Here is a 54,831-nt window from a genome sequence, read left to right as displayed (position 1 = left end):
GCACCCGCAGCCACTCGCCCTGCTTCGCCCGCAACTCCACGCCGGGGCACTGGCCGCCATAGGCCAGCGCCGGACTGCTGAAGCCCGGGACGATCTCCAGGTCCAGCGGCGCGGCGATCAGTTCGTAGTCGTACTCCTGCGCCACCTGCGGACGCGCCAGCCAGAAGCGCGCGCCGCCGGCGCCGAGGCCGACCACCGCCAGCCCGGCGAGGCCGCCGAGCACTTGTCTACGGGTAAATGTCATGGAGCCTTCACCTTCGCGGTACTGCGGCTGGGAAATGATAGATTTTCTCATTTCCACGCCCACAAGGCGAGTTCTCGCTCGGAACAAATACACTCCCGCTGACCTGCAGCAAGCAAAAGAGCTCCCCAGCGCCAGCGGCGGATCGCTGGTCGCGGACTGCGCTCAGGCTACCTTCACGATGCGCTTGCCGAAGTTCTCGCCATTCAACAGGCCGACCAGAGCCGCCGGCAGGCTTTCCAGTCCGTAGAGCACATCCTCGTATACCTTGATCTGCCCGGAGTCGACCCATGCCTTGAGATCGGAGAGCGCCCGCTCTCTGCTCTCGAGAAAGTCGCCAAGAAGGAATCCGCGCAACGTCAGGCGCTTGATGATGAGCAGCCCGGGGATCCCGGCAGGACCGGCGGCGGGTCGGTCCAGGTTGTATTGCGAAATCGCGCCGCAACAGGCGACCCGTCCATGCTCCGCCATGTTCGGCAGACAGGCATCGAGGATTGCACCGCCGGTGTTGTCGAAATACGCGTCGATCCCGTCCGAACAGGTCCGCCGCAAGTCATCGGCCAGCGTCCCCGTCTTGTAGTCGAGTGCCGCGTCGAAACCCAGTTCACGAACCAGCCAGGCGCATTTGCTGGCGCCTCCCGCAATGCCGACAGTACGGCAGCCCCTGATCCTGGCGATCTGCCCAACGATAGAGCCGACGGCACCGGCGGCGGCTGACACCGCCAGCGTTTCGCCCTGCATCGGCCTCACGCATTCGAGAAGGCCGAAATAGGCCGTCAGGCCTGCTACGCCGTAGACGCTGAGCAGGTGCGTGAGGGGCTCGAGGCGCGGCAGCCTGATGAGCCCGGCCGCCGGCACGACCGCGAAAGTCTGCCAGCCGGTCTCGGCACAGACCAGGTCGCCGGGCTGGAACGACGCCGAGCACGATTCCACCACCTCGGCCAGCCCCAACCCCGCCATCACCTCCCCGGCCACGAGGCCGGGGCGATAGGTCGCGCCTTGCATCCAGGCCCGGCTGGCGGCGTCCAGCGATATGTACAGGACACGAAGCAACAGCTCACCGTCGGCCGGAACCGGACAACGCACCTCCCGCCCCTGAAAATGCCGGACAGCGAGCGCAGTCCGGGGAAGCTCGCTCAGAACGATCTGACGGTTGATCATCGCTTCTCTCCCGCCGCGAGAGCGACACTGTCGCTGGCCTCACCGCCGAAAGCGGGAGGCATGTGAAACTGTCTGTCGTGCATGCTGTTCTCCGAGTCGATGGCAACCTGATGCAATCTCATTGTGAGAAAACATCTCCGGACTTAGAATGCAAAAAACTCCTATCTTCTATCGCGATCGTCCAGCATCAATGGATCCTCTCTCCGAAGTCCTTTCCCTGGTCAACAGCCAGGACTCCTCCTTCGGCGCCCTGAAGACCGGCGGCGATTGGGCACTCCGCTTTCCGGCACCGGAAGGTGTGAAGTTCAACGTGGTAGTCCGTGGCGCTTGCCTGCTGGCCACCGACGGCATGGAAGAGCCGATCCGACTGGAAGCGGGCGACTGCTTTCTGGTGTCCTGCCGCAGTCCGCTGCTGGTCGGCAGCGATCTATCCCTTCCCGCCGCCGACGCCACGCTGCTCTACCGAGATGCCCCTGACGGCGTCGCGCACTATGGGGAAAGCGAGGATTGTTTCCTGATCGGCGGTCGCTTCGCCTTTGGCGAAGAAGCCAACCTGCTGTTCGACGGGCTGCCTCCGGTGACCGTCGTGAAAAGCGATTCGGACCAGGCATCCGTACTGAGCTGGGCGCTGCACCGACTGGCCCATGAGTTTTCCTGCCCGTCACCCGGTAGCGCGCTGATCGCTCACCACCTGGGCCACATCATGCTGGCGCAGGTGCTGCGCCTCTATCTCGCCGGCAAGGGCAGCGACACGCCCAGTTGGCTGCTGGCGTTGTCCGATCCGCGCATAGGCGCGGCGATCCGGGCGATCCACGCCGAGCCGGCCAAAGTCTGGACGGTCGAGCGCCTGGCCGACGTAGCGGGTACCTCGCGCTCCACGCTGGCCCTGCGTTTCAAGCAAACCGCGGGACTGGCGCCGCTGGAATATGTATCGCACTGGCGTATGCAATTGGCGGCTCGCGCCCTGCGCGACAGCAAAGCGACGATTTCCTCGATCGCGCAAACCCTGGGCTACGGCTCGGACAGCGCCTTCAGCAACGCCTTCAAACGCATCATGAAATGCTCGCCCAGAGACTATCGCAGCCGGCAGGCCAGCAGGGTATAGCGCTCGGCGAACCGCCCATGCGGCAGGTTCCCCGAGCGGTCGAGCGCATGGTCAAACGACCGACGGAGCTTGCCACGGTATCTTTCCCGCCCGAAGGATGATCCCGATGGCCAGGACCACGCACGCGCCGAAGGCATAACGCAGGCCGAACGCTTCGGAGAGAAAGCCGATCAGCGGCGGGCCGATCAACGTGCCCAGGAATCCGATCGTCAGAACGGCTGCGATAGCCGAACTCGGCGCCATGCTCGAGGAGCGGGCGGCGGCCCCCGCCACCAGCGGAATGACGGTACAGATGCCGAGACCGACAAGGCAGAAGCCAATGATCGACGCCAGCAGGCTCGGATAGGCGATCGTCGTGACCATGCCGATCAAGGCGAGCCCCCCGCTCCACTGCAAGGTGCTGCGCGTACCGAAACGGTCGGCGACTCGGTTCAGCAGAAGCCGGCCGACAGTCATGGCGCCCATGAACACCATGAAGCCGACTCCGACCAGTTGCCGCTCGGCCGAGACCACGTCCTGGAAATAGACGACGCTCCAGTCATACATGATGCCTTCGCAGGCCATCGAGAAAAAAACGATCAGCCCGTAGTTGAAAAGCCTCCTGTCCGGCATCGTGAAGGCCCGCCCGACCCGCTCCGCGCCAGGCTGGTCGTGGAGAAAGCGCCAGCAGGCCAGGGCGGCCAGGAAGGCGATCACCGATATCACGCCGAAATGCGTGGACAAGGCAAAGTCCTGCCCGATCATCAACGCCCCGAACCCGGCGCCGACGAATCCCGCCAACCCCCATATACCGTGGAAAAACGGTAACTCGGTCTTTCCGATGAGCGCCTCCGACAGGCTTGCCTGGGTATTCGCTATAGGAGAACCCCGATACGAACAACAGAGCAGCAAGCTGGTAGACGCTAGAAGCCAAGGGAACCAACAACAGCAGAACGGCGTTCGCGAGAATCGCCGTTACTCCAACGTTTCTGCTGCCGAGCTTCGCGATCATCCAGCCGGATACCGGCAACGAGAGCACCACCCCGGCCGACATGGCGAAAAGCGCACTGCCGAACACCCCGTCGGAAAGCTGGAGTCCGTCTTTTATCGTGGCCATCCGGGAGCTGAGGCTCCCCAAAACACAATCCGAGCATGAAGAACATGCCGGAGATGGCAATACCTTTCCCTACGCTGCTGGAGGTCATTCGATCGATCCCGGTGCTTGTTTGATGGACAGAAAGCGCGGTATCCGCGACGTCTTCCGTGTGCTCGACTAGGACGCGAATGCGTCGATCCCGGTGAGCGTCGCCGAAAGCCTCCAGAGGCGGCGGGCCTGCTCCGGATCGATCGCATGCTCGCGTACGCCGGCCAGGGTGCGCGAGTCGTCCGGCGCGATGCCTGCGATGTCGCAATCCTCGCAGTAGAGCCCGCCCATCCCCGCCAGCAGCGGAGAGGTCGCAGCCCACAGCTGGGTGGCAGCCCCCTGCTGCGGGGTCTTGAGCGTGTCGGGGCTGGCCGGATTGCCGGCTTCGTCCATCCAGCCCAGGGCGATCATCTCCGCCCGTGGAACATGGCGTTGCAACGGTGTGGCGATGCTGCCCGGATGCAATGCGAAGGCATGCACACCCCTCTCGCGACCCAGCGCATCCAACTGGATGGCGAACAGGGCGTTGGCAGTCTTCGACTGCGCATAAGCCAGCCACTTGTCGTAGCCCCGTTCGAACTGCACGTCGTCCCAGCGGATCGCCGAGTAGTGGTGCCCGGCGGAGGACACGGCGACCACTCGCGCGTCATCCGCGAGCGACGGCCACAAGAGGTTCACCAGGGCGTAGTGGCCAAGGTGATTGGTCGCGAACTGCGCTTCCCAGCCCGGGCCTACGCGGGTCTCGGGACAGGCCATCACACCGGCGTTGTTGATGACGATATCGGCACGACGGCGCGAGGCGGAGAAGGCCTCGGCGAACCGACGCACGCTGGCCAACTCGGCCAGGTCGAGCGCCTGCACCTCGACTTCGTCGAGCCCGAGCAGCGCCTCCCTTGCCACATCCGGTCTGCGCGCCGTAACAATGACCCGCGCGCCCGCGTCGGCCAGCGCCTTCGTGGTTTCCAGGCCAAGACCGGAGTAGCCGCCGGTCACGATGGCGGTCTTTCCGGAGAGGTCTCGCCCCGCCATCACCTCGCTGGCCTGCGTTTTCGCTCCGAATCCCGAATTGATGGGGGTTTGCCTGATAGCCATGAGAACTCTCCTCGCATGCGGAAGCGGCCAGGCGGATAGCGCTGGCTCTTGGGACGAGGGTCATTATCGAAGTGGAAAACTGGATTCCGAATGCAGCGGAATCCAGTTTCCTATCGAGATCGTCCGATCCCGTAAGCAGCTGTTTCATCACCGCTGCAAGAAAAGCACGGGACGGCGCAGAATTTGCTGTACGTTGGCGAACTCGCCAACAGCAGCTGAAGCAGGAAAAATTGATATCAACCCCAGGGCCTACTAACTAGGCAGCTGTACTAAAACTGGGGGCAGGTCACTCCACCGAACACTTCCGGGAAGGCATGGAACACAATGACGGAAAGCACCGCCACTGCGCGCAAGCCATCAATATCAGAGCGATACTTTGGTGGATAACCGTTCGACATGAGCCTGACTTGTACTTGCTTGTTGAAGCCGCTCCCTCGCTTGCTCGGGAATAGGTAAAACCACAGAAGCTTCCGCCGCCGAGCGAAGAAAATCGATGGCTAACATCACAAATTCGCCGGCCTGCCAAGACGCATACATAGAAGACGGCGACCTGTCGGCCACCCTGCCCCATGTGCGTCTCTACGACCAGTAGTCGCTCCGCCCAGTTCGTGGGTAACTTGCTGGCGACGCGGAAATGGCTCAGCCCTTGCTGAGCAGCCTGGCCACCAAACGGCGATACCCCGCCAGAAGCGAAAATCTGTCCTGGTAGAAATCGAGGATCATGGTTTGCCCATGAATGTCGATGGTATGCGGACCGCGTGCGTCCTGGAACGCCAGGTTTGCTACACGCTTCTCCGAATAATGCTCTGGATCGAGCACCTCGATTTCGTTTACGGCCAGACTGCTTCCATAACCATAGGAGTTGTTCTGACCGAACCGGTAAAGCTTTCCTCCCTCCTTGAAGATACGCCCGCCCATTCGTGCGGAGCCGGGATTCATCACCACAGGGTTACAGGGATGGGAAGTGTAGGGTCCTTCCAGGCTCTCGCCGACATAAAGATAAAGGTTGTCCGAACCTGATACCGCCTGGCCGCAGAACAGGTAGTACCTGCCCCCGTGTTCGAAAAGCGTGCCATCCAGAATCCGCTCACCCTCCATTCCCTGGAATAGCTTCTTGCTCTCCAGAGCGAAAGGAGGAGGCAGAAGACAGGGAGCGGAATGAGAGGCGACTTCCGGTATCAGATATTCGACACCAGACGCCTCGAACGAATAGGGATAGGAAAAATGATTCCCCTTCAAGATCACACGTGAAAAGTCAAGACTCTGGGCCTTCAATTCAATGATTTCACCCAGACCGTTGCTAGCATTCAAGGCTTCGAGACGTATCAGCTTACCGTCCGCACTAAAGAAAGGATCGGCGTAGAAAGTATACCCCTTCTCCACCTTCGGAATCTTTCCTGCTGAGACGGACAATTCTTGCAACGAAGGAATATCGTTGTAAGGAAGCGCAACGACATTCCATTTTTTTTCGAAAAACGCCCCGTACGATAGCCGGGCAAGCCCCCGGAAGATAGTCTTGCAGAAAAACTTGAAGACGGTGAAATTGCTGGGCAGACGGTAGTTTTTGCCCAGCTTTTCTAATACCACCTGCTCTCCCCGAGAGTAATTGACAAGCGCCTTGCGAAGCAGCACGACCGAATTCAGATAAAAGTTTCTTGAGGTTTTCTTGTAGGAGTGGTGATGAACCTTGGAGTACCCGCGCACCAAGACCTCGCCGGCGTCCAGTTTGTTGGAGAGCTTCTGGACTATGATCCCGACGCTGTCTGCATTTTCATAGATCTCATAAAAGCCCGCGGGCCGCCCCCTGTAGTACTCTGGATCGCCATGGTGGTAGGAAAGAATGTCCAGCCTCTGCAATCCTCCATCGATGCGGAGCAGAGACATGCCAAACTTGATGACCAGCTTTATTCCCTTATCCAGAATTCGGGCGCAGACATCTTCCGGGATGCGCTGCCAGGCCCCTTCGTAATCAGAATCGAAATGAATGACTTCTGAGCCACGAGAGTCTAACTGCACTCGACGAGTCATATCATTCTTCAGGGAAAGAATATTGAGAAAATAATACCCGCAATGCTTGATGACACTTTTCTTGGTCGCGCTATTACGACAACTGAGAACCAATTGAATATCAAGATACTCAGAAGAGTCTTCAATCGCCCGCTTTTGCCACTCACTCAATGAAAGATCATCAACAATCAACGCGGCCTTTATTTTCATCCCGAAACTCGCCTCTGAAACAATGAAACCCCAAAAATGCTGCGAAATTTCGACAGCCCCGAGAAACCGACACTTTTCACTGAAAAGCTGCCATGACAATTAGCAAAGCATCATTAAAGCGAAGCAGTATATCTCATGATCGACGGGCCGATTCAACCGTAAAACGGCCGTTAAACAGTTGCCGGACCACCAGCCAACGCTATACAGACATCATTTGGCGGAGCCACAAGGCTTTCGGCGGAGCCATAAAAGACAACGGCCTTACGGCCGTTGTCTTTCGGATGAATCACCAGGGAAGAAGTGGCTTCACTCCCACTCGATAGTCGCCGGTGGCTTGCTCGACACGTCGTAGGTGACCCGGGAGATACCGGCGATCTCGTTGATGATGCGGTTCGAGACCTTCTCCAGCAGTTCGTAGGGCAGGTGCGCCCAGCGCGCGGTCATGAAGTCGATGGTCTCCACCGCGCGCAGGGCGACGACCCAGGCGTAGCGACGGCCGTCGCCGACCACGCCGACCGATTTCACTGGCTGGAACACCACGAACGCCTGGCTGGTCTTGTGGTACCAGTCGAAGGCGCGCAGTTCCTCGATGAAGATGTGGTCGGCCTGGCGCAGCAGGTCGGCGTACTCCTTCTTCACCTCGCCGAGGATGCGCACGCCCAGGCCCGGGCCGGGGAACGGGTGGCGGTAGACCATGTCGTAGGGCAGGCCCAGCTCCAGGCCGATCTTGCGCACTTCGTCCTTGAACAGTTCGCGCAGCGGCTCGACCAGTTCGAACTGCATGTCCTCCGGCAGGCCGCCGACGTTGTGGTGCGACTTGATCACGTGGGCCTTGCCGGTCTTGGCGCCGGCCGACTCGATCACGTCGGGGTAGATGGTGCCCTGGGCGAGGAACTTCACGTCCTGCAGCTTGGTGGCTTCTTCGTCGAAAACTTCGATGAAGGTGCGGCCGATGATCTTGCGCTTCTCTTCCGGGTCGGCGACGCCGGCCAGGCGGCCGAGGAACTTGTCCTCGGCGTTGGCGCGGATCACCTTCACGCCCATGTTCTCGGCGAACATGGCCATCACCTGGTCGCCTTCGTGCAGGCGCAGCAGGCCGTTGTCGACGAACACGCAGGTCAGTTGGTCGCCGATGGCCTTGTGCAGCAGCGCGGCGACCACCGAGGAGTCCACGCCGCCGGAGAGGCCGAGCAGGACCTTGGAGGAACCGACCTGGGCGCGCACGGTGGCGATGGCGTCGTCGACGATGTTCGAGGGGGTCCACAGCGCGGCGCAACCGCAGATGTCGAGGACGAAGCGCGAGAGAATGCGCAGGCCCTGCTTGGTGTGGGTGACTTCCGGGTGGAATTGCACGCCGTAGTAGGCGCGGGCATCGTCGGCCATGGCGGCGATCGGGCAGCTCGGGGTGCTGGCCAGGATGTGGAAGCCGGCCGGCATCTCGGTGACCTTGTCGCCGTGGCTCATCCACACGTCGAGGCCGAGCACGCCGTCGTCGTCCACGTGGTCCTCGATGCCGTCCAGCAGGCGCGCCTTGCCGACCACGTCGACGCGGGCGTAGCCGAACTCGCGCAGGTCGGAGCCCTGCACCTTGCCGCCCATCTGCTCGGCCATGGTCTGCATGCCGTAGCAGATGCCGAACAGCGGCACCTTCAGGTCGAACACCGCCTGCGGCGCGCGCGGGCTGTCGGCTTCGTGTACCGACTCGGGGCCACCGGCGAGGATGATGCCGCGCGGCGCGAAGGCGATGATCGCCTCGTTGCTCATGTCGAAGGGATGGATTTCGCAATACACGCCGATCTCGCGCACGCGGCGAGCGATCAGTTGGGTGTACTGGGAGCCGAAATCGAGGATCAGGATACGGTGGGCGTGAATGTCTTGGGACATGGCCATCTCTCGCTACGGAATTCGAAAACGACACGGGGCTGAATCGAACAGCCCCGTGCAGCACTCATTTCAATCAGCCTCAACCAACCCGGTAGTTGGGGGCTTCCTTGGTGATCTGGACGTCGTGGACATGGGACTCGGCCATGCCCGCGCCGGTGATCCGGACGAACTGCGGCTGCGTGCGCATCTGCTGGATGTCGGCGCTGCCGGTGTAGCCCATGGCGGCGCGCAGGCCGCCCATCAGCTGGTGGACGATGGCGGACAGGGCACCCTTGTACGGCACGCGACCCTCGATGCCTTCCGGCACCAGCTTCTCGGCGCCGGCGGAGGCGTCCTGGAAGTAGCGGTCGGACGAGCCCTGGGAGCCGGACATGGCGCCCAGCGAACCCATGCCGCGGTAGGACTTGTAGGAACGGCCCTGGAACAGCTCGATCTCGCCCGGCGCTTCCTCGGTACCGGCGAACATCGAGCCCATCATCACACAGTAGGCGCCGGCGACCATGGCCTTGGCCAGGTCGCCGGAGAAGCGGATGCCGCCGTCGGCGATCAGCGGTACGCCGGTGCCTTCGAGGGCGGCGGCAACGTTGGCGATGGCGGAGATCTGCGGCACGCCGACACCGGCGACGATGCGGGTGGTGCAGATCGAGCCCGGGCCGATGCCGACCTTGACCGCGTCGGCGCCAGCCTCGGCGAGGGCCTTGGCGGCCTCGGCGGTGGCGATGTTGCCGCCGATCACCTGGACGTCCGGGAAGGTCTGCTTGACCCAGCGCACACGCTCGATCACGCCCTTGGAGTGGCCGTGGGCGGTGTCCACCACCACCACGTCGACCCCGGCGGCGACCAGCGCGGCAACGCGCTCGCCGGTATCGGCGCCGGTGCCGACGGCGGCGCCGACGCGCAGGCGGCCCTGCTCGTCCTTGGACGCCAGCGGGTAGGTCTTGGCCTTCTCGATGTCACGGAAGGTCACCAGGCCACGCAGGTAGAAGTTCTCGTCGACCACCAGCATCTTCTCGATGCGGTTCTCGTAGAGCTTGGCCTTCATCTCTTCCAGCGGGGTGCCTTCGCGGGCGGTGACCAGCTTGTCCTTCGGGGTCATGATCGCGGCGACGGTATCGCCGGCGTTCGGCTTCACCCGCAGGTCGCGACCGGTGACGATACCGACCAGCTCGCCCTGCTCCACCACCGGGAAACCGGAGAAGCCGTACTCGCGGGCCATCTGCAGCAGTTCGATGATCTTGGTCGAGGGGGTCACGGTGACCGGGTCGCGGACGATGGCCGTTTCGTGCTTCTTGACCTTGCGGACTTCCGCGGCCTGCTGCTCGATGCCCATGTTCTTGTGGATGATGCCGATGCCGCCTTCCTGGGCCATGGCGATGGCCAGGCGGGCTTCGGTCACGGTATCCATCGCGGCGGATACCAGCGGAATGTTCAGTTCGATGCCGCGGGTCAGGCGAGTTTTCAAACTCACGTCCTTGGGCAGGACTTCGGAATAACCGGGGATCAGAAGGACGTCGTCGAAAGTCAGGGCTTCTTGACTGATTCGCAGCATGGCGGGCGCTCCCAGACGGGAAAAATGGAAGCGCGACATTATACCCAGCCACGCGCTTCCGCTCAACGCAGTTGATCGCCGAAAACGGCGAATGGGCAAATATCTTGCAAGGCGCCCGCCAGGCCCCGTTCCGCCTGTCCTATCCCGCATTTGCAGGATGGCAGCGCGGCGGCGGATGGCCGGATACTGCGTACGTCACCCAGCGACCGCCCAGGCGGCGGGACGCCGATTCCAAGAACTATAAAAGTGGGACGGGGGAGAGAATGAAAGGGAGCACTGACCCGCATTCGTCATCCGCAGCCTTGCTCGCGGCGTTCGGCGCCGCCGTGCTGGATATCAACCGGCTGGCGCGCGACAAGACCCTGGAGCGTTTCCATCGCACCGCGCTGGAACGTCTGCAGCAACTGGTGCCGTTCCAGCGTGCCTGGTGGGGCCGCGCGGCGCTGATCGACGGCGTGCCGGTGGAGCACAGCGCACACCTGTTCAACCTCGAAGAGCACTATGTCGAGGACTGGAAATCGATCAGCCACGACGACATCACCGTCGGCCTGGTACACGCCCGCCCGGGCACCGCCGTGGCCGTCGACATGCAGGCCACCGCCGGGCTGCGCTGGCTTGGCGCGCGTCACGACATCGGTGAGCTGCTCTGCGTGATCCACGTCGATCCGATCACCCGCCTCAGCGACCATGTCGCCCTCTATCGCACGCCTGGCGGCCCGCCCTTCGCGGACCAGGAGAAGCTGCTCCTGGGGCAACTCTCGGCGCACCTGGCCGCGGCCGTCTCGGCCAACCAGATCCGTACCCTGGTGGCCCTGCGCGAATCCCTCGAACGCCAGGCTCTGGCCATGGCGGTATGCGATCGCTACGGCGTGCTGCATTGCGCCGAACGCGGCTTCGTCGACCTGCTGCTCGGCGCCTGGCCGGGCTGGACCGGCCCGCAGCTGCCGGAGGAAACCAGCCCGCAGGGCTATCGCGATACGCGCCTGGTGATCGACTCGCGGCAGGTCGGCGACCTCTACCTGCTCACCGCGCGGCAACCGAGCGCGATCGAACAGTTGAGCAATCGCGAAGGCGACGTCGCCCTGCTGTTCAGCGAAGGCAAGACCTACAAGCAGATCGCCCGCGACCTCGGCCTGGCGCCGAACACCGTGCGCCATCACATACGCACCATCTATTCCAAGCTCGGCGTCAACGACAAGGCGAGCATCGCCCACCTGCTGCACCAGTTCCCGCCTGGCTGACAGCCCTCCACCCCTGCCATCACCGCTTCGACCGCCCCGCCAAGGGCGGCATGGGCGCCCTTTCGCCTGCGAAAAGGCGCAACCACCACCGGCGCGACGAACGCCGGGCACACAACGACCGGGGAGACCGACACATGACCCACCGCACCGCCTCGATGGCCGCACCGACCGCCAGCGCCCTCGCGCTGCTCGGCATCCAGCTCCTGCTGGGCGCCGAAGCCGGCGCCGCCGACCTCAACGCCCGCGACTTCTTCGGCGCCCCAGCAGGCACCACGCTCGGCGTGCTCTACCTGCCGGCGACCCGCGCCCATGAGTTCCACGGACCGGCCGATCGCAACGGCAAGGCCGAACTGAAGACCAACGCGATGGCCTACCGCCAGGTGTTCTTCAGCGACATCTGCGGCACTCTCTGCACGCCGCAGTTCATCATTCCCTTCGTCGACATCGATGCGCGCCTGCCCGGCAGCGCCGGGCATACCGGCGAGACCGGTTTCGGCGATCCCCAGGTCGGCGGCACCCTGTTCTTCATCAACGACCCGGAACGGCGCCGCTACAGCGGCCTGCTGACCCTGATCACCCTGCCGCTGGGCGAGTACCACGCGAAGAACCCCGATGTCTCGCCCGGCGCCAACCGCTGGGGCGCCACCTTCGTCTACAACTACACCCAGGGCATCGGCCGCGACTGGGTGCTGGAAGCCAACCTGGAAGCGCAGTTCTACGCGAAGAACGACGACTACTTCGGCAGCGACCTGGAACAGAAACCGCTCTATCGCCTGCAAGCCTTCGCCTCCTACGACTTCAGCCAGAGCACCTACGGCGCCCTCAAGCTGGTGCACGCCGATGGCGGCGAACTGAAGCTGCAGGGCCATACCCTCGACGACACCCACCAGCGCTACACCCAACTCGGCTTCGAGCTAGGCCACTGGCTGGACCGGCGCAACAGCCTGATGTTCGGTCTCTCGCGCAACGTCGCCACCGACAATGCTTTCCATGGCAGCCAGGCCCTGTTGCGCCTGGTCCATGTGTTCTGAGGAGGCGCAGCCATGAGCGCTTCCGACAAGACTCTCGCCAGCGCCTCTCCGGCGTCCGGCAACCTCGCGCTGCTCGCGGCCATCGTGGTGTTCGCCGCGATCACCCCGACCATCCTGATGACCGCCCCCGCCGTCGCCGCGCAACTGGCGACCCAGTGGCAACTGAGCCCGGCGCGGGTCGGCGACCTGTTTTCGGTGGAGCTGGGCGCCATGAGCCTGGCGACGCTGCCGGCCTTCCATTGGCTGAAACGTGTCGATTGGCGCCACGCGGCGCTGCTCGCCGGCCTGCTGTTCATCGCCGCCAACCTGGCCTCGGCACTGGCCGGCAGCTACCCGCTGCTGCTCGCCCTGCGTTTCTGCAGCGCCCTCGCCGGCGGCTCGCTGATGATCCTCTGCCTGTCCAGCGCCGCCAGCACCGCCACCCCGAGCCGGGTCTACGGGCTCTGGGTGATGGGCCAACTGGTGGTCGGCGCCGTCGGCCTGGCACTGCTGCCGGCGCTGTTCGAACGCTTCGGCCTGGCCGCCTGCTACCTGTTGCTGGCCGGCCTGATGGGCCTCGCCCTGCCGTTGTCGCGGGCCTTCCCCAGTGGCAGCCCGCCAGCGGAAGCCCGCGCCAGTACCGGCGCGGTTCACTCGCGACTGCGGGTCGGGCTGGGTATCCTCGCCGTGCTCACCTTCTATATCAGCCTCAGCGGCGTCTGGACCTTCATCGGCGCCATCGCCGAAGGCGCGGGGATCGGTGCCGGCGCCAGCGGCGAGGTACTCGCCGTCGCCACCCTGATGGGCATCGCCGGGGCGGCCTGCGCCTCCTTCATCGGCAACCGCCTGCCGCGCGACCTGATGCTGCTCGGCGGCTACCTGGCGATGGCCGCGGCGATCCTCCTGCTGATCGGCCAGCCACCGCTGGCGCGCTTCGCCCTGGCCGCGCTGCTGTTCAAGTTCACCTGGACCTTCGCCCTGCCGTTCATCCTCGCCTGCCTCGCCGACCTGGACCGCTCCGGCCGCCTGATGAATGCCTCCAACCTGGTCATCGGCGGCGGGCTGGCCATCGGCCCGGCGCTGGCAGGACGACTCATCGAAGGCAGCGGCGGTTTCCTCCCGCTGCTGCCGATCGCCGCCGGCCTAGCCGCCCTCTCGCTGCTGCTGGCCCTGGCCTGCCGGCCACGCTGAAACCCTTTCCCGAACCACGGATACCCGCCATGACCCGACGTACCGCTTTCTTCTTCGACGAACTCTGCCTCTGGCACGCCGCCGGCCCGCACGCGCTGACCCTGCCGGTCGGCGGCTGGGTGCAACCGCCTGCCGCCGCCGGACACGCCGAATCACCGGAAACCAAGCGCCGGCTGAAAAGCCTGCTCGACGTGTCCGGCCTGACCGCCCGCCTGCAACTGCGCAGCGCACCGCCGGCGAGCGACGAGGACCTGCTGCGCGTGCATCCGGCGCACTATCTGGAACGCTTCAAGGCGTTGAGCGACGCCGGCGGCGGCAGCCTCGGCCAGGACGCGCCGATCGGCCCGGGCAGCTACGAGATCGCCCGGCTCTCCGCCGGCCTGGCCATCGCCGCGCTGGACGCGGTGCTCGCCGGCGAGGCGGACAACGCCTACTCGCTGTCGCGGCCGCCAGGTCATCACTGCCTGCCGGACCAGGCAATGGGCTTCTGTTTCTTCGCCAACATCGCCGTGGCCATCGAGGCGGCCAAGGCGCGCCACGGCGTCGAGCGGGTCGCGGTGCTGGACTGGGACGTCCACCACGGCAATGGCACCCAGGCGATCTACTACCGGCGCGACGACGTGTTGAGCATTTCCCTGCACCAGGACGGCTGCTTCCCGCCTGGCTACAGCGGCGCCGAAGACATCGGCGAGGATCGCGGTCGTGGCTTCAACCTCAACGTGCCGCTGCTTCCCGGCGGCGGTCACGACGCCTACATGCAGGCCATGCAACGCATCGTGTTGCCGGCGCTGGAGCGCTTCCGCCCGCAATTGATCGTGGTCGCCAGTGGCTTCGACGCCAACGCGGTGGACCCGCTGGCACGCATGCAACTGCACAGCGACAGCTTCCGGGCGATGACCGCGATGGTCCGCGACGCGGCCGAGCGGCATGCCGGCGGACGCCTGGTGGTGGTCCACGAAGGCGGCTACTCGGAAGCCTACGTGCCGTTCTGCGGCTTGGCTGTGATCGAAGAACTCAGCGGCGTGCGCAGCGCGGTGCGCGACCCGCTGCGCGACTTCATCGAGTTGCAGCAGCCCAACGCGGCGTTCCGCGACTTCCAGCGCCAGCGCCTCAAAGAGCTGGCCGCACAGTTCGGCCTGTGCCCGGCGCAGCCGCTTCAAGCGGCCAGGTAGCGCCCGACCAGCGCCAGGCCGCTGCACAGCACCAGCCAGGTGACCAGGCGGACGAAGGCTTCACGCGACAGACGCAGGGTCACCCGACGGCCGATCCACAGGCCCAGCGCCATGCCCGGCAGCAGGCAGGCGGCGAGCAGCCAGGGCTCGCGCGCGGCATACAGCCCGGCGAGCAGGAACAGCCCCAGGCGGACGAAGGTGCTACAACCGATCAGCGCGCTCTGGGTGGCGCGCATCTGCTCCTTGCTCGCCAGGCGTCCGTTCAGGTACAGCGAATAAAGGAAGCCGCCGCTGCCGAACAACGCGCCGAACAGCCCGCCGAAGACACCGAAGGGCAACGCCCAGGTCGCCCGCCAGCGCGGCTGGCCGCGTGGCTGGAGGAACAGGGCGTAGAGCGCATAGAGACTGACGAACACGCCGAGGGCCAGCATCAGCAGCTCCGCGCGTAGCGCCAGAAGTCCGTACGCCCCCAGCGCACAGCCCAGCAACATGCAGGGCAGCAGACGCTTGAGCTCAGTGACGGCGATCTGCCGCCGCGCCGGCAGCCAGTTGCCGAACGACGCGCTGAAATCCAGCAGGACCAGCAGCGGAATGATCTGCGACAGCGGCAGCACCCCGGCCAGCAACGGGCCGGCGACCAGCGCGGTGCCGAAGCCGGCGATGCCGAACACCACATAGGCGAGGACGATGGCCAGTTCGACCAGCAGCCATTGCCATAGGCTGAACGGCAGGGCGGCGAACAGGACTGACGGATCGAGCGAGGACATGGCGACTCCCGGAACGACGACCTGCGCACTCTAGCGAGCGCAACGGCGCGCCAGCCAATACAATCCGAGCCCTGTAGCCATCTCGAAAAGGCATGGGTAATCTTCCGATGATCTCTTTGCGGCAACTCCATTACTTCGTCGAAATCGTCGAGTCCGGCGGCTTCAGCCGTGCCGCCGAACGCCTGTTCGTCGCCCAGTCGGCGCTCAGCCGGCAGGTGCGCGAACTGGAGGACAGCATCGGCACCCCACTGCTCCGCCGCGGTCCGCGCCAGGTCGAGCTGACGCCGGCCGGTCGCGCCTTCCTGCCACGCGCGCAGCGCCTGCTCGGCGACCTGGAGGCCGCCCGGCGCCTGGCTCGCGAGGTCGGCGAAGGCGGCCATGGCCTGCTGCGCCTGGGGCACTCCAGCTCGGTGCCGCTGGTGGATGGCCTGCAAGCGGCGCTGCGCGGCTACCTCGCGGCGCAGAGCGGCGTCCGCCTGGAACTGACCCAGCAATCCTCCGAGCAGCAACTCGCCGATCTCGCCGAAGGACGCCTGGACCTTGGCCTGCTGCGCCTGCCGGTGCTGCGCCAGCATCCCCGGCTGCACCTGCGCGCCCTGTACCGCGAGCCGTTGCTCCTGGCTCTCGCCGCCGACCATCCGCTGGCCCGCCGTGAAGCCCCCGTGGCCCTGGCCGCCCTGGCCGGAGAAACCTTCGTCTCCATTCCCCACCTGCAACGCGGCGGCCTCAGCTATCGCGCCGCCGAACTCTGCCTCGGCGCCGGTTTCTACCCACGCCCGGCGCGCGCGCTGTCACGCAAGACCAGCCAGTTGCAACTGATCGAGGCCGGCTTCGGCGTCGCCCTGGTGCCCGCCTCGATGCGCGCCATCGCACCGCCCGCCGTGCGCTTCATGTCTCTGGCCGAGGCCGAGGCATACAGCGAGGTGGCGCTGGCCTGGCGACGCGACGATAGCCCCCTGGTGGAAGGCTTCGTCGAATATTTCCTGGAGAATCTGCCGAACGAAGCCAAGGATTGATCGCACATCCCGGTGCGCCGCCTTATCATGCCGCCCATGCGTAACGATCCCTTCCAACGGCTCGGCCTCGATCGCGAGGTGCTGACCGTCAGCCAACTGAACCAGCGCGCCCGCCTGCTGCTGGAAGACGTGTTCCCGCAGGTCTGGGTCGAGGGCGAGCTGTCCAACCTCGCCCGGCCGGCCTCCGGCCATGTCTACTTCACCCTCAAGGACAGCAACGCGCAGATCCGCTGCGCGCTGTTCCGGCAGAACGCCCTGCGCGTACGCCAGGCCTTGCGCGACGGGCTGGCGGTAAAGGTGCGCGGGAAGATCTCGCTGTTCGAGGGACGCGGCGACTACCAGTTGATCGCCGATACCGTCGAGCCGGCCGGCGACGGCGCCCTGCGCCTGGCCTTCGAGGCATTGAAGGAAAAACTCGCCGGCGAAGGCCTGTTCGCCAGCGAACGCAAGCGTCCGCTGCCCGCCCATCCGCGCCGCATCGGTATCGTCAGTTCGCCCAGCGGGGCGGTGATCCGCGACATCATCAGCGTGTTTCGCCGCCGCGCACCGCAGGTCGAGCTGACCCTGGTGCCCACCGCAGTCCAGGGCCGCGAGGCCGTCGCACAGATCGTCCGCGCGCTGCAACTGGCCGACCGGCAGGGCTTCGACGCGCTGATCCTGGCCCGTGGCGGCGGTTCCCTGGAAGACCTCTGGTGCTTCAACGAAGAAGCGGTGGCGCGCGCCGTGGCGGCCTGCGCCACGCCGATCGTCAGCGCGGTCGGCCACGAGACCGACGTATCGATCAGCGACTTCGTCGCCGACGTGCGCGCGCCGACGCCTTCGGCCGCCGCCGAACTGCTGGCGCCCAACGCCGGCGACCTGCAGCAGCGTCTCGACGGCCTGCGCCGGCGCCTGGTGCTGCGCATGCGCGACCAGTTGCTGCGCGAACGCCTGCGCCTGGAAGGCGTCGCCCGCCGCCTGCGCCATCCCGGCGAACGCCTGCGCCAGCAGGCACAGCGCCTGGACGACCTGGACATGCGCCTGCGCCGTGCCTTCGAGCGCCAGCTGGCGGTCCGCCACGAACGCCTGGTCCGCCTGGAGACGAGTCTCGCCGCACAGCATCCGGGCCGCACCCTGGCGCTGCTCCGGCAGAAGCTCGACAGCCTCGCCGCGCGCCTGCCGCGCGCCGCCCGTGAGGTACTGAAGGATCGTCGTCAGCGCCTCGAAGGACTGGCGCAGACGCTCAACGTGGTCAGCCCGCTGGCGACCCTGGGCCGCGGCTACAGCATCCTCCTCGACGAGCGTGGCCGGGCGATCCGCGATGCCGGCCAGACCCTGCCGGGACAGCGCCTGAAGGCGCGCCTCGCGGAAGGCGAACTGGAGGTGCGGGTCGAGGACAACCACCGGACGCCGGTGACCCTGTCGCTGCTGGACTGAGCCGCGATGATCCGCCTCAGCCAACGGGCCCTGGCCTACCTCAACGAGGTGATCCACCACGGTTCTCTTCGCCGCGCCGCCCAGCACCTGAACATCGACCCCTCGGCCATCAGCCGGCAGCTCGCCAGCCTGGAGGAACATCTCGGCGTGCGCCTCCTGCAACGCACCCCGCAGGGCGTGGCGCCTACCGAGGCCGGCGAGCTGCTGGTGGCGCACTACCGCCAGCAACGGGCCAACGAAGAGGGCGTGCTGTCGCGTCTGTCGGCCCTGCAGGGGCTGCGCCAGGGCAAGGTGCGCCTGGCGGTCGGCGAGGGCTTCATCGCCGACCTGATCTCCCAGCCATTGCAGAGCTTCATCCTGCGCTACCCCGGCATCGAGCTGGAGGTCCGCATGGCCGGGGCCAACGAAGGCGTGGCGCTGGTCAAGGAAGACGCCGTCGACCTGGCCCTGGTCTACGCCCCGGTCGAGGACGGCGAACTGGACGTGCACGTCGACACCCGCCAGCCCCTCGACCTGATCATCCCCGCCAACCATGCCCTCGCCGGACACCGCGGTGTGGTGCCGATGCGCGCGCTGCGCAACGAGTCGCTGGCGTTGATCCACAACAGCACCGGCATGGGCCAACTGGCGGTGATCGCCGCCCAACTGGAGCGCATCGAGCTAAGGCCGAAGCTGCGCACCAACTCGGTGGCGGTGCTGACCAATTTCGTCAAGTCCGGCATCGGCGTGGCCTTCATGCCGGAGTTGACGGTCAGCCACGAGATCGAGGCCGGGCATATCCGTTGCCTGCCGCTGGCCCACCCGGCGCTGCGCGACGCCCGCGCGCGGATCGTCAGCCACAAGGGCCGCGAGCTGACCGTGGCGGCGATCGCCTGCCTGGAACACCTGCGCCGCGGCATGCGCTTCTTCAGTGGCGACGCGCCCGGGCTCTCGCAGCGCTGAGGCGTTGTCTTTTTCGCATCACGTCCGGACTTGAATAGTCAACGAGACAACGGCTAGCGTTGCTTCGCTTTCGTGCGAGCACCCGGCCCCGCGCCCCGACAAGAAGTGCCGCCGATCCCCCGACCGTTCGGACTGCCATAAGGAAAACAACATGCACACGAATCCGCGCCACGGCCTCGCCCGCCGCTTCGCCGCCGGACTGCTGGCCGCCGCCCTGGGCCTGGGCGGCAGCCTCGCCCAGGCCGCCACCACCCTCAACCTGAGCTATAACGGCGCCGCCGACAGCGAGAAGAACCTGGTGCACCTGTTCGCCAGCAACCTCAAGCGCCTGGCCGAGGAAAAGAGCGGCGGCGAACTGCAGTTCAAGCTCTACCCCAACAGCATGCTCGGCGAAGAGGAGCAGCGCATGGAACAGGTGATGACCGGCCCCGGCCTGAACATCGCCTCCTTCGCCGGGATCGCCCCGCTGTTCCCGGAGATCTACGTCAGCGCCACGCCCTTCATGTTCAAGGATGCCGCCGCGGCCCACGCCTTCTTCGACAGCGGCAGCTACTGGCAGGCCGCCCGCGAGGCCTTCCGCGAGCGCACCGGCACCGAGCTGCTGGCGGTGGTCGAGGAAGGCGGCTTCCTCAACTTCACCAACGGCAAGAAGCCGATCCACGGCCCGGCGGACTTCCAGGGCCTGCGCTTCCGCGCCATGGATCCCAGCCAGGTGGCGCTCTACGAAGCCTTCGGCGCCTCCGGCACGCCGATCCCCTGGACCGAGTTGTACATGGGCCTGCGCACCGGCGTCGCCGACGGCCAGATGAACCCGACCTCCTACATCATCCTCGGCAGCCTCTACCAGGTGCAGAAGTACCTGACCCTGGCCAACATCCAGTACTCCGACCAGTTCCTGGTGGCCAACGGCGATCTGCTCGCCAGCCTCCCGGCAAAGGAGCGCCAGGCCCTGCTCGACGCCGCCGCCGAAGCCACCCGGCTGAACCGCGAGGCGGTCGCTGCCCAGCAGGAGCGCGACCTGGCGTTCCTCAAGGAAAAGGGCATGCAGATCATCCAGCCGTCCGCCGATGACCTCGCCGCCTTCCGCGAGAAAGGCCAGCCGTCCTACCTGGCCTGGCTGAAGACCCAGGACATCGAGCCGCGCTGGACCGAGATGGCCTTCCGCGACGCCGGTCTCGCCACCGCCCCCTGACCTTCACGCGTTGCCCCCCCGACGGCCGCTGCCGTCGGCCGGGCGCGCCTGTCCGACTTTCCGGAGTACCTCCCATGCCGTCATTGCTCAAGGGCATGCGCGCCGCGTTGCTGAACCTCGCCACGCTGCTGTTGCTGCTCGACCTGGTCCTGCTCATCTACGGCGTGTTCGCCCGCTACCTGCTCGGCAGCTCGCCGATCTGGATGGACGAACTGGCCCGCTACCTCATCATCGGCGCAGTAATGCTGGCGCTCGGCGCGGTATGGATGGAAGGCGGGCACATGCGCGTCAACCTGCTGGAACAACGCCTGCCGCCGCGCCTGGCGCAGGCCCTCAGGCTCTACCAGTGGCTGCTGGCGCTGGCCTTCTTCGCCTTCGCCGCCTGGGTCAGCACCCGCTACGCGCTGAACGCCGGGCGCTTCCGCAGCCTCGGCCTGGGCGTCAGCCGCACCTGGCCGTTGCTCAGCCTGCCGCTCGGCTTCGGCCTGCTGACCCTCATGCTGTTGCTCCAGGGGCCCTGGCCGCGGCAGCCGGCCAGCACCACCGTCGAGGGAGGGTCGCAGGCATGATGGCCATCGCCATGATCGCAGCCTTCGTGGTCAACCTCCTGCTCGGCCTGCCGCTGTTCCTCTGCCTGCTGCTCACCGCGCTGGTGGGGTTCCTCTTCGTCGACCCGGCGCTGTTCGCCAACACCCTGCCGCAGCGCTTCTTCGGCGGCATGGACATCTTCTCGCTGATGGCGATCCCGCTGTTCGTGCTGGCCGGCAACCTGATGAACCATTCCGGCATGACCCCGCGCCTGATGCGCCTGGCCAACGCCCTGGTCGGCCACTTCCGCGGCGGCCTCGGCCACGTCAACGTGGTCGCCGGGGTGTTCTTCGCCGGGGTCAACGGGTCCGCCGCGGCCGACGCTTCGGCACTCAGCACCCTGCTGGTGCCGGCCATGGAAAAGGAAGGCTACTCGCGGCGCTTCGCCGCCGGGCTGACCGCGGGCAGCTCGCTGATCGGTCCGATCATCCCGCCGAGCATCTTCATGATCCTCTATTCCTCGCTGACCAACACCTCGGTGGGCGAGCTGTTCCTCGCCGGGGTGATTCCCGGCCTGCTGCTGGCCGCCGCCTTCATGCTGCTGAACGCGGTGTACGCCTACCGCAACGGGCTGCAGGCGCGCCATGCGGCGCCGGCCTGGGGCGAGATCCTGGCGGCGCTGTCCGGCGCCCTGACCGCGCTGATCGCGCCGGTGATCATCGTCGCCGGAATCGTCCTGGGACTGGTCACGCCCACCGAGTCGGGCGCCCTGATCGCTCTCTACGTGGCGCTGGTCGGTCTGCTCCAGCGCCAACTGAGCCTGGTCGGGCTGTGGAACTCGCTGCGCGAGACGGTACGCCTGACCGCCAGCATCTACGTGATCATCGCCGCCGCTTCGGTGGTCAACTGGTTGCTCAACTACGCCCAGGTCGCCAGCGAGTTCGCCCAGTTGCTGGAGCCGTTCGGCCACTCGCCGACCCTGATGCTGTTCATCATCAGCGCAGTGATCTTCGTCTGCGGCATGCTCATGGAAGAAGTCTCGGTACTGATGCTGCTGACGCCGATAGTCGCTCCGGTGGCGCTGGCCGCCGGCGTGGATCCGGTGCACCTGGGGCTGATCTTCACCCTGAACATCACCATCGCCCTGATCACCCCGCCAATGGGCGCCTGCCTGTTCATCGTGGCGACCATCAGCCGCCTCGATATCCTGGAAATGTTCAAGGGTATCTGGCCGTTCATCCTCGTGGCCCTGGGGGTGCTGTCGCTGCTGATCCTGTTCCCGTCCCTGACCCTGTGGCTGCCACGCCTGCTCAATTGACACCATGACCGACTTCACCCAAGCCATCCCCGTTCTCCCGGAGCCCGACTGGCACGCCGTGGCCGGCATCCCCATCGTCGATGCCGGCACGCCGCTGGAGGCGCTCGGGCTGAGCCGCGAGTTCAGCGTCTGGCCGGCCTACCACAAGCTCGGCATTCCTCACGCGATCCCGGAGTGCCACGCTCGCGGCGAGGTCTTCGAGCGTCTCCTGCGGGTCGCCGCCGCCCTCCCCGGCGGCGTGCGCCTGGTGGTGCTGGACGCCTGGCGGCCGTTCGCCGTGCAGCAGTATCTCTACGACAGCCTGTCCAGCGCCCTGGCCGCGCACTACCCACGGGCCGGCGAGGCCGAGCTGGAACGGCTCACCCGCCAGTTCGTCTCGCCGCCGAGCAGCAGCCGCGAGGCGCCCAGCCCGCATCTCACCGGCGGCGCGGTGGACGTCACCCTGTGCGACGCCCAGGGCCGCTGGCTGGACATGGGCAGCGCCTTCGACGAAGCCGTGCCGGCCTCCTACACCGCCTACTTCGAACGCCTGGCGGAGCCCGACACGCGCCAGCGACGCGTCCGCGATCACCGTCGCCTGCTCTATCACGCGATGCTCGACGCCGGTTTCAGCAACCTGCCCAGCGAATGGTGGCACTACGATTTCGGCGACCAGCTCTGGGCCTGGCACACCGGCGCGACGCAGGCGCTGTTCGGCCCGGTGCAGTTGCAGGCGATGGACGCGCTCTGGCGCCAGCAGTTGCAGAAGCGCCCTCCGGCGGACTAGGAGGCGAAGGCGCGCCGGTAGCCCAGCGGCGGCAGGCCGAACGCGGCGGAGAACTGCTGGCGCAACGACACCGCCGAACCGAAGCCGGCCAGCCCGGCGATCGCCTGCACCGAATGCTCGGTGGTTTCCAGCAGGCGCTGGGCCAGGGCCAGGCGTTCGGCCTGCAGCCACTGGCTGACGGTGGTGCCGGTGAGCTGGCGGAAATGCCGGGTGAAGGTCCGCCGGCTCATCAGCACCCGCTGTGCCAGGCTGTCCAGGCTGTGCGCCTGGTCGAGGTTCTGCCGCAGCCACACCAGCAGCTCGCCGAGACGGCCGTCCTGGGCACTGTCCGGCAGCGGCTGCTCGATGAACTGGGCCTGGCCGCCCTGTCGATGCGGCGCCACCACCAGGCGCCGGGCCAGGTGATTGGTAGTCTGCGCACCGAGCCGCTGGCGGACCAGGTGCAGACAGCAGTCGATGCCGGCGACGGTGCCTGCCGAGGTCAGCAGGCCGTCGTCCTCGATGTACAGCACGTCGGGCTCCACCCGCACCGCAGGGAAGCGCCCGGCGAAATCCTCCGCCCACATCCAGTGGGTGGTGGCGCGGCGACCGTCGAGCAACCCGGCCTCGGCCAGCACGAAGGCCCCCAGGCACAAGCCCACCAGTTGCGCTCCGCGTGCACGGGCCGCGATCAACGCATCCAGCAGCGCTTGTGGCGGACGCTCGTGTGGATCGCGCCAGCTCGGCACGATCACGGTCTGCGCCTCGGCCAGCGCTTCCAGCCCGGCCTCGGCCTCGATGGTGAACCCCACCGTGGTTCGCAGCCGGCCCGGCTCGGCGGCGCAGACACGCAGGTCGAAGGCCTGCGCGCAGGGGTCGTAGCACTCCTGGCCGAACACCAGGCAGGGCACCGACAGGTGGAACGGACTGATGCGGTCGAAGGCCACCACGGCCACGGACTGGCGGGACATGCGCACCTCGGTGGGTATGAGCGGGTTGGCCCGATTCTAGCGAAAGTTGTCTCTCAGGCCACTCACTCGCTACGCCGCGCCGGGACCAGAATCTGCCTCACCCACTCAGGAGGAAACGCCATGTCCGCACGTCAACCCAAACGCGCCTTGCTGGTCATCGACGTACAGAACGAATACGTCAGCGGCAACCTGCGTATCGAATTTCCCGCCATCCAATCGTCGCTGGAACGCATCGGCGCCGCCATGGATGCCGCCCACGCGGCGGGCATCCCGATCGTCGTGGTGCAGCACCTGGCACCGGCGGACTCGCCGTTGTTCGCGCGCGGCAGCCGGCAGGCCGAGCTGCACGAGGTGGTCGCCTCGCGGCCCTACCAGCACAAGGTGGAAAAGCAACTGGCCAGTTCCTTCGTCGGCACCGGGCTGGCCGACTGGCTGCGCGAGCGCGACATCGACACCCTCGCCGTGGTCGGCTACATGACCCAGCACTGCGACGACTCGACCATCCGCCAGGCGATCCACGAAGGCTGGCAGGTGGAATACCTGCACGACGCCAGCGGCTCGGTGCCCTACCGCAACCGCGCCGGCCAGGCCAGCGCGGAAGAGATCCACCGGATCTTCGGCATCGTCCTGCAGTCCTCCTTCGCCGCCGTGCTCAGCACCGAGGAGTGGCTGGAAAGCCTCGCCGGCCGGCACGTTCCGGAACGCGACAACATCTACGACTCCAACCAGCGAGCCCTGGCCAACCGCTGAAACGGCGCCGCCCCCCCACGCGGGGCGGCGAGCGCTCAGCCGACCAGCGAGCCGCGCGCCGGCAACGGCTTCCAGCCCGGGAACTCGCGCAGCCGCGGGTCGGGCACCGCGCAATAGGCGAATGTCCAGTTCGGCGCCGGCAGGTCCAGGCGCTCCAGCGGCACACGCGTGCCGGCGCCGGCCTGCGGCGCCTTCCAGTCCTGGGTGATGTGCACACCGCCCTGGCTGGCCAGGAGGATGCCGCGGTTGGCGCTGGTGTCGTCCACCGTCCAGCGCGCGGCGGAGGCGTCCATCAGCACCTCCAGATGCTCGTCGGTCACCTTGGCGCCGAACGGCGACTGCAACAGCCAGCAGTACAGGCGCAGGTGCATCGCCCAGTTCCAGGCGGCCTTCTGCTCGGCCGCCCATTGCAGGAAACCACGGAGGATGGTCAGGCCATCCGGCGGATCGATCTTCAGCAGTTCCGGGCAAAGGTCGTAGAGATGGTGCCAGGCGCTGCTCAGGCGCTTGTTGAGCTGGTCCGGACGCAGGGTGGAGTTCTTCGGCGGCAGGCCGGGAGCCACCACCAGGCCGGTCTGCGCCGGCAAGGGATATCTGTTGCTGTTCATGCTCTGAACCTCGCACGCAAAGGCGGGGCGCCGGGCGCCCCTGCTCGACACGGCGCTCAGTGGCCGTGCTGCTCGTGCCCGCCCTGTTCGGCCGGCGCCTTGGACTCGACGACGATTTCCACCGGCACGTCGCCGGCCTTGCGGAAATGCAGCGTCAGCGGGAAGCGCTCGCCGGCCACCAGTGGCTGCTTCAGGCCCATCAGCATCAGGTGGTAGCCGCCGGGAGCGAAGCGCAGGTCCTTGCCTGGTGCGACGTCGACGCTGTCGACTTTCTGCATGCTCATCATGCCGTTCTTGTGCACATGCTCGTGCACCTCGGCGGAAGCCGCGCGCGGCGTGTCGGCGCCAAGCAGGGTGTCGTTTTCCTTGCCGTGGTTCTGCACCACGAAGTAGGCCGCGCCGTTCGGCGAGGTCGGCGGCAGGGCCAGCGCCCAGGGATGCTCGATGTGCAGCTGGCCGGCGTTGTACTCGTGGGCCTGGGCGAAAGCGGAAACGGCCAGCAGGGCCGCGGCAGCAAAGAAGGATGTGCGCATGGTGACTCTCCAGTAGCGTATGACCGGTCTTTTTCCGTCGGACCGGCGATTCCAGGGGGGAAGCTAGGGTATTGCGCCGCGACCTGCCCCGACCCGAAGGTCCAGGTTGTCGAAGGCGCGGGGGAGGAGTCAGGCGACAGGAGAAGCGCGCGGATTGGCGAGGCGCCAATAGCGCAGGGGAGGCAGGTCGGTGGCGGAGAAGGCGTTACGGGCCGGGCTGGCCAGCGGCGCCAGCGGCAATGCCGGCCAGGAGGCGACCAGTCCGGGCGTGCCGGCGGCGCCGGCGCAGCAGCAGAGGTGCGGGGCCAGGCTCTCGTGGTCGTCGGGAAGATCGATGTCCTTGAGCGCGGCACCCAGCTTCAGGCGCAGCAGCGAATCGGACGAGGTGCTGCAGAAGCCGCCGAGCAGCAACGAGGCGCGCTCCTGCGTCGTCAGCGCCTGCGAAAGCGGCACCACGAACAGGTTCATCAGCACGGCCAGGCTGGCCAGCCAGGCCACGGGGCGCCGTGACAGGGGCATCGTCGGTTCTCCGGAGAATGGGCCCTTTATGCCTGAGCGCGGGGCAAAAGTAAAAACGCCGGGCGCGACAGAGTGCCGCAGGTGAAAACGTTTGCAACCCTTGCGGGCTTTCCCCCGCCGCGCTCTTCCGCCAGCATAGACGGCTTTGACGCCCGACGAGTCGAGAAGCCGATGCCCCGCACCCTAGCCTTCGTTTCCACGCTGTTGCTCGCCGCTTTCTGCGCCCTGCCCACCCAGGCCGACAGCTTCATCATGCGCCTGCTGAACAAGCCGGTGCCCGGCGGGGTGGCGGTGGTCGACCTCGGCGAGGAAGGCCCGCCGCCGCGGGCCTTCTACCAGGGCAAGCCGGTGCTGGTGGTGCGCGAGGAAGGCCGCCGCTGGATCGCCGTGGTCGGCATCCCGCTGAGCACCAAGCCCGGCCCGCAGAAGCTGGAAGTGCGAGCGGCGACCGGCAACCACGAGGAACGCTTCAGCGTCGGCAGCAAGCACTACCGCGAGCAGCGCATCACCCTGAAGAACAAGCGCCAGGTCAATCCGCTGCCGGAAGACCTCAAGCGCATCGAACGCGAACTCGCCGAGCAGACCGCCGCCTACCGCCGCTTCAGTCCCGGCCTGCCCAGCAACCTGATGCTCGACAAGCCGGTCGACGGTCCGCTCTCCAGCCCCTTCGGCCTGCGCCGCTTCTTCAACGGCGAAGAGCGCAACCCGCATTCCGGTCTAGACTTCGCGGTACCGGCCGGTACGCCGATCAAGGCGCCGGCGGCCGGCAAGGTGATCCTCATCGGCGACTACTTCTTCAATGGCAAGACGGTGTTCGTCGACCATGGCCAGGGCTTCATCAGCATGTTCTGCCACCTGTCGAAGATCGACGTGAAGCTCGGCCAGCAGGTGCCGCGCGGCGGCGTACTCGGCAAGGTCGGCGCCACCGGCAGGGCCACCGGACCGCACATGCACTGGAACGTCAGCCTGAACGACGCGCGAGTCGACCCGGCGATCTTCATCGGTGCCTTCCAGCCCTGAGAAGTGAGCAACGCGGCGCCGGCTGAGGTCAGAAGGAACAGGGGGCGCGTCGATGCGCCCCTTTCATGACCAAGGGAGACACCGCATGACTCACCCGCTTCGCCTGCTCTGGCTGTGCTCGGCACTGTTCGTGGTCCTCGGCCTGGGCTTCGTCTTCTTCCCCGGCCCGCTCGCCTCCCTGCTCACCAGCGGCGAACCGCTCACCCCCGCCGCCCTCACCGACCTGCGCGCCAGCTACGGCGGCACCAGCTTCGGCATCGGCCTGCTGCTCGGCTATGCCGCCCTGCGCCCCCGCTACCTGGTGCTCGGCCTGCTCGCCGCCCTGGCGGTGATCGCCAGCGGCGGCGCGGCGCGTCTCTACGGTGTGCTGATCGACGCCTCGCCGGCGCTAACCACCTTCCTCTGGCTCGGCGCCGAGGCGCTGCTCTGCGTGCTGTTGCTGGCGGCACTCTGGAAGACCCGCCAGCTCGACCTCGACTGAGCGCCGGGCAGCAGGTCTCAAGCCAGGACCCGGCGAACCGCCGGCAGCCGCGACAGCACCAGCCAGTCCAGCGCCCAGACCAGCAGGAGCGAGGCCCCCACCAACGGGAAGGCCACGCTCAGCGCCAGCATGATGGCGATGCCGGTCTTCCAGCGCGGCAGCTCGTGGCGCAGCGGCGGCACGCCAAGGCGTCCGGCCGGCTTGCGCTTCCACCAGATCCACAGGCCGCTCGCCGAGCTGAGCAGGATCGCCAGGCAGACCGCGAGCATCAGCAACTGATTGCCCAGGCCGAAGAGCTTGCCTTCGTGCAGCACGACGCCCATCTGCACGCTCCTCGCCACCGCGTTGTAGTCCTGCCAACGCACGTCGGCGAGAACCTTGCCGCTGTACTGGTCGATGTGCAGGGTGGCGTCGTGGCGCGGATCGTCGGGGAACACGGAAATCGTGTAGACCCCCTCCATCCCGCTCGGCAGGGCGATCCCGTAGCCCGCCGCCACGCCGCGCTCGCGGGCGATATCCACCACCCTTTGCAGAGGGATGCCCGCCGGCATCGGCATGTCCATCGGCATCGCGTGCCCGGCCTGGGCGGAATGCCCGCGATGCTCGGCATGGGCGTCGGCCGCCGGCGGCTGCGAGCGCGGCAGCGGAGTGTTCTCCAGCGGCCAGGGCACCTGCTGGCGCGACGCGCTGTTGAGGCTACCGGCCTGCATGTCGGAGGTCGGCACATCGTTCCACATCGCCGCCGGGAAACGGTTCCAGACATCGGCGAACTGCTTGCCCCAGTAGCCGGTCCAGGTCATCCCGCTGAGCAGCATGAACAGCAACAGCAGGCTGCCCCAGAACCCGGCGACCACATGTAAATCGCGCCACAGCGGTCGTCCGCGCAGGTGCAGGCGCGGCCAGAACAGCGCGCTCGCCGCCCGCCCGCGCGGCCACCACAGATAGAGACCGGAGACCACCAGGACGATGCCCCAGCCGGCGGCCAGCTCGATCAGCCGGTCGCCGACGGTCCCGACCATCAGCTCGCCATGCAGTGCCCGGGCCACCGCCTGGAGATTCAGCTGCGCATCCTGGCGGCCGAGTTCGCGCCCGCTGTAGGGATCGACGAAGAGGTTCCATTGCCTGCCCTCTTCGCCAATCACGAATTGCGCGCTGCGCCCCGCCTCGCTCGGCGGCAGGTACTGGCTGACGGCGGCCTGCGGGTGCGCCTGGCGCACCCCGACGAGCAACTGGTCGGCGCTGCGCATCTGCGCACCGGCCTCGACCCGCAGCAGTTGCGGATAGAGCAGCGCATCCAGTTGCGGCTTGAACAGGTAGACGATTCCGGTCAGCGCCAGCAGGATCATGAAGGGCGCGACGAACAGGCCAGCGTAGAAATGCCAGCGCCAGGCCAGCGCGTAGAAGTCACGGCCGTTCTTTTCGTTCGATTGCATGGATCACCTCATCGGAGCGCACACAGGCAAGGCGGGCCCCGCTGGACGGGGCCTCGTTGAAGGTTCAGAAGCTGAAGTCGACCTTGGTCCAGAAGGTCCGGCCCGGCTCTGGAACCGTTTCGTTGGCGGAGAAACCGAAGCCGGCGTCGCCGGCCTTGTTCAGGTGCTCGGTGTAATCCTTGTCGAACAGTTTGAACATATGTTCCGCACCGAGATACGCGGGACTACGCCAGCCCTCGCCGCAGCGAGTTTTCCTAGGGATGAAGCGGATTCACCATATCCCGGTGCCTTCTGCAACCCGACCTGATTCCCCGTCGCCAGGCTCCTACTTGGCCCCTGGAATCGGTCATCCCGAGGACTTCTCATGGCCAAGATCAAGCTCACCAAATCCGTGGTCGATTCGGCGGAACCCGAAGCCCACGACGTTGAACTGCGCGACACCCTCGTGCCCGGCTTTCTCTGCAAGGTCACGCCGGCCGGGCGCAAGGTGTTCATGCTCCAGTACCGCACCAATGCCGGCGATCGCCGCAAGCCCTCGCTCGGCCTGTTCGGCGAATTGACCGTCGAGCAGGCCCGCAGCAAGGCGCAGAACTGGCTGGCGGAAGTCCGCCAGGGCCGCGACCCTAGCGCGGCCAAGACCGAGGCGCGCAAGGTGCCGACCATGAAGGAGCTATGCACGCGCTTCATGGAAGACCACTCGAAGCGGCACAACAAGAAGTCTTCGCAGAAGACCTATCAGACCTATATCGACAACCACATCATCCCGAAGCTCGGCAAGCTCAAAGTCTCCGAGGTCAAGCGCGCCGACATTGCCGCGATGATGAAGAAGATGGAACACATCCCGACCTGCGGCAATCGCACCTACTCGCTGCTGCGGGTGATGTTCAACCTGTCCGAAGTGTGGGGCTACCGGCCCGAAGGCTCGAACCCGTGCCGCCACATCAAGGGACTTCCCGAGCGGGGCCATTCCCGGCTCATCACCGACGAGGAAATGGTCAAGCTGTTCGCCTACCTCGATCAAGCGGAGATCCAGCGCACCATCCGCCCCGAAACCATGTTGGCGATCCGTCTGCAATTCGAGTTCGCGGCGCGCATGTCGGAAATCCTGTACCTGCAATGGGACTGGATCGACTTCGAGAACCGCCGCGTCAACTGGCCCGACAGCAAGACCGGCCCCATGTCCAAGCCCATGAGCGAGGAAGCGCACCGGTTGCTGTCCAATGCCACGCGCTACGAGGATTCGCCCTATGTCATCACCGCCGCACGCAATCACAAGCGGCCCATGTCCAAGGGCGTTTACTACCATGCGTGGTGCGTCATCGCCCAGCGCGCCGGTCTGGAGCACGTCGGCACCCACGGCATCCGCCACCGCTCGGCCACCGACATTGCCAATTCCGGCATCCCGATCAAGGTGGGCATGGCGCTGACCGCGCAGAAAACCGTGGCGACGTTCATGAACTACGTCCACACCGAGGACAAGGCCGAGCGCGAGGCCAGCGACGTGGTGGCGAAGCTGCGCAAGTTGATCGCCAGCGGCCAGCAGGCCGCGCCCACGAAGGCCGAGGAAGCGACGGAACTGCCGCAGGCGCTGGCCGAACTGTTCAAGTTGCTCAAGCGTTCGCCCGAACTGCTGGAAAAGCTGGAAGCCGCGTGATGCCGGCCCAGGCCATACCGGGAAATGTCGTGACGGCGACACGACATTTCCCGTCCTCGCCCGGCCCCGAATTGTCGTATCACCGATACGACAATTCGCGCAGCCGAGAACGAGCGGATGCTACGCCGGAACACGCTCCAGCGAGTTTCCGGCCGCGCTTGCCTGCGGCATCCTTCCTTCATTTGCGGATGGACGCCCGCGCCGCTTGAACTGACCGGCTTCGTTCCACTGGGCATGCCTGGGCGGGCCGTACCTGCCACGGCAAACGAGCCTGCCTAGCGATCTGGCAGCATCCATCCCTTCATGGACAAGTCATGCCACTGAGTGGTATAGTGAGGACAGAGATGCACATCTTCAAAACCCGTCACTTCCAGCGGTGGATGCGCAAGACGGCATTGGGCGATTCTGATCTGCGCAAGGCTGTCCTTGAAATGGACGCCGGGCTGATCGACGCTGATCTCGGCGGTGGCGTGGTGAAGAAACGTATCGGATTGGCCGGGCGCGGCAAGCGCGGCGGAGTGAGAACGCTCGTCGCCACCAACAAGGGCAACCGCTGGTTCTTCGTCTTCGGGTTTGAGAAGAACGAGCGGGACAACATCAGCGACGCCGAACTGCAAGCCTTGCAGGACTACGCCGCCGATTTGTTGGAGCGCACGGCCGCACAACTGGATGCCGCCGCTGCCGACGGCACTTTGCTGGAGATCACCGATGACTGAAAAAGCCCAACCCAAGAGCCGCATTCTGGAAGCGGTGCATGAAGGCGCCCGCGACCTGCACCGCTTGGGGTTCATCGACAAGCGCAAGATGCAGAAGTACGACCTGCTGTGCCTGGAGCCGGTGCAGGACTACGATGCCGCCAGGATCAAGGCGCTGCGCGAGCGCCTGCAACTGAGCCAGGCCGTGCTGGCCTCGGTGCTCAACACCAGCGCGTCCACCGTCCGCAAGTGGGAAGTGGGCGACAAACGCCCCAGCGGCCCGTCGCAAAAGCTGCTGGACATCATCGAGCGCAAGGGCCTGGAAGCCGTGCTCTGAACGGCCGCAGGTACATTGCATTCGCCCCTTCTCCAGAGAGGTGGTTCCTCATGACCAAGACCCGCGCACAACGCAAGCCGACCGCAGCGCCTGACAAAGCGGCTTCTGCTGGTCGCGTCTTCAAGTTCTCGCTCAAGGGCATCCCGGCCGTGGATGCGGCGATGGAAGCCCGCCTGGAAGCCGCAGCGCGGATTCCGCGCAAGGATCGGCATTGCCCGGTCATGGTCGAAGCGCCGGACGCCTGAGCCAGCGCCGATCAGACGAACAAAACCCGCCAGCGATGGCGGGTTCTGCATTTCAGGGGTCGGCGCAGCGGCCCATCGGCACTTACACCGACGCGCAGAACCGCGAAACCGCATCAGCGACCACCTGCGGCGCTTCCCGCTGCGGGAAGTGCCCGACGCCATCGAGCACCTGCCGCTCGTAGCGGCCCGTGAAGAACGCTTCCCGTCCCTTGGAACTGTCGGGGTGGTTGCAGGTATCGACCCCGCCGTGCAGCACCAGGGTCGGCACGGCCAGGACGGGCGCGGGGTTCAGGTGCGCCTCGTCCTCCGCGTAGGCCGGGTCGCCCTCGGCGAAGCCCCAGCGGTGGCGGTAAGAGTGCAACACGATCTCGGCCCAGTCCTCGCCCTGGAACGCCCGCGCTGCCTCGTCGAAGTCGGCCGGGTCATACCAGCCGGTCGGCGCCCAGGTGTCCCACATCTGCCGGGCGAACGCCTCGCGTTCTTCCCGTACCACGCGCTCGCCGCGCGGCGTGGCCATGTACCAGTGATACCAGTAGTTGCGCGCCTGCGCCAAGGACAGCGGCTGGTTCGGGTCGTTGGTGCCGTATCCGACCGACAACATCACCAGGTGCGAGGCCGCACCTTCGCGCAGGCCGCAGGCATTGGCGGCGGCCCGCGCGCCCCAGTCATGGCCGATCAGTGCCGGGCGCTCCAGCCCCAGCACGTCGATGAAGCCCAGCAGATCGCGCCCCAGCGCGGACAACTGGCCGCTGCGTGGCGTGGCGGCATCGCGGAACCGGATCGGCGCGAAACCGCGCAACGCCGGCGCCAGCACGCGGTAGCCGGCTTCGGCCAGCACGGGTGCCACGGCCTTCCAACACTCAGGGCTGTCCGGCCAGCCGTGCAGCAGTATGGCGGTTCGGTCGCCCTGCGGATTCCATTCGAGATAGGCAATGTCCAGGCGGTCGGTTAAGGCATGCTGGTAGGCGTTCATGGTGTCGTCCCTTGTCATGGTGGATGACCCAGCGTAGCTGGACGACACTGTTCGATTAGCGAATAATCATCGTCTATTAATGACTTTTTGCATTTAATGATCGAATGGACACTGCTTCGCCCGCCGCCGATGGCACACCGCTGGACACCGTGCTGCTGCGCACGTTCCTTGAAATCGTGGACAGCGGCAGCTTCGCCGCGGCCGCCGAGCGCCTAGCGCTGACGCCCTCGGCCGTCAGTGGGCACATGCGGCGGCTGGAGCAGATTGCCGGCGCCAGCCTGCTGGCGCGCACCACGCGCCGCCTGGAGCTGACCCAGGCAGGCGACACCCTGTACGCCTACGGCCGCAACATCCTCGATCTGGAGCGCGAGGCCCGCGCCAAGCTGCGGGGTACACCGCTACGCGGAAAACTGCGCATCGGTGCATCGGAAGACTTTGCCGGCGCCTGGCTGCCCCAGGTGCTGCACCGCTTTCGCCAGTGGCACCCCGACGCAACGGTCGAACTGAAGGTCGGCATCACCGCCGACCTGCTGCGCCAGCAGGAGCGCGGCCGCCTGGATCTTGTCTTCGGCAAGCAATGCAGCCGCGTCGAGGGCAGCGGCACGTTGTTGTGGGAAGAACCGCTGGTCTGGGCCTATGCGGCGGATCAGTCCTTGCCGGCGGGCCAGCCGCTGCCGCTGGCGGTCTTCCCCGAGCCGTGCGTCTATCGTGAGTCCGCCGTCACGGCACTGGGCAAAACAGATCAGGCTTGGCGCATTGTCTTCGAAAGCAGCAGCATGGCCGGTTGCCTGTCGGCGGCGCGGTCGGGCTTTGCCATTACCGTCATCGCCGACAGCCAGCGCAGCGACGCTTTGCGCGTGCTGGGCAGCGAAGACGGTCTGCCCGAACTGCCGGCGGCGCGCTTCTACGCCTTCGCCCGCGAGGACAGCGCCGCCAGTGCGGCGCTGGTCGAGGCGGCCCGCCGCGCAGGCCAAGGCCGTTTCATGGGGCACGGCCTTCGGGACTGACAATGGCCGAGCCGGTCTTCGCGGGGCGCTGCTGCGTTGCCGCCCCACGGCGGAACCCTCTATCGCCGGCCATGAAGGCTTCCAGCATGTGCGGGATCAGCGTCGCCGCATCGACCGCTTCGCCATAGGTCTGCGCGTGCAGCGCGGCGTAGCGGTCGAGGTCGGCTTTCAGTCCGGCTGGGCAGGCAAAGGTCAGCTTCGTGGATTCCATCTTTGGCAGCGGCCCCAGCCGCAGCTTTTTGGTGGTGCTCATCGTGAAGTCCCCCGGTTAAAGAACAGCGGCTGGTACGGCCGCAGCACCAGATCGCGGTTGACGATGATGCGTACCGGCAAGCCGGGGCGCTGGGTCAAGGTGGGCTGGATGTTGAGGTTGCGCCGGGTCATCTCCTGGCCGACCTGATTGATGCTGTCCTGCGCGCTGTCGCGCCCGGCGATGATGACGCGATCACCGTCCTGCCGGTTCTCCGGCGCGGCCAACTCGGCACCAATGCCCAACAGCGTCGTCAGCGCCGCGCCGGCAAAGATGCGATCCCAATGCCAGTCCACATCGTCTTCCAGGCCGGCATAGCCGGCCGGGTCGGTGCCGGCCAGGTTGTCGAGCGTCAGCGATGACGTGTCGGGCAGGATGACCCGGTTCCACACCACCTGCACGCGGCTCTGCCCGTAGCTGACCTGGCTGTTGTAGCGCCCGAGGATGCGCGCGCCCTGCGGGATCAGCAGGAACTTGCCGGTGGCCGTGTCATAGACCGGCTCCGTCACCGTGGCGATCACGTCGCCCGGCAAGTCCGACTTGATGCCCGTCACCAAGGCGCCTGCGATCACCGTTCCGGCCATGACCTGATAAGGCGAAGCCGGCAGGGTCAGATTGCCGGAATTACGGGTTTCCGTGGAACCGCCTTTCAAGAACGCCTCTTTCTGGTCTTGCCGGTTCTGTACGGCGGTCGGGTCGGCAGGCTGGGCCGCCGTCGAGGCCGGGCCAGCCGCCAGTGGGTCGAACGCCGCATTGGCGGCGAAGCCCGGCGCGGCGGCCACCTGCGTCTGCGCCACCGGCGCGGCCTGCTGCGAACCCGAGCGGAAGAACACCGACGATGCTGCGGCCGCTTCGGCTTCCTTGCGCAGCGCGTCGTTGGGATCATGGCCAGGGGCCGCGTAGGCGGCCGTCACCGGCTGCTGCGACTTCACGATGGCCGGGCCAAGATCGCCCGGTAGCGGCGGCCCCAGCTCGGGAACGGCGGGCGGCAGCTTCGAGTAGTCCGTCGGCAGCGCATCCAGTCCTTCCGACTTCGACACGCGATCCACGTTGTAAAGCTCGGTCTGCTCGCTGGTTCCGCGCCGCTGCGGTTGCAGCGACCACATCAGCGCGCCAAGCACGGCGACCGACAGGGTGCCTGCGAGGATGGCCAGCGTGCGCCGGTTCAGCCGCGTGACCGGGTGCGGTTGGGCGCGCAGCGCCACCGCCTCGGGCGCGACCTTGCCCGTCGCCTGCGACGCAGTGAGGTCGGGAGTGTCGTCCTGGCTCATGGTCAGTTCCTCCCACTCCTTGATACGACGCCATCGGTGCGCTCGATGCGTACCACGTCGCCACCATCGCCGCCCAGGCGCAGTTCAGCCGCGCCGAACAGCCGATCCACGATGTAGTACGGCGGGCGGAAGCGGTAGTTCACCAATTGCCCGTCACCTTCCGGCCCGATCACGAACAGCGGCGGCAGCTCGCCCTGGGCGATGCCCGGCGGGAACTGGATATAGACCTTCTCGCCGTCATCGAAGGCGCGCAGCGGCTTCCACGGCGGATTGCTGCCGCTGACCGCGTAGCGGAAGCGGATCTTCTCCAGCGACAAGCCAGTATCGACTGGCGCGGCGGCGCTGGCCGCCTGCGACTGGCGCTGCAAGGCCAGCATCCGGTCTTTCGGATAGTCCCAGGACACCGAGGCCATCCACGCCTTTTCCGTCGAGGTCAGCTCCAGCAGATAGGTGCGACGGCTGGTGGTGATGACCAGATTGGTTTTCAGGCCCGATCGGATGGGCTTGACCAGCACATTGACGCGCAGCGCGTCGCCGCTGCCGCTGGACGTGTCGCCCACGATCCAGCGCACGGTATCGCCTGCGGCGACCGTCACCAGTTCCTCGCCCGGCTGGAGCGAAACCACGGTCACGCGCCCCGGCGCGGCATAGACCTGATAGAGCGCGCCATCGGTGAAGGGCCACACCTGAATCGCATTGACGTAGCCCTCGCGCGTGGGCGCGATGCGCGCCTCGGCATTGGCGCGCGAAACGCGCACCTTCTCATCGGCCGGCTCCGGCGCGGCCGGGGCCGCATCAGCCTCCGGCAGCGGCTTCAACTGCGCAGGCAGCGCCAGCGGCTCGGGGACGGCGACGACTTCCACCGGCACGGGCGGTTCGGGCAGCGGCTGGGCCTGAACCGGCTCATCGAGTGAGATGGCCGGCGGCGGCTTGCCTTGCGTGGCGCAGCCTGACAGGGCTGCAAGCGTCAGCACGAAAGCGTAAAAGCGGAAAGGCAGGTTCATGGCTTGGCTCCTTCGGAAGAATCCAGTTCGCGGCTCCACGCCAGGCCATTGACGTAGATGCCCAAGGGGTTGCGGCGCAGGCGTTCTTCGGTGCGTGGGGTTTGCAGCACGATGGACACCACGGCCGTCCACCGCTCCAGGCCGGCGGCTGCGCCGTTGACGTAGCGGCGTTCCGTCCAGCGCACGTTGAACGACGTGTCGCTGGCGCGAACCACGCTGGTGATCTGCACCGTCACCGACTCCTTGCCGATGCGCGCGAATGGGTCATTGGTGCGGGCGTAGTCGTTGAGCACGGCCGCGCCCTTGTCGGTGGTGTAGTCGTAGGCATCCAGCCAGTTCTGCCGCACAACGATGGGATCGACAGACAGCGAGCGCACCAAGCCGACGAAGCGCGCCAGGTGGTGCGCGATCTGCGCATCGGCGGGCCGGTACGGCGTGGCGGCTTCGCCCACGGCGCGTACCTGTCCGGCCTGATCGACCTCGATGACGTAAGGCGTCACGATGGACTGCGCGGAACGCCACACCAGACCGCCGGCCATCAGCAGCGCAAGCACCAGGCAGCCGAAGGCCATCAGCCGCCAGTTCTTCGCCTGCACGCGGGCCGAGCCGATGCGGTCGTCCCACACCTGGGCGGCGGATTGATATGGGGTGGCAGGCTGCGGCGTATCGGCGTAGCGCACCTGCGGGCGTTTGAATCGCATGGGTGTTCTCCTTGGTGGTCAGGTATCGGAATCGCGCAGGCTCGGGCCTTGCCCCGGGCCGCCGCCGTCGCCACCGCGCAGCGTGTGGGCGGCGGTGGTCGCGGCATGGGTGATCTGCTGGCGGCGGTGCATCCGCTTGGCCCAGGCGGGTTGCTCTTGCTTGGGCGCGCTGGCGGTGCCGTCCGCGCCTTCGCCTGCGGCGGCCTGGCCGGAACCGGCAGCGCCGGCGCTGGCATCGGTGCCGTTCCAGCCAGCCCGGAAGGAATCGGCCACCTTCTGCCCGGCGGCGGAAGCGCCGGACGCGGCGCGGCGCCCTGCGGCCTGCGCGCCGGTCTTGGCGACATTCCCAAGGCCAGCCGCCGCGCCCTTGGCCCCGCCGCCCGCAGCGGCGGAACCGGCCTGGAATGCCGATCGGGCACTACCAGCCGCCGACGTGGCGGCGCGTGCACCTACGCCGGCCAGCTTGGCGGCAGCCGGGGCCATGCGTGCCCCGGCCATGACGGCACCGCCCACGCCAGTCGCGGCGGCGCCAACGGCAACGCCAGTACCGACAGCACCAACCGCCGCGCCGGCCATCGCGCCCGCGCCGAGTTGCGGCGCACCGGACACGAGGCCCGTGGCGATGCCGGGGCCGAAGATGCCGAGCGCCAGCAAGGCGAGCGAGGCCAGCATCACGACCAGCGCGTGGTCGATGGAAGGCTCGTCAGGGTGAACCTGGAACTCTGCGAACAGGCCCGAGCCGATGCCGACGATGACCGCCAGCACCAAGACCTTGATGCCTGACGACACCACGTTGCCAAGCACCTTTTCCGCAAGAAAGCTCGTCTTGTTCCAGAGTGCGAATGGGATCAGGACGAAGCCGGCGAGCGTCGTCAGCTTGAACTCGATCAGCGTGATGAAAAGCTGCACCGCCAGCACGAAGAAGCACAGGATCACCACCAGCCAAGCGAGGAACAGCACCACGATGGGGTCGAGGTTCACGAACACTTCGGGAAAGCCAGCCATGTCGCCGATCTGCTCCAAGATCGGCGCGCCTGCGTCGATGCCGGTCTTCGCCAGCCGGCCCGGTTTCAGGAAGTTATCCATGCTCAACGTCGAGCCGGTGGCCGTCAGGCCCAGGCCGGCAAACGACCGGAAGACGATGCCGGCCAGCCAGTTGAAGTTGTTGATGATGTAGGCGAAGGCACCCACGTAAAGCACCTTGCGCAGGAGCTTGGCGATCACGTCCTCGCCTTGGCCAGTCGCATGGCTCATGGCCCAATACAGGCCCGCGATGGTCATGTCGATGACGATCAGCGTGGCGGTCAGGAACGCCACTTCGCCATGCAGCAACCCGAAGCCCGAGTCGATGTAGCGCGAGAAGGTATCGAGAAAACGGTCAATGATGGTCACGTCGTTCATGGCGTGTCCTCCGTAGCCGCGAGCGGCGCATCGCCTTCTGGCGCGTCGTCAGTGGGTGTGTCGAAGCTCGGCGGGATCGGTGGCAGTTCGGCCAGCGTCCGGTATTCGTCCGGCCCGGTCTGGCCGGCGAAGAAGCGCCGCCGGAAGGCTTCGGCGGCGGCGCGGCAGGCGTCTTCGCCTGCGGCTTGCCGGTCGGTTGCGCATTGGGCGCGCAGCGCCTTGAGTCGCACGGGATCGGCGGCCAAGGTGGCGGCCAGGTCTTCGGCCCTTTGTTGGTCGGACGACTGGCCGCAAGCGGTCAGCAGCACGGCCAGCAGCGAAACCGACAGAACGGGAACGCATCGCATGGCCGCCTCCCGTCAGTTGTTGTAGAAGTTGACGGACTGCGGCGTGTACGGCGTGCCGGTGCCCAGGAAGCGCCGCCGCACTTCGCGGGCGCGCTCGGTGGCCGCCGCCTGCCGCGCCAGTTCCAGCGAGGCCGCCCGGTCTTGCGTGATCTGGAGCTGCTGCGCCTGGATGGACTGCTTGGCCTGCAAGGCGAGAAGCTGGTTCGTCGCCTGCATCGCTTGCAGCGCGCCGGTGGCGGACTGGCTCTGGCTGACCAGATCGGCCAGCGCGCTTTCGTCTTGCGCCAGGTTCTGCGACACCTGGGCTTGCATCCGCATCGCGGTGTGCAGGCCGTTGAGCGTGTTTTTCCAACGCTCCTGCGCATCGCGGAACATCTGATCGCCACTGACGGTTGCGGCGTATTGCTCGGGGTACAGACGTGCGAACTCCCGATCCATGTTCGTCACGTCGTAGGCCAGCCCCTGCGCTTCGGCGATCAGGCGCTCGGTGGTGGCGAGCGTCGAGCGCAGCCGGTTGACGATGTTGAAGTCCAGATTCGCCAGGTTGCGCGCCTGGTTCATCAGCATCTGGGCTTCGTTCTGGAGCTGATTGATCTGGTTGTTGATCTGCTCCAGCGTGCGGATGGCGGTCAGCGTGTTCTGCACCAAGTTGACGGGATCAACGAAGGTGAGTGCCGCCGCCGGCTGGGCGAGCATCAGCGAGCCGGCCAGCGCGGCGGCCAGCGTTACGGAAAGCACACGGGTCTTCATGGCAGGTTCTCCTGTCGTGGTTGGGAAAGGAAAGAAGCCGCTGCCGGCGAGGACGGCAGCAGGTCGGCGGCCCAATCAAGGCCGCGATGGCGCAGCCACGCGCCGGCGAAGCCGGGGGCGCCGGCCTGCGTCAGTACGCGGTCGATGTCGCGTTGGTCTTGTGGTGTGGATGCCCCGGCAAAGGCGAGCGCGGCCGGCCCCAGGTCGAGGTCGAACAGGCGATTGCCAAGGCGAGATTGGTAGTAGTAGTCGCGCTTGGGCTGCGCAGTGGCGATGATTTCGATCTGCCGGCTGTTGAGGCCGAAGCCCTCGTAGATCGTGCGAATCTGCGGCTCGGTGGCCTGCGGGTTAGGTAAGAAAATCCTGCTCGCGCAGCTTTCGATGACCGCCGGTGCGATGGATGACTCTTTGACGTCGGCGAGCGACTGCGTATCGAAGACGACGGAAACCTGCTTTTTCCGCAAGGTCTTGAGCCACTGCCGAAGCCGGGCCGCGAATATGGGATCGTCCAGAAAGACCCACGCCTCCCCAAGAAAAAGCATCGTTGGCGAGCCATCGAATCGTTCTTCCAGGCAGGCAAAGAGGTAGTTCAGAACGGCCAGCACGGCGGCCTTGCTGTGCATGAGTTCTTCCATCTCGAAGCACTGCACATCCGCGCTACCCAGCCGGTCGTGGTCTGCATCCAGCAACTTGCCGTGCGCGCCACCGAGGACATAGGGCGCGAGCGCCTGGCGCAGCACGTTCGATTGCAGCAGGACGGACAGGCCGGTCAGCGTGCGCTGCTCCACGGGCGCACCGGCCAGGCTGCCGAGCGCCGACCAGATGGCAGCCTTCTCGTCGGGGCCGACGGTCACGCCTTCGTGCAGCAAGCGCCCTTCGATCCATTCGGCGGCCCAGGTGCGGTAGCCCTCGCGGTCGATGCGGGCCAGCGGCTGAAAGGCAATCTCGCCATCCGCACTGAGGTCGTAGTGCTCGCCACCCAGGCCCAAGGTAGCGGCGCGTATGGATCGCCCTACGTCAAAGACAAAGACACGCGAGCCGCGATAGCGGCGGAACTGCATGGCCATCATGGCGACCAAGACCGACTTGCCCATGCCGGTCGGGCCGACGATCATCGTGTGCCCCACGTCGCCGATGTGCGCCACCAGCCGGAACGGCGTCGCGCCATCGGTGCGCGTGACGATCAGCGGCGGGCCATCCAGATGCTTGTTGCGCTCGGGGCCGGCCCACACGGCAGACACCGGCATCATGTGCGCCAGGTTCAGCGTCGAGACGATGGGCTGGCGCACGTTGGCATAGGCGTTGCCAGGGATGGACGACAGCCACGCATCCACGGCATTGAGCGTTTCGGGGATGGTGACGAAGCCGCGGCCCTGAATCACACGTTCCACCATGCGCAGCTTTTCGTCGGCCACGGCGGGGTCGGCATCGAGCACCGTCACCGTGGCGGTGATGTAGCCGAAGGCGACTTGATCGCTGCCAAGCTCCTGCAAGGCTGCGTCCGCGTCGGCCGCCTTGTTGCTGGCATCCGTGTCCACCAAGGGCGATTCCTGCTGGAAGATGGTTTCGCGCAGCAGCGCGATGACGTTCTTGCGCTTGGCAAACCATTGGCGGCGCAGGCGGCCCAGCTCCTTTTCCGCCTCGGCTTTGTCGAGGCAGAGGAACCGGGTTGACCAGCGATAGGCAAAGCCCAGGCGGTTGAGGTCGTCCAGCAGGCCCGGCCAGGTCGAGGTCGGAAAGCCCCGCACCGACACCACGCGCAGATGCTGGTCGCCCAGCATCGGCGCGAGGCCGCCGACCAAGGCGGAATCGGCCAGTAGCGCGTCGAGGTGAAACGGCACTTCGGGCACGCCGACGCGGTAGCGCCGCGTGGACACCGTGGCGTGCAGGTAGGTCAGCGTCTGGCTGTCGTCCAGCCATGCGATCTCCGGCATCACGCCATCGAGCAGGTCAAAGACCCGATCGGTTTCCGCCACGAAGGCATCGAGTCGGCCTCGCCAGTCCACGCCGTCGCCGGGTGCGTGCTCGTAGAGCAGCTTGGCGGCGCGGGCGCGGGATTCCTCCGGCGGCAGGTACACCAGCGTCAGGTGATAGCCGCTCTCGAAGTGGTTGCCCGATTCCTCGAAGGCGGCGCGGCGTTCCTCGTCCACCAGCCACGACAGCGGTTCGGGGAAGTCCGAATGCGGGTAGTCCGCTGCCGGCCGGCGCTCGGCTTCGATGAACAGCGCCCAGCCCGAACCCAGGCGGCGCAGCGCATTGTTGAGCCGCGCCGACGTGGCGATCAGCTCGCCTTGTGTAGCGCTGTCCAGATCCGGCCCGCGAAAGCGCACCGTGCGCTGAAACGAACCATCCTTGTTCAGCACCACGCCCGGCGCGATCAGCCCGGCCCAGGGCAGCCAGTCGGCCAGCAGCGCGGGCCGCTGACGGTATTCGGCAAGGTTCAGCATGGCATCCCCCTCACACGTCCAGCAGCGGCTTGTGCTTGATGTGTCGGGCGAAGACCTGCATGAACTGCGGATCGACACGCGCGCCCCACACGGCCAGCGAGTGGCCAACGATCCAGAGCACCACGCCAGGAATCCAGAGTTGCAGGCCCAGCCCGACGGCGGCGGCCAGCGTGCCGTTCGCAATGGCGACCGTTCGTGGCGCACCGCCCATGAGGATCGGTTCGGTCAGCGAGCGATGCAGTGGCACCTCGAAGCCCGGAAGATCGTTGGCCGTGCTCATACGACGGCCCCGCCGGAGAAGCTGAAGAACGACAGGAAGAACGAGGACGCGGCAAACGCGATGCTCAACCCGAACACGATCTGGATCAGCTTGCGAAAGCCCCCCGACGTGTCACCGAAAGCGAGCGCCAGGCCCGTGGCGATGATGATGATGACGGCGACGATGCGGGCCACCGGCCCCTGGATCGACTCCAGAATGGATTGCAGCGGGCCTTCCCACGGCATCGAGGAACCGGATGCCTTCGCCGTGCCCGCCGTCATCAACATGACGGCGGCCAGCAGCAGGCCGTGATGCGCGGGGCCGGCCAGTCGCCGCAGGCGCGCAAGGATTGAGGCCGGATTTACGGAAGTACGGAAAGCGTGAGCGTGCATCTGCGTCATGGCAGTTCTCCAGGTTGGTCAAGGGACGGGGAGGCGCAGCGGCATTGGCTGCAAGAGGAACCGGCGGCAGCTCGGGAAACGGCGTTTCCAGCGCGTCCGCCAGGCGATAGCCCACGCCGTCGAAGCCGACGACACGGGCGATGCTTCCGACGCGGCGCTTGCGGCCACGTCCGGCGATGTGGATGACGACATTGACCGCCTCGGCGATCAGCGCACGCGGCGGATTCACCGCGACTTCGAGAATCAACTGTTCGAGGCGCAGCAGTGCGCCCAGCGCGGAACCGGCGTGGATCGTTGCGATACCGCCGGGATGGCCGGTGCCCCACACTTTGATGAGGTCGAGGGCTTCGCCGCCGCGCACCTCGCCGACGATCACGCGGTCGGGCCGCAGGCGCATCGTGGCGCGCACCAGCTCGGTCATCGACACGACGCCAGCGCGGGTGCGCAGCGGCACATGGTCGCGGGCGGCGCATTGCAGCTCGATGGTGTCTTCGAGCACCAGCACGCGGTCACCGGAGGCGGCAATCTCAGCCAGCAAGGCATTGGCGAGCGTGGTTTTGCCGCTGCTGGTCGCGCCTGCGATCAGGATGTTCTGGCGCTCGCGCACGGCGCGGCGAAGAAAGTCCGCTTGGCTTGCGGTCAGGATGCCGTCGCTGACGTAGAGATCCAGGCCGATGATGCTCACGGCCCGCTTGCGCAGCGCGAAGGCCGGGCCGGGTGCGGCCGGCGGCAGAATGCCCTCGAACCGTTCGCCGGTTTCGGGCAACTCGGCGGTCAGCAGCGGCTGGCCGCGATGCACTTCCGCACCGACATGCGCGGCCACCAGCCGGATGATGCGTTCGCCATCGGCCTCGGGCAGCTCCGCGCCCAGCGGCGCGCGGCCCGACGAAAGCCGATCCACCCACAGGGTGCGGTCGGGGTTGAGCATGATCTCCACCACGTCCGGGTCTTCCAGCGCGGAGGCGATCAGCGGCCCCATTGCCGTGCGCAGCATCTGGATACGACGATCCAGCGAGGTTGCGGCGGACGAATGGGGTTCGGGCTGGGTCTTCGGGACGGCGCTCATGAGGCACGCTCCGCAGCGCGTTCATGGCCTTCGGCCTGCGCCGCCGCGTCATCCATCCGCATCGGGTCGGGGTGCAGTTCTTCCACCACGTCGCGCACCAGGCTCCGACCGCGCAGCAAGTGGCGGCCGAGCTGTTCGACGAACTGCTCAAAGCGCGCTTTGCCCTGTGCGCGGGCCGCATCTTGATGCGCTTCGGGAACCGGCGTGCTGACGGTCAGGAAGTAGCGGATGAACAACGCCAGTGTTTCGATCTGGATGTTCTGGTCGCGCTCCAGGCGCTCGGCCTGCCGTGACAGGCGATCCAGCCGCTTAGCGATGGCGGCCTCGCGCTGATCGTCAGCGTCGGGCGATAGCCAGGACGCCAGCGCGGCGGCAACGATGCTGGACTTCGAGACGCCTTTCTTGGCGGCCAGTTCGTCGAGGCGTTTGACGTGTTCGTGCTGGATGAACAGATTGAGGCGGTATTGGCTCATAAGTCGATTCCGTCGTTGGGGTTCAGCGATGCCAGCCGGGCTGTGCGCTGCATCGCGGGGTCGAGCTGGCCGGGAAGCGGCAGCGGTAGGTCGTCGTCATCGAGCAGCGCCAGGTCGGTCGCGTGCGCGTCCGGCAGGGGGTCGTAGGCGACGGTTTCGGAGAGTTCGGGCTGGCGGCGCGGGCCGCCGTCATCGGCACCGCCAAGGTCATCGGTGGATGACATGGCCGGAGTGGCGGGTACGGCGGGAATCGCCAGGTCGCTCCAATCGTCAGGGCGGGCCGGCGGCACATCGGCATAGCGTCCGGCCGCGAGCGCAGGCGGCGGCAGTACGCGCCGGGTGAAGTTCTCGTCCTCGTAGTAGCGCAGCTTCCGCGCCTTGATCGGCGGATGGCCGGAGATCATTACCACCGCCTCGTCGGGTGGAAGCTGCATGACTTCGCCCGGCGTCAACAGCGGTCGAGCCATCTCTTGACGCGACACCATGAGATGCCCGAGCCAGGGGGCCAATCTGTGCCCGGCATAGTTGCGCTGCGCGCGCAGCTCGGTGGCAGTGCCGAGCATTTCGGAAATGCGCTTGGCCGTGCGCTCGTCATTGGTGGCATACGCCACCCGCACATGGCAGTTTTCCAAAATGGAATTGTTCGGGCCGTAAGCCTTTTCGATCTGGTTGAGCGATTGCGCGATGAGGAAGCTGCGGATGCCGTAGCCAGCCATAAAGGCGAGCGCCGTCTCAAAGAAATCCAGCCGGCCGAGTGCAGGGAACTCATCGAGCATCAGCAGCAATTCGCGCTTGCGCTCGATGCCATCGGAACCATCAAGGGACTCGGTGAGCCGGCGGCCGATCTGGTTGAGGATCAGGCGCACGAGTGGCTTGGTGCGGCTTATGTCCGAAGGCGGCACCACCAGGTACAACGACACTGGCCGTTCAGCGGAAATCAGATCAGCGATGCGCCAGTCGCAGCGCGACGTGACTGCGGCTACCGTGGGGTCGCGGTAGAGGCCCAAGAACGACATGGCGGTGGACAGCACACCCGACCGCTCGTTGTCCGACTTGTTCAGCACTTCCCGCGCGGCGGATGCGACAACCGGGTGCGGTGTATCGCCTAAGTGCTTCGTCGTCATCATCCGGTGCAACGTCAGCTCGAAGGGACAAGCCGGGTCGGACAGGAAGTTGGCGACGCCGCGCAGCGTCTTGTCTTCGCCTGCATAGAGCACATGCAGGATCGCGCCGACCAGCAGTGCATGGCTGGTCTTCTCCCAATGGTTGCGTTTCTCCAACGCGCCTTCGGGATCGACCAAGATATCCGCAATGTTTTGCACGTCGCGGACTTCATGCACACCGCGTCGCACTTCCAGCAGTGGGTTGTAGGCGGCGGATGCCGGGTCAGTGGGGTTGAACAGCAGGCAATGCGAGAACAGCGAGCGCCAGCCGGCGGTCAGCTTCCAGTTCTCGCCCTTGATGTCGTGAATGACTACCGACGAAAGCCAGGAAAGCAGCGTCGGGATCACCATGCTGACCCCCTTGCCGGTGCGCGTGGGAGCAAACGCGATGATGTGTTCGGGGCCGAGGTGCCGCAGGTAGTAGCGGAGCCTGCCCAGCATCCGGCCCAGGAAGACGCCTGCGGCCTGTGTCAAACCGGCGTGCTTGATTTCCTCGTCAGTCGCCCAGCGCGCCGAACCGTAGGTCGTGACCATGCGCGATTGCCGCGAGCGCCACACCGACATGGCGATGGCGACGACCACGGCCAGCAGGCCGCTGCCGCCTGCGATGGCCCCGCCTATGTCGAAGACATGCGGCGCATAGGCATCGAAGAAGAACCACCACTCGAACAGCCGCCAGGGGTGATAGACCGGCGTGCCGAAGAAATCGAACCACGGCGAGCCAAGGCGTACTTGATAGCCCAGGGCGGCGGCTGTCCATTGCGTTGCACTCCATACGCCGGCGATCACGATGCCGAAGACGGCGGCGATCTGCCCAAACAGCACGCCCTGAGCTTGCATTGACTGGCCTCCGATGTTCCTGCGCTTTTCCTCGTTCCGAAGCGGCACAAGGACGTGCCGCATAGCGCGAGGATCAGTGCCGGGTCAGTGCCGGTCAAAGACTGTTATCGGAAGCAAGATGATGAAAAAAGCAACGATTCGTGAATCGTCGTACCTGAGTAAATCGCCGCGAGTAAGGGCGCCTTGTGACGCGACGGGAACATTGGCGGCGAAATTTCCATCCGATCAGCCCGATGGGGATTGCTGGAAACCAAGCAACGTCCACGCGAGGTTGAAATCCCGCAAGCCGGATAGTTGCCTTATGCTGACGGCAAAGTGGTTGCAATTAGGTATTGCGGTGCCGTGTGGAGCGCAATTTCGTACAAAGAACAATGAAGGCGGATACGGCCATGACAGACAAGGCCAAGACACGGGAGCGCACCCGATACCAGCGCCTCGACATGCTCGGCGGGCTGGACATGCTGGAAGCGCGCTACCACCAGCAGCGGTTCTCCCGGCACGTCCACGAGACGTTCTGCATCGGCGTCATCGAGGAAGGTGCCCAACGCTTCTATCGCTCCGGCGCGGAGCACGTGGCACCGAAGGGCGACATCATCCTGGTCAATGCCGACGACGTGCATACCGGCAGTTCGGAAATGGAAGGTGGCTGGGCCTATCGGGCGATCTATCCCCATCCCGACCTGTTCTTTGCGATCTCCAGGGACATGCAGAGCGCGGCGGGGACAATCCCCTGGTTTCCTGATGCGGTGCTGCACGACCCCGGCCTGGCGCAGCAACTGCGCATGACGTTCGACCTGCTTGCCCGTCCGGGGGACACGCTGCTCAAGGAAACGCTACTGCTGTCGTCGCTGACCTGGCTGCGGCTGCGCCACGGCAAGACGCGCCGCCCGCCACGAGCCTTGCCCTGCGCGACGACGCAGATCGCCAATGTCAGGCAGCGGATGGATAGCAGCCCTGAACATGACTTTTCCCTGATCGAACTGGCGGACATGGCCGGTCTTAGCCCGTGGCACTTCTTGCGGCAGTTCAAGGCGGTGGCCGGGATTCCGCCGCATGTCTATCTCGTCCAGGCGCGACTGCGCAAGGCCAAGGACATGCTGCTGCACGGCAGTCCCATCGCGGCGGTTTCGATGGCCTGCGGCTTCACTGACCAAAGCCATTTCAGCCGCCATTTCAAGAAGTCGCTGGGCGTGACACCCGGCGAGTTCGTGCGCGGGATTTCACGCCAGTAGGCTCGGCCTCGATACGGCAAGATCGTTCAAGACGCCATCGCCGCGTGCCACTAAAGTCCCCGGTCAGTTTGTTTCAGACCTGACCAGGCAGACGATGGACGATTCGGCCGCACCGCATACACCGCCCCTGCGCGCATCGCAGCGAAGGCAACAATTTTTCCAAGGCGTCGTGGAGATGCTGCCGCTTTGCCTGGCCGTGGTGCCGTGGGGCCTGTTGGCCGGCTCGATGGCCATCCAGTCCGGCCTGAGCGTGTGGCAGAGCGTCGGCATGTCCGCCATCGTCTTCGCCGGCGCCGCGCAACTGGTCACGCTGGGTTTGCTGGTGTCGGGCGCCAATGTCCTGACGATCGTGATCTCGGTGTTCCTGATTACGTCCCAGCACTTCATCTATGCCCTGTCGTTGCGCGGCTTCGTCTCCCGCCTGCAAGCGCGTTACCGGCTTCCGATCGGCTTCCTGCTGACCGATGAACTGTTCGCCCTGAGCAGCACGAAAGACAGCACGCGCGAGCTATCCGTCAGCTACCTGCTGGGCGCGGGCCTAGCCTTCTACCTCGGCTGGGTGGCGTTCAGCGTCGCGGGCATCGTCATGGCGTCGTCCATTCCCGACCTGGATCGTTACCACCTCGATTTCTCCATCATCGCCACCTTCGCCACCATCGTCGTGCCGATGGTCAAGGACAAGAGCACATTGTCGGGCGTCGCCGTGTCGCTGCTGCTGTCCATGCTGCTTGTCTACGGCCATGTCGAGGGCGGCATCGTGATCGCGGGACTGTGTGGCATGGCGTTCTCCGTCGCGGTGGCCCGGATGACGCAGGTGCGGCCATGAGCTGGACGCTGCTGCTGGCGCTTGCCGCCATCGTGTTCGCCAATCGCTACGTGTTCCTTGAACCGCGGCTGCCCGTGCGGATTCCGAAACTGCTGCATGACGCCCTGAAATACTCGGCCCCGTGCCTGCTGACGGCCATCTGCGGCCCCATCATCCTGATGGACAACGGCGCGCTCCGCTCGTTTCCCGACAACCCCTACCTGTGGGGCAGCCTGTGCGCGGTCGTCATCGCCTTCTTCGTCAGGCAAATGGTCGTTGCGGTTCTAGCGAGCTTGCTGGTGTTCTACGTGCTTGTCTTCGTGCTCGGTTGAACCGCGTCCTGGGCGCGTGAGAGACGCAGCAAGCCAAGCTAAGAGTTCTCGCAGCGCCGAAACTTCAGAACTTCGGTGGCGTCTCCGATGGCGTGTAGGGTGTCTTGCCATCGCCATAGAACCGCTTGCGCGTGGCCTCGGCCACCCGGTTGCAGAGCACGTCTCCCAGCGTCGCACGGTCGGTCTTGCATTGCTGGCGCAGTTCCTTCAACCGCGCTGGATCGGCGGCCAGCTCGTCCACGGTCGGCACGTTGGCCGGCTTGGGCGTCTCGGATTGGCCGCAGGCCGTGAGCGCGGTGATCAATAGCAGTGGTGCAATGCGTTTCATGGCGGGGTGTACTCCTGCGGATCAGGTTCAGGTGGCGGCGCGGGCCTCGCGCCTTCAGGCAGGTCGATGGCCGGCACCCGTTCGATGAAGCGGGCGAGCGTTTCCGAAGGCTCGCCTTCCGGGCGCAGCAGGTAGGTCGTCAGCAGGGGCGAGCGTCCAGCCAGGGGCCGGGCCACCACACCAGATTCCTGGCTTGCCGCGATATGTGGCGCACCGGCCAGGCCCAGGGCGAAGCCGGCTGATACGACCACCATCATCAGCTCGAACGAGGCGACGCGCTCGGCGATCAGGGGTTCCCGGTCGGCATGGCGCAGCAACCGATCGACCTGGCGCGCATGCCCCTCGCACGCCTGCGGATCGCATAGCACCAGCGGAAACTGCAGCACTTCATCCAGCGGAATCCGCTTGTGCTTGAGCAGATGATGGCGCGCCGGGACGGCCACCATCAGCGGATCGTTCCAGACTGCTTCGGCGGTGATGCCTTCACCGACCTCATCCGACTGTGCAAAGCCCACGTCGTACAGGTCGTCTTGCAGTCCTTTGATCTGCTGCGCCAGCGGTACTTGGAACAGCCGAATATCGACCTCGGGCTCCTCCTGTCTGCACATCGCCAACAAGGCCGGCAACCGTGACGGCGTGATGCCATCGGACAGTGCAATGCGCAACTGTCCGTGGAAACCATTGGCCGCCGCCTTCACGCTGTCGCGTGCCTGCTGCAAGGCCGAGAACACGCGCGGCACATGCTCCAGAAACAGCTTGCCCGCTCGCGTCAGGCGCGTGCTGCGGCTGGTGCGGACGAACAACTGTTCGCCCAGGTCTTCTTCCAGTTCCTTGATGGTGCGCGATAGGGGCGACTGCTCCATGTGTAGCTTTTCCGCCGCGCGTGCGAAGTGGAGTTCTTCGGCAACAGCCAGGAAGCAACGAAGATGCCGGAGTTCCATCGCGCACCTTCCCCTGTCAGCCTGCCGACCGCTGTGTTCTTGCCAGCATCAGCAACAGGATGCAGACCAGCAGAGCGGCACCGAGGTTGTAGAGCATTCCGACGACGAAGGCGGAAGCGTATTGGCCTGCTTGCGCCACCGCGTCATCGCCTGCGGCCAGCGCCGCACCGAACAGGATGCCGACCACGGCCACGCCTAGCGCGGCGCCGACCTGCTGCACGGTCGAGATCACGCCCGAAGCCATGCCAGCCTGCGCTTCATCGACAAAGCCCAGCACCAGGTTCAGCAGCGGCGTCATGATGAAGCCTTGGCCGGCACCGACCACGACCAGAACGGGGATCAGCCGCATGGGCACCAGTTCCGCGCCCGCGGCTTGCACCTGGGCGATCAGCAGGCCGATCGAAGCGGCATAGACCAGCGCCCCGCTGACGATGGCGGCGGTTCCCCAGCGGGCAACCAGCCGAGGCGCTGCCAGCGATGCCGCGACGAAGCCCACACTGCACGGTGCGAAGATGCTGCCCGCCACGAAGGGATCGAGGCCCAGCCCCGTCTGCACCAGCAGCGCGAAACACAAGAAGAAGGAACTGGACGTGGAATAGACCAGCAGCACCAGCACCGCGCCCAGCGCGAAACGGCGCTGCGCCAGCAGGCGCATGTCCACCAGCGGCAAGCCACCGGCAATCCGCCGCTGCTCCTGCTGCCGGTAGAACAGCATGAGCAGCGCCGTCGCCACGCCCAGCGACCCCAGGCTCCATGCCGGCCAGTCTTGGCCCGGCCCCTCGATCAGCGGCACTAGCAGCAACGCCAGCCCGGCGCTGACCAGTGCCACGCCCGTCCAGTCCAGCGCCGGGCGCTGCGGCGCGCGCGACTCGGGAACGCACCGTGCGGCGGCGATGGCGAACAGGCCAATCGGTACGTTGATGAGGAAGATGCTGCGCCAGCCCAGCCCAAACAGGTCGGCATGCACCAGCCAGCCGCCCAGCACCTGCCCGGCGATAGCGGCCAGGCCCAGCGTCATGCCCAGTAGGCCGAAGGCACGGCGGCTGTCGTCGCCGTCGAAGTTGACCCGGATGGACGCATAGACCTGCGGGAACAGCAAGGCGGCCGCCAGCCCCTGCAACACCCGCGCGCCGATCAGGAAACCGGCGCTGGGCGCCAGTCCGCACAAGGCCGAGGCGAAGGTGAAGCCCGCCATGCCGACGATGAACAGCCGGCGACGCCCGAACAAGTCGCCCAGCCGGCCGCCGGTAATCAGCAGCACACCGAAGGCCAGCTCATAGCCGGCCACGATGAAACCGATCTGCGCGAAGCTCGCGCCCAGCCCGGCCTGCATGCTGGGGATGGCCACGTTGACCACGAACAGGTCGAAGATCGTGACGAAACCGGCGAGCAACAGCACGGACAAACCGAGCCACGGCGGGCCACTGACGGCGCGCTCGGGCGGCCTCGCAAAGCAGGGATTTGAGTTCATCTTGCGTATCCAGGGTAAAGACGCGATCATTCTCAAATCCTTTTTAAACAATTACAATCTAACTGTTTATGCTATTACTAAAAACAATGAGGTAGCGATGCGAACCCTGGAACGAACGCGCTCCGATCTGGCGGCTTTCCTGCGCGCGCACCGCGAACGCCTGTCGCCGGCCGACGTAGGGTTGCCCAGCGGTGGCCGCCGCCGCACGCCAGGACTGCGGCGCGAGGAAGTCGCCGCGCTCGCTGGTGTCGGCTTGACCTGGTACACATGGCTGGAACAGGGGCGCGATATTGGTGTTTCGGCCACCTTTCTGGACAACCTGGCGCGAGTGCTGAAACTGGATGCCGCCGAGCGGCGACACCTGTTCCTGCTGGCGCACGAGAGGCCACCGGCCGAGCCGGGCAAAACATGGTGCGTGCTGCCGCCGCTGGTGCGGCGCTTGATGCACGACCTGCCGCACCCGGCCTTCGTGCTCAACCTGCGCTGGGACGTACTGGGCTTCAATGCGCCTGCCGATCAGATTTTCGGCTTCGGCGCGCACGCGCCCGAGCGGCGCAATCTGCTCTGGCTGCTGTTCACCGATCCCGCCCTGCACGAGCGCGTGGACGCCTGGGAAGAACAAGCTCCGCTGATGCTGTCCAGCTTCCGACGCGACTTTGCCCGCGCCACGCAGGAAGCGGACATTCACGAACTGGTGGACGAACTGGAACGGGTTTCGCCCGAGTTCAAGACATGGTGGCGGCAGCACGACGTTCATGCGGCCTGCAATGGCGTTCGCAAGCTGCTGATCGACGGCAAGCCCGAGCCGTTCGAGCACACCTCGCTGACCGTCGATGAAGACCGGCACCTGCGGCTGGTGGTGTATGCGCGCCAGGAGACTGCCGCGCATAGCCCGTAGTCGGAACCGTGACGACTGCTCGATGTGCAACGCTTCGGGGACGCGGGCGAAGTGCGGTTCTTCAACCACGACCAGAAAAGAGCGTAGATGCCGAAGCGCCATGCTGCACCTACCCTTGAAGCCCTGCGCCGACGAAAGCCGGACGCCGCATCTGCCACAACATCCAGACGATCCCCAACCCCACGGCAACGGCACCGACCCATGCCGTGCTGGTCAGCCCCATCGCCTCCAGGCTCGCCCCGCCCAGCAGCGAACCCAGCGCGATGCCGCCATTGAAGCCGGCGATGTTCAGGCCAGCGGCCACCGCCGGCGCTTGCGGCGCGTGGATGTGCGACAACCCGATCCCCCGCGCCTGCAAGGCCGGCACCGCCGCATAGGTCAGCGCACCCAGCAGGCCCGTCAGCAACACCATCAATGGCAACGACGGCGCCGATGCCCAGATCGCCAACAGCACCATGGCCAGGCCGGCCAGTACGGTCATCACGGCCGCATCTGCGCCCCTGCGGTCGGTCAGCCGCCCGCCCCAGATGTTGCCGATGGCTGCCATCACACCGTAGCCCAGCATCAACAGGCTGCTAGTACTTTCGCTGACGTTCGTCACTTGCAGCAGAATGGGCGAAATGTAGGTGTAGAGCGCGAACGACCCGGCATAGGCCAGCACTGTGATGCCGGCCCCGGCCAGCAGGCGCGGATTGAACATGGCTTGCAGGCCATCCATCGCGTTGGCCTGCGCCGAGGCATCGTCCCGATCCGTGGGCATCAGGGCCAGCAGGCCCAGGAAGCCAATCGCGCCGCTGGCGGCGACGGCCATGAAGATGACCTGCCAGCTCAACACGCTGCCCAGGTAGGTGCCGAGCGGCACGCCCAGCGCCAGGGCCAGCGTCAAGCCGCCGAACACCACCGCCACCGCCGCACCGGCCCGATGCCGCCCCGCCAGTTGCGTGGCGACGCTGGAGGCCACGGCCAGAAACACGCCATGCCCAAGCCCCGAGGCGAAGCGGGCAATCAGCATGGGCGTCAGCGCATCGGACAGGCTGACCACCGCGTTGCCCAGCGTGAACAACCCCATCGCCACCAGCAGCAGGCGCTTGCGCGGCCAGCGCGTGGCCAGCGCCGTCAGACCCGGCGCACCGATCACTGCTCCTAGCGCGTAGGCCGTGACTGCCGTACCGACCTGGCTGACGCTGGCATGCAGGTCAGCGGAAATGGTGGACACCAGGCCAATGGTGACGAACTCGGTGAAGCCCAGGGCGAACGCGCAGAGCGCGAACACGTAGATGACGAAAGGCATGCGCTGGTTCATGGTTCAGGCCCGTCCTGCCGATGCCAGCAGCGGCAACATCGCTTCGCCCACGCCCTTGGCCGAAGCAGGGTTCTGGCCCGTTACCAGCCGTTCGCTCACGACCACCTGCGCCTGGAAGTTCGGCGCAGGCACATGCCGGGCGCCGCGCGCCTGCAAGGCATCGGCCAGCAGGAACGGCACTGTGCCGTACAGGCCAACTGCGCGTTCCTCGTCATTGGTGAAAGCCGATACGTTCTTGCCCGCGACCAGATAGCGGCCATCTGACAGCTTGACGTTCACCAGCCCGGCCGGGCCGTGGCACACCGCCGCGACCACGCCGCCGCGCTCGTAGATGCGTGCGGCAATCGCGGCCAGCTCGGTGCTGTCGGGGAAGTCCCACATCGTCGCGTGGCCGCCGGCATAGAAGACTGCGGCATAGGCGTCGGCATCGACCTGGGACGGTGCCAGTGTGGTGTCGGTGGCGCCACGCAGCGTTGCATCGTTCCAGAACGCGGCATTGACCGGATCGTCCAGATCAAGGCCGTCAACATGCGTCTTGCCGCCCTTGGGGCTGACGAAATCCACGGCGTAGCCGGCATCCGCGAGTACCCGGTGTGGATGCGTGACCTCGGAGAGATAGAAGCCGCTGGGCGCCGCGTCGGCGGCGTCAACCGGCCCCTTACGGTCGTGGCTGGTGAGGACGAAAAGAATGCGCTGGCTCATCGAGAACTCCTGTCGGGCTGCGCTGCGGGGCGCACCTCCAAAGGGAGCATGGCGACGGCAGCATGGGGGACAAAGAGTGTCAGTCTCGCGGATTCGGTATATCCTTTAAATGACCAAAATAGACAAACACTTTCCACGAAATGACCTAAATGGCTCTGCGCAACCTCGATGACCTGGCGGTGTTCGTGCACGTGGTGGAGCGCCAGAGCTTTTCCGCCGCCGCACGCGACCTGCACCTCGCGCCCAAGACGGTCAGCAAGCAGATCGCCCGGCTGGAACAGGCGCTGGGCACCACGCTGTTCGAGCGCAA

At 66.2% G+C, this 54,831-nt stretch carries 56 protein-coding genes and 2 pseudogenes (2 of these 58 cut by a window edge); 25 read left to right on the top strand and 33 right to left on the bottom strand.

The annotated features are described in order from the left end of the window. Together LE197_RS35950 and LE197_RS35945 are read right to left on the bottom strand one after the other, a co-directional pair. A protein-coding gene (locus LE197_RS35950) for a multicopper oxidase family protein (RefSeq protein WP_003122117.1) crosses the window boundary here: on the bottom strand, window positions 1-244 show its beginning. It extends 1,148 nt beyond the left edge of the window; only the first 244 of its 1,392 coding nucleotides appear in the window; the start codon lies at window positions 242-244; its stop codon lies beyond the left edge, outside the window. Window positions 245-406: 162 nt separating this feature from the next. Further along, window positions 407-1,402 carry an NADP-dependent oxidoreductase gene (locus LE197_RS35945; protein WP_003122116.1) on the bottom strand — a complete coding sequence of 332 codons (996 nt, stop codon included), beginning with the start codon at window positions 1,400-1,402 and terminating at the stop codon, window positions 407-409. Between the two features lie 190 nt (window positions 1,403-1,592). Between LE197_RS35945 and LE197_RS35940 the strand changes: the two genes are divergently transcribed. After that, window positions 1,593-2,507 carry an AraC family transcriptional regulator gene (locus LE197_RS35940; RefSeq protein ID WP_073666463.1) on the top strand — a complete coding sequence of 305 codons (915 nt, stop codon included), beginning with the start codon at window positions 1,593-1,595 and terminating at the stop codon, window positions 2,505-2,507. A 51-nt stretch (window positions 2,508-2,558) separates the two neighbouring features. Here LE197_RS35940 and LE197_RS35935 read toward each other — a convergent pair whose 3' ends face one another. From LE197_RS35935 to guaB, 5 genes are all read right to left on the bottom strand, one after another. After that, a complete protein-coding gene (locus LE197_RS35935; protein ID WP_003453717.1) occupies window positions 2,559-3,287 on the bottom strand; it encodes an MFS transporter in 729 nt (242 codons plus the stop codon). A 472-nt stretch (window positions 3,288-3,759) separates the two neighbouring features. After that, entirely contained in the window at window positions 3,760-4,722 is a 963-nt protein-coding gene (locus tag LE197_RS35930) for an SDR family NAD(P)-dependent oxidoreductase (RefSeq protein WP_003453720.1), read from the bottom strand. A 639-nt stretch (window positions 4,723-5,361) separates the two neighbouring features. Beyond that, window positions 5,362-6,939 (bottom strand): hypothetical protein, encoded by a 1,578-nt coding sequence (locus LE197_RS35925; RefSeq protein ID WP_016852508.1) that lies wholly within the window; start codon window positions 6,937-6,939, stop codon window positions 5,362-5,364. A gap of 306 nt (window positions 6,940-7,245) precedes the next feature. Continuing rightward, a complete protein-coding gene (guaA, locus tag LE197_RS35920; RefSeq protein ID WP_003105901.1) occupies window positions 7,246-8,823 on the bottom strand; it encodes a glutamine-hydrolyzing GMP synthase in 1,578 nt (525 codons plus the stop codon). A 79-nt stretch (window positions 8,824-8,902) separates the two neighbouring features. Further along, window positions 8,903-10,372: an IMP dehydrogenase gene (guaB, locus tag LE197_RS35915; RefSeq protein ID WP_003092702.1), complete on the bottom strand. Its 1,470-nt coding sequence runs from the start codon at window positions 10,370-10,372 to the stop codon at window positions 8,903-8,905. A gap of 263 nt (window positions 10,373-10,635) precedes the next feature. Here guaB and LE197_RS35910 point away from each other — a divergent pair, with 263 nt between their 5' ends. From LE197_RS35910 to LE197_RS35895, 4 genes are all read left to right on the top strand, one after another. Beyond that, complete coding sequence (locus LE197_RS35910) at window positions 10,636-11,613, top strand: helix-turn-helix transcriptional regulator (RefSeq protein ID WP_012613656.1); 978 nt, start codon at window positions 10,636-10,638, stop codon at window positions 11,611-11,613. A 134-nt stretch (window positions 11,614-11,747) separates the two neighbouring features. Further along, window positions 11,748-12,644, top strand: coding sequence for a transporter (locus LE197_RS35905; RefSeq protein WP_003162436.1), 897 nt, complete (start codon window positions 11,748-11,750; stop codon window positions 12,642-12,644). 12 nt (window positions 12,645-12,656) lie between these two features. Next, entirely contained in the window at window positions 12,657-13,814 is a 1,158-nt protein-coding gene (locus tag LE197_RS35900) for an MFS transporter (RefSeq protein WP_003113817.1), read from the top strand. Window positions 13,815-13,843: 29 nt separating this feature from the next. Beyond that, window positions 13,844-14,986 carry a class II histone deacetylase gene (locus tag LE197_RS35895; RefSeq protein ID WP_033998815.1) on the top strand — a complete coding sequence of 381 codons (1,143 nt, stop codon included), beginning with the start codon at window positions 13,844-13,846 and terminating at the stop codon, window positions 14,984-14,986. Here the strand turns inward: LE197_RS35895 and LE197_RS35890 are convergent. Further along, the gene (locus tag LE197_RS35890; RefSeq protein ID WP_003113815.1) at window positions 14,971-15,753 is read right to left on the bottom strand and encodes a sulfite exporter TauE/SafE family protein; all 783 of its coding nucleotides are present in this window, start codon (window positions 15,751-15,753) and stop codon (window positions 14,971-14,973) included. The genes LE197_RS35895 and LE197_RS35890 overlap by 16 nt on opposite strands. Window positions 15,754-15,860: 107 nt before the next feature. Between LE197_RS35890 and LE197_RS35885 the strand changes: the two genes are divergently transcribed. The 7 genes from LE197_RS35885 to LE197_RS35855 all read left to right on the top strand — a co-directional run bounded on the left by LE197_RS35885 (window position 15,861) and on the right by LE197_RS35855 (window position 22,931). Further along, complete coding sequence (locus tag LE197_RS35885; protein ID WP_023092544.1) at window positions 15,861-16,769, top strand: LysR family transcriptional regulator; 909 nt, start codon at window positions 15,861-15,863, stop codon at window positions 16,767-16,769. A gap of 36 nt (window positions 16,770-16,805) precedes the next feature. Continuing rightward, window positions 16,806-18,185 (top strand): exodeoxyribonuclease VII large subunit, encoded by a 1,380-nt coding sequence (gene xseA, locus LE197_RS35880; protein WP_033998913.1) that lies wholly within the window; start codon window positions 16,806-16,808, stop codon window positions 18,183-18,185. A gap of 6 nt (window positions 18,186-18,191) precedes the next feature. Continuing rightward, window positions 18,192-19,127 (top strand): LysR family transcriptional regulator, encoded by a 936-nt coding sequence (locus LE197_RS35875; protein WP_033998819.1) that lies wholly within the window; start codon window positions 18,192-18,194, stop codon window positions 19,125-19,127. A gap of 151 nt (window positions 19,128-19,278) precedes the next feature. Beyond that, entirely contained in the window at window positions 19,279-20,319 is a 1,041-nt protein-coding gene (dctP, locus tag LE197_RS35870) for a TRAP transporter substrate-binding protein DctP (RefSeq protein ID WP_003118314.1), read from the top strand. 74 nt (window positions 20,320-20,393) lie between these two features. After that, window positions 20,394-20,888 carry a TRAP transporter small permease gene (locus LE197_RS35865; protein WP_003105397.1) on the top strand — a complete coding sequence of 165 codons (495 nt, stop codon included), beginning with the start codon at window positions 20,394-20,396 and terminating at the stop codon, window positions 20,886-20,888. Next, complete coding sequence (locus LE197_RS35860) at window positions 20,885-22,165, top strand: TRAP transporter large permease (RefSeq protein WP_003105394.1); 1,281 nt, start codon at window positions 20,885-20,887, stop codon at window positions 22,163-22,165. The genes LE197_RS35865 and LE197_RS35860 overlap by 4 nt, the downstream gene beginning before the upstream one ends. A gap of 4 nt (window positions 22,166-22,169) precedes the next feature. After that, the gene (locus LE197_RS35855; RefSeq protein ID WP_003105392.1) at window positions 22,170-22,931 is read left to right on the top strand and encodes a M15 family metallopeptidase; all 762 of its coding nucleotides are present in this window, start codon (window positions 22,170-22,172) and stop codon (window positions 22,929-22,931) included. Here the strand turns inward: LE197_RS35855 and LE197_RS35850 are convergent. Further along, on the bottom strand, window positions 22,928-23,881 hold the full coding sequence (locus LE197_RS35850) for a GlxA family transcriptional regulator (RefSeq protein WP_003137870.1): 954 nt from the start codon (window positions 23,879-23,881) through the stop codon (window positions 22,928-22,930). The two genes, LE197_RS35855 and LE197_RS35850, sit on opposite strands and share 4 nt — an antisense overlap. A gap of 120 nt (window positions 23,882-24,001) precedes the next feature. Between LE197_RS35850 and LE197_RS35845 the strand changes: the two genes are divergently transcribed. Beyond that, entirely contained in the window at window positions 24,002-24,631 is a 630-nt protein-coding gene (locus tag LE197_RS35845; protein WP_003105389.1) for a cysteine hydrolase family protein, read from the top strand. A 35-nt stretch (window positions 24,632-24,666) separates the two neighbouring features. Here the strand turns inward: LE197_RS35845 and LE197_RS35840 are convergent, their stop codons facing one another. From LE197_RS35840 to LE197_RS35830, 3 genes are all read right to left on the bottom strand, one after another. Then, window positions 24,667-25,239, bottom strand: coding sequence for a putative natural product biosynthesis protein (locus LE197_RS35840; RefSeq protein ID WP_003105387.1), 573 nt, complete (start codon window positions 25,237-25,239; stop codon window positions 24,667-24,669). A 56-nt stretch (window positions 25,240-25,295) separates the two neighbouring features. Then, a complete protein-coding gene (locus LE197_RS35835) occupies window positions 25,296-25,772 on the bottom strand; it encodes a copper chaperone PCu(A)C (protein ID WP_003105385.1) in 477 nt (158 codons plus the stop codon). Window positions 25,773-25,901: 129 nt separating this feature from the next. Then, window positions 25,902-26,291, bottom strand: coding sequence for a DUF2946 family protein (locus tag LE197_RS35830; RefSeq protein WP_003105383.1), 390 nt, complete (start codon window positions 26,289-26,291; stop codon window positions 25,902-25,904). Between the two features lie 171 nt (window positions 26,292-26,462). Between LE197_RS35830 and LE197_RS35825 the strand changes: the two genes are divergently transcribed. Both LE197_RS35825 and LE197_RS35820 read left to right on the top strand, forming a co-directional pair. Beyond that, window positions 26,463-27,311, top strand: coding sequence for a M23 family metallopeptidase (locus LE197_RS35825; protein WP_003105381.1), 849 nt, complete (start codon window positions 26,463-26,465; stop codon window positions 27,309-27,311). Window positions 27,312-27,396: 85 nt separating this feature from the next. Next, complete coding sequence (locus tag LE197_RS35820; protein WP_003092748.1) at window positions 27,397-27,792, top strand: DUF4345 domain-containing protein; 396 nt, start codon at window positions 27,397-27,399, stop codon at window positions 27,790-27,792. A 17-nt stretch (window positions 27,793-27,809) separates the two neighbouring features. Here LE197_RS35820 and LE197_RS35815 read toward each other — a convergent pair whose 3' ends face one another. Continuing rightward, entirely contained in the window at window positions 27,810-29,225 is a 1,416-nt protein-coding gene (locus LE197_RS35815; protein ID WP_073666464.1) for a PepSY-associated TM helix domain-containing protein, read from the bottom strand. A 64-nt stretch (window positions 29,226-29,289) separates the two neighbouring features. Then, window positions 29,290-29,415, bottom strand: a pseudogene (locus LE197_RS37005) (hypothetical protein); the annotation flags it as partial. 174 nt (window positions 29,416-29,589) lie between these two features. Between LE197_RS37005 and LE197_RS35810 the strand changes: the two are divergent. From LE197_RS35810 to LE197_RS35795, 4 genes are all read left to right on the top strand, one after another. Then, window positions 29,590-30,879, top strand: coding sequence for a tyrosine-type recombinase/integrase (locus LE197_RS35810; protein WP_079388661.1), 1,290 nt, complete (start codon window positions 29,590-29,592; stop codon window positions 30,877-30,879). Between the two features lie 344 nt (window positions 30,880-31,223). Beyond that, window positions 31,224-31,595: a type II toxin-antitoxin system RelE/ParE family toxin gene (locus tag LE197_RS35805; protein WP_043156093.1), complete on the top strand. Its 372-nt coding sequence runs from the start codon at window positions 31,224-31,226 to the stop codon at window positions 31,593-31,595. Further along, entirely contained in the window at window positions 31,588-31,911 is a 324-nt protein-coding gene (locus LE197_RS35800; protein ID WP_043156092.1) for a helix-turn-helix domain-containing protein, read from the top strand. The genes LE197_RS35805 and LE197_RS35800 overlap by 8 nt, the downstream gene beginning before the upstream one ends. Before the next feature lie 50 nt (window positions 31,912-31,961). After that, window positions 31,962-32,156 (top strand): hypothetical protein, encoded by a 195-nt coding sequence (locus LE197_RS35795; protein ID WP_043156090.1) that lies wholly within the window; start codon window positions 31,962-31,964, stop codon window positions 32,154-32,156. Between the two features lie 82 nt (window positions 32,157-32,238). Here the strand turns inward: LE197_RS35795 and LE197_RS35790 are convergent, their stop codons facing one another. Then, window positions 32,239-33,129 carry an alpha/beta fold hydrolase gene (locus tag LE197_RS35790; protein ID WP_043156088.1) on the bottom strand — a complete coding sequence of 297 codons (891 nt, stop codon included), beginning with the start codon at window positions 33,127-33,129 and terminating at the stop codon, window positions 32,239-32,241. A gap of 104 nt (window positions 33,130-33,233) precedes the next feature. Here LE197_RS35790 and LE197_RS35785 point away from each other — a divergent pair, with 104 nt between their 5' ends. Next, window positions 33,234-34,136, top strand: a complete 903-nt coding sequence (locus LE197_RS35785; RefSeq protein ID WP_043156087.1) for a LysR substrate-binding domain-containing protein — start codon at window positions 33,234-33,236, stop codon at window positions 34,134-34,136. Here LE197_RS35785 and LE197_RS35780 read toward each other — a convergent pair. The 13 genes and pseudogenes from LE197_RS35780 to LE197_RS35720 form a co-directional block, all read right to left on the bottom strand. Then, window positions 34,111-34,389: a DUF2274 domain-containing protein gene (locus tag LE197_RS35780; protein WP_052158454.1), complete on the bottom strand. Its 279-nt coding sequence runs from the start codon at window positions 34,387-34,389 to the stop codon at window positions 34,111-34,113. The genes LE197_RS35785 and LE197_RS35780 overlap by 26 nt on opposite strands. After that, entirely contained in the window at window positions 34,386-35,657 is a 1,272-nt protein-coding gene (locus LE197_RS35775) for a TrbI/VirB10 family protein (protein ID WP_054440889.1), read from the bottom strand. The genes LE197_RS35780 and LE197_RS35775 overlap by 4 nt, the downstream gene beginning before the upstream one ends. A gap of 2 nt (window positions 35,658-35,659) precedes the next feature. Beyond that, complete coding sequence (gene trbG / locus LE197_RS35770; protein ID WP_054440886.1) at window positions 35,660-36,661, bottom strand: P-type conjugative transfer protein TrbG; 1,002 nt, start codon at window positions 36,659-36,661, stop codon at window positions 35,660-35,662. Then, the gene (gene trbF, locus LE197_RS35765) at window positions 36,658-37,362 is read right to left on the bottom strand and encodes a conjugal transfer protein TrbF (RefSeq protein WP_054440884.1); all 705 of its coding nucleotides are present in this window, start codon (window positions 37,360-37,362) and stop codon (window positions 36,658-36,660) included. The genes trbG and trbF overlap by 4 nt, the downstream gene beginning before the upstream one ends. Window positions 37,363-37,380: 18 nt before the next feature. Then, on the bottom strand, window positions 37,381-38,763 hold the full coding sequence (gene trbL, locus LE197_RS35760; RefSeq protein ID WP_054440882.1) for a P-type conjugative transfer protein TrbL: 1,383 nt from the start codon (window positions 38,761-38,763) through the stop codon (window positions 37,381-37,383). Beyond that, window positions 38,760-39,110: a hypothetical protein gene (locus tag LE197_RS35755; protein WP_054440880.1), complete on the bottom strand. Its 351-nt coding sequence runs from the start codon at window positions 39,108-39,110 to the stop codon at window positions 38,760-38,762. Before LE197_RS35755 ends, trbL begins: the two co-directional genes overlap by 4 nt. Window positions 39,111-39,122: 12 nt before the next feature. Beyond that, on the bottom strand, window positions 39,123-39,860 hold the full coding sequence (gene trbJ, locus LE197_RS35750; RefSeq protein WP_054440878.1) for a P-type conjugative transfer protein TrbJ: 738 nt from the start codon (window positions 39,858-39,860) through the stop codon (window positions 39,123-39,125). Beyond that, window positions 39,857-42,307: a conjugal transfer protein TrbE gene (gene trbE, locus LE197_RS35745; protein WP_124148196.1), complete on the bottom strand. Its 2,451-nt coding sequence runs from the start codon at window positions 42,305-42,307 to the stop codon at window positions 39,857-39,859. The genes trbJ and trbE overlap by 4 nt, the downstream gene beginning before the upstream one ends. A 10-nt stretch (window positions 42,308-42,317) precedes the next feature. Then, window positions 42,318-42,587 (bottom strand): VirB3 family type IV secretion system protein, encoded by a 270-nt coding sequence (locus LE197_RS35740; protein WP_032956449.1) that lies wholly within the window; start codon window positions 42,585-42,587, stop codon window positions 42,318-42,320. Next, on the bottom strand, window positions 42,584-42,967 hold the full coding sequence (locus LE197_RS35735; protein ID WP_054440875.1) for a TrbC/VirB2 family protein: 384 nt from the start codon (window positions 42,965-42,967) through the stop codon (window positions 42,584-42,586). Before LE197_RS35735 ends, LE197_RS35740 begins: the two co-directional genes overlap by 4 nt. Beyond that, window positions 42,964-44,033 (bottom strand): annotated as a pseudogene (gene trbB / locus LE197_RS35730) (P-type conjugative transfer ATPase TrbB). The gene LE197_RS35735 and the pseudogene trbB overlap by 4 nt, the downstream one beginning before the upstream one ends. After that, window positions 44,030-44,506, bottom strand: a complete 477-nt coding sequence (locus LE197_RS35725) for a ribbon-helix-helix protein, CopG family (RefSeq protein ID WP_054440873.1) — start codon at window positions 44,504-44,506, stop codon at window positions 44,030-44,032. Before LE197_RS35725 ends, trbB begins: the two are co-directional and overlap by 4 nt. Further along, the gene (locus LE197_RS35720; RefSeq protein ID WP_124148197.1) at window positions 44,503-46,509 is read right to left on the bottom strand and encodes a conjugal transfer protein TraG; all 2,007 of its coding nucleotides are present in this window, start codon (window positions 46,507-46,509) and stop codon (window positions 44,503-44,505) included. The genes LE197_RS35725 and LE197_RS35720 overlap by 4 nt, the downstream gene beginning before the upstream one ends. 389 nt (window positions 46,510-46,898) lie before the next feature. Between LE197_RS35720 and LE197_RS35715 the strand changes: the two genes are divergently transcribed. From LE197_RS35715 to LE197_RS35705, 3 genes are all read left to right on the top strand, one after another. Beyond that, window positions 46,899-47,741, top strand: coding sequence for an AraC family transcriptional regulator (locus tag LE197_RS35715; protein ID WP_124148198.1), 843 nt, complete (start codon window positions 46,899-46,901; stop codon window positions 47,739-47,741). A gap of 94 nt (window positions 47,742-47,835) precedes the next feature. Further along, window positions 47,836-48,567, top strand: a complete 732-nt coding sequence (locus LE197_RS35710; RefSeq protein WP_054440869.1) for an AzlC family ABC transporter permease — start codon at window positions 47,836-47,838, stop codon at window positions 48,565-48,567. Next, on the top strand, window positions 48,564-48,878 hold the full coding sequence (locus LE197_RS35705; RefSeq protein WP_054440866.1) for an AzlD domain-containing protein: 315 nt from the start codon (window positions 48,564-48,566) through the stop codon (window positions 48,876-48,878). The genes LE197_RS35710 and LE197_RS35705 overlap by 4 nt, the downstream gene beginning before the upstream one ends. A 64-nt stretch (window positions 48,879-48,942) precedes the next feature. Here LE197_RS35705 and LE197_RS35700 read toward each other — a convergent pair whose 3' ends face one another. From LE197_RS35700 to LE197_RS35690, 3 genes are read right to left on the bottom strand one after another with little or no spacing between them, the layout of a single operon-like run. Beyond that, complete coding sequence (locus LE197_RS35700) at window positions 48,943-49,206, bottom strand: EexN family lipoprotein (RefSeq protein ID WP_054440864.1); 264 nt, start codon at window positions 49,204-49,206, stop codon at window positions 48,943-48,945. After that, window positions 49,203-50,147 (bottom strand): LysR family transcriptional regulator, encoded by a 945-nt coding sequence (locus LE197_RS35695; protein WP_054440862.1) that lies wholly within the window; start codon window positions 50,145-50,147, stop codon window positions 49,203-49,205. The genes LE197_RS35700 and LE197_RS35695 overlap by 4 nt, the downstream gene beginning before the upstream one ends. Window positions 50,148-50,163: 16 nt before the next feature. Beyond that, the gene (locus LE197_RS35690) at window positions 50,164-51,546 is read right to left on the bottom strand and encodes an MFS transporter (RefSeq protein ID WP_226033835.1); all 1,383 of its coding nucleotides are present in this window, start codon (window positions 51,544-51,546) and stop codon (window positions 50,164-50,166) included. Window positions 51,547-51,715: 169 nt separating this feature from the next. Between LE197_RS35690 and LE197_RS35685 the strand changes: the two genes are divergently transcribed. Next, window positions 51,716-52,516, top strand: coding sequence for a helix-turn-helix transcriptional regulator (locus LE197_RS35685; protein WP_054440858.1), 801 nt, complete (start codon window positions 51,716-51,718; stop codon window positions 52,514-52,516). A 109-nt stretch (window positions 52,517-52,625) separates the two neighbouring features. Here the strand turns inward: LE197_RS35685 and LE197_RS35680 are convergent, their stop codons facing one another. Together LE197_RS35680 and LE197_RS35675 are read right to left on the bottom strand one after the other, a co-directional pair. Beyond that, on the bottom strand, window positions 52,626-53,819 hold the full coding sequence (locus LE197_RS35680) for an MFS transporter (protein ID WP_054440856.1): 1,194 nt from the start codon (window positions 53,817-53,819) through the stop codon (window positions 52,626-52,628). Window positions 53,820-53,822: 3 nt separating this feature from the next. Next, entirely contained in the window at window positions 53,823-54,521 is a 699-nt protein-coding gene (locus LE197_RS35675) for a type 1 glutamine amidotransferase domain-containing protein (protein WP_054440853.1), read from the bottom strand. 149 nt (window positions 54,522-54,670) lie between these two features. Between LE197_RS35675 and LE197_RS35670 the strand changes: the two genes are divergently transcribed. Then, window positions 54,671-54,831: the 5' end (the start) of a LysR family transcriptional regulator gene (locus LE197_RS35670; protein ID WP_054441669.1), read on the top strand. 748 nt of this gene lie beyond the right edge of the window; 161 of the gene's 909 nt are visible here — the first part of the coding sequence; its start codon is at window positions 54,671-54,673; the stop codon falls past the right edge of the window.

It is taken from the genome of Pseudomonas sp. PS1(2021) (genome assembly GCF_020405165.1).
GTDB classification, from domain to species: domain Bacteria; phylum Pseudomonadota; class Gammaproteobacteria; order Pseudomonadales; family Pseudomonadaceae; genus Pseudomonas; species Pseudomonas aeruginosa.
The sequence above is the reverse complement of the archived record's forward strand: the minus strand, read 5'-3'. Positions and strand labels throughout refer to the sequence as shown.

Bases quoted from the DNA above. Each gene is read 5' to 3' on its own strand.
- LE197_RS35675 (WP_054440853.1), bottom strand. From the start codon at position 54,521: ATGAGCCAGCGCATTCTTTTCGTCCTCACCAGCCACGACCGTAAGGGG.
- LE197_RS35695 (WP_054440862.1), bottom strand. From the start codon at position 50,147: ATGGAACTCCGGCATCTTCGTTGCTTCCTGGCTGTTGCCGAAGAACTC.
- LE197_RS35710 (WP_054440869.1), top strand. From the start codon at position 47,836: ATGGACGATTCGGCCGCACCGCATACACCGCCCCTGCGCGCATCGCAG.
- LE197_RS35905 (WP_003162436.1), top strand. From the start codon at position 11,748: ATGACCCACCGCACCGCCTCGATGGCCGCACCGACCGCCAGCGCCCTC.
- guaB (WP_003092702.1), bottom strand. From the start codon at position 10,372: ATGCTGCGAATCAGTCAAGAAGCCCTGACTTTCGACGACGTCCTTCTG.
- trbL (WP_054440882.1), bottom strand. From the start codon at position 38,763: ATGAACGACGTGACCATCATTGACCGTTTTCTCGATACCTTCTCGCGC.
- LE197_RS35885 (WP_023092544.1), top strand. From the start codon at position 15,861: ATGATCTCTTTGCGGCAACTCCATTACTTCGTCGAAATCGTCGAGTCC.
- LE197_RS35875 (WP_033998819.1), top strand. From the start codon at position 18,192: ATGATCCGCCTCAGCCAACGGGCCCTGGCCTACCTCAACGAGGTGATC.
- LE197_RS35785 (WP_043156087.1), top strand. From the start codon at position 33,234: ATGGACACTGCTTCGCCCGCCGCCGATGGCACACCGCTGGACACCGTG.
- trbE (WP_124148196.1), bottom strand. From the start codon at position 42,307: ATGCTGAACCTTGCCGAATACCGTCAGCGGCCCGCGCTGCTGGCCGAC.
- dctP (WP_003118314.1), top strand. From the start codon at position 19,279: ATGCACACGAATCCGCGCCACGGCCTCGCCCGCCGCTTCGCCGCCGGA.
- LE197_RS35815 (WP_073666464.1), bottom strand. From the start codon at position 29,225: ATGCAATCGAACGAAAAGAACGGCCGTGACTTCTACGCGCTGGCCTGG.
- trbF (WP_054440884.1), bottom strand. From the start codon at position 37,362: ATGCGATTCAAACGCCCGCAGGTGCGCTACGCCGATACGCCGCAGCCT.
- LE197_RS35835 (WP_003105385.1), bottom strand. From the start codon at position 25,772: ATGCGCACATCCTTCTTTGCTGCCGCGGCCCTGCTGGCCGTTTCCGCT.
- LE197_RS35845 (WP_003105389.1), top strand. From the start codon at position 24,002: ATGTCCGCACGTCAACCCAAACGCGCCTTGCTGGTCATCGACGTACAG.
- LE197_RS35850 (WP_003137870.1), bottom strand. From the start codon at position 23,881: ATGTCCCGCCAGTCCGTGGCCGTGGTGGCCTTCGACCGCATCAGTCCG.
- xseA (WP_033998913.1), top strand. From the start codon at position 16,806: ATGCGTAACGATCCCTTCCAACGGCTCGGCCTCGATCGCGAGGTGCTG.
- LE197_RS35755 (WP_054440880.1), bottom strand. From the start codon at position 39,110: ATGCGATGCGTTCCCGTTCTGTCGGTTTCGCTGCTGGCCGTGCTGCTG.
- LE197_RS35860 (WP_003105394.1), top strand. From the start codon at position 20,885: ATGATGGCCATCGCCATGATCGCAGCCTTCGTGGTCAACCTCCTGCTC.
- LE197_RS35775 (WP_054440889.1), bottom strand. From the start codon at position 35,657: ATGAGCCAGGACGACACTCCCGACCTCACTGCGTCGCAGGCGACGGGC.
- LE197_RS35680 (WP_054440856.1), bottom strand. From the start codon at position 53,819: ATGAACCAGCGCATGCCTTTCGTCATCTACGTGTTCGCGCTCTGCGCG.
- LE197_RS35865 (WP_003105397.1), top strand. From the start codon at position 20,394: ATGCCGTCATTGCTCAAGGGCATGCGCGCCGCGTTGCTGAACCTCGCC.
- LE197_RS35780 (WP_052158454.1), bottom strand. From the start codon at position 34,389: ATGAGCACCACCAAAAAGCTGCGGCTGGGGCCGCTGCCAAAGATGGAA.
- LE197_RS35820 (WP_003092748.1), top strand. From the start codon at position 27,397: ATGACTCACCCGCTTCGCCTGCTCTGGCTGTGCTCGGCACTGTTCGTG.
- LE197_RS35830 (WP_003105383.1), bottom strand. From the start codon at position 26,291: ATGCCCCTGTCACGGCGCCCCGTGGCCTGGCTGGCCAGCCTGGCCGTG.
- trbG (WP_054440886.1), bottom strand. From the start codon at position 36,661: ATGAACCTGCCTTTCCGCTTTTACGCTTTCGTGCTGACGCTTGCAGCC.
- LE197_RS35910 (WP_012613656.1), top strand. From the start codon at position 10,636: ATGAAAGGGAGCACTGACCCGCATTCGTCATCCGCAGCCTTGCTCGCG.
- LE197_RS35700 (WP_054440864.1), bottom strand. From the start codon at position 49,206: ATGAAACGCATTGCACCACTGCTATTGATCACCGCGCTCACGGCCTGC.
- LE197_RS35740 (WP_032956449.1), bottom strand. From the start codon at position 42,587: ATGAGCACGGCCAACGATCTTCCGGGCTTCGAGGTGCCACTGCATCGC.
- LE197_RS35790 (WP_043156088.1), bottom strand. From the start codon at position 33,129: ATGAACGCCTACCAGCATGCCTTAACCGACCGCCTGGACATTGCCTAT.
- LE197_RS35685 (WP_054440858.1), top strand. From the start codon at position 51,716: ATGCGAACCCTGGAACGAACGCGCTCCGATCTGGCGGCTTTCCTGCGC.
- LE197_RS35855 (WP_003105392.1), top strand. From the start codon at position 22,170: ATGACCGACTTCACCCAAGCCATCCCCGTTCTCCCGGAGCCCGACTGG.
- LE197_RS35720 (WP_124148197.1), bottom strand. From the start codon at position 46,509: ATGCAAGCTCAGGGCGTGCTGTTTGGGCAGATCGCCGCCGTCTTCGGC.
- LE197_RS35735 (WP_054440875.1), bottom strand. From the start codon at position 42,967: ATGACGCAGATGCACGCTCACGCTTTCCGTACTTCCGTAAATCCGGCC.
- LE197_RS35945 (WP_003122116.1), bottom strand. From the start codon at position 1,402: ATGATCAACCGTCAGATCGTTCTGAGCGAGCTTCCCCGGACTGCGCTC.
- LE197_RS35725 (WP_054440873.1), bottom strand. From the start codon at position 44,506: ATGAGCCAATACCGCCTCAATCTGTTCATCCAGCACGAACACGTCAAA.
- LE197_RS35810 (WP_079388661.1), top strand. From the start codon at position 29,590: ATGGCCAAGATCAAGCTCACCAAATCCGTGGTCGATTCGGCGGAACCC.
- LE197_RS35800 (WP_043156092.1), top strand. From the start codon at position 31,588: ATGACTGAAAAAGCCCAACCCAAGAGCCGCATTCTGGAAGCGGTGCAT.
- trbJ (WP_054440878.1), bottom strand. From the start codon at position 39,860: ATGAAGACCCGTGTGCTTTCCGTAACGCTGGCCGCCGCGCTGGCCGGC.
- LE197_RS35715 (WP_124148198.1), top strand. From the start codon at position 46,899: ATGACAGACAAGGCCAAGACACGGGAGCGCACCCGATACCAGCGCCTC.
- LE197_RS35795 (WP_043156090.1), top strand. From the start codon at position 31,962: ATGACCAAGACCCGCGCACAACGCAAGCCGACCGCAGCGCCTGACAAA.
- LE197_RS35840 (WP_003105387.1), bottom strand. From the start codon at position 25,239: ATGAACAGCAACAGATATCCCTTGCCGGCGCAGACCGGCCTGGTGGTG.
- LE197_RS35895 (WP_033998815.1), top strand. From the start codon at position 13,844: ATGACCCGACGTACCGCTTTCTTCTTCGACGAACTCTGCCTCTGGCAC.
- LE197_RS35925 (WP_016852508.1), bottom strand. From the start codon at position 6,939: ATGAAAATAAAGGCCGCGTTGATTGTTGATGATCTTTCATTGAGTGAG.
- LE197_RS35890 (WP_003113815.1), bottom strand. From the start codon at position 15,753: ATGTCCTCGCTCGATCCGTCAGTCCTGTTCGCCGCCCTGCCGTTCAGC.
- LE197_RS35825 (WP_003105381.1), top strand. From the start codon at position 26,463: ATGCCCCGCACCCTAGCCTTCGTTTCCACGCTGTTGCTCGCCGCTTTC.
- LE197_RS35940 (WP_073666463.1), top strand. From the start codon at position 1,593: ATGGATCCTCTCTCCGAAGTCCTTTCCCTGGTCAACAGCCAGGACTCC.
- LE197_RS35705 (WP_054440866.1), top strand. From the start codon at position 48,564: ATGAGCTGGACGCTGCTGCTGGCGCTTGCCGCCATCGTGTTCGCCAAT.
- LE197_RS35805 (WP_043156093.1), top strand. From the start codon at position 31,224: ATGCACATCTTCAAAACCCGTCACTTCCAGCGGTGGATGCGCAAGACG.
- LE197_RS35930 (WP_003453720.1), bottom strand. From the start codon at position 4,722: ATGGCTATCAGGCAAACCCCCATCAATTCGGGATTCGGAGCGAAAACG.
- LE197_RS35900 (WP_003113817.1), top strand. From the start codon at position 12,657: ATGAGCGCTTCCGACAAGACTCTCGCCAGCGCCTCTCCGGCGTCCGGC.
- guaA (WP_003105901.1), bottom strand. From the start codon at position 8,823: ATGTCCCAAGACATTCACGCCCACCGTATCCTGATCCTCGATTTCGGC.